The 56,345-nt window shown below is 67.0% G+C and carries 58 protein-coding genes, 1 tRNA gene and 1 pseudogene; 34 read left to right on the top strand and 26 right to left on the bottom strand.

Annotation, left to right across the window (positions count from 1 at the left end; genetic code table 11):
* Positions 1 to 114 precede the first annotated feature (114 nt).
* On the bottom strand, positions 115 to 741 hold the full coding sequence (locus ACVCAG_RS34230) for a TetR/AcrR family transcriptional regulator (protein WP_440082617.1): 627 nt from the start codon (positions 739 to 741) through the stop codon (positions 115 to 117).
* An 83-nt stretch (positions 742 to 824) separates the two neighbouring features.
* Here ACVCAG_RS34230 and ACVCAG_RS34225 point away from each other — a divergent pair, with 83 nt between their 5' ends.
* Positions 825 to 1,997 carry a DUF418 domain-containing protein gene (locus ACVCAG_RS34225; protein ID WP_440082616.1) on the top strand — a complete coding sequence of 391 codons (1,173 nt, stop codon included), beginning with the start codon at positions 825 to 827 and terminating at the stop codon, positions 1,995 to 1,997.
* 772 nt (positions 1,998 to 2,769) lie between these two features.
* Here ACVCAG_RS34225 and ACVCAG_RS34220 read toward each other — a convergent pair.
* Positions 2,770 to 4,632, bottom strand: coding sequence for a serine hydrolase (locus tag ACVCAG_RS34220; protein ID WP_440082615.1), 1,863 nt, complete (start codon positions 4,630 to 4,632; stop codon positions 2,770 to 2,772).
* Positions 4,633 to 4,800: 168 nt separating this feature from the next.
* On the opposite strand from ACVCAG_RS34220, the gene ACVCAG_RS34215 reads away from it, so the two are divergent.
* Both ACVCAG_RS34215 and ACVCAG_RS34210 read left to right on the top strand, forming a co-directional pair.
* The gene (locus ACVCAG_RS34215) at positions 4,801 to 5,952 is read left to right on the top strand and encodes a histidine kinase (protein WP_440082614.1); all 1,152 of its coding nucleotides are present in this window, start codon (positions 4,801 to 4,803) and stop codon (positions 5,950 to 5,952) included.
* Complete coding sequence (locus ACVCAG_RS34210; RefSeq protein ID WP_440082613.1) at positions 5,927 to 6,577, top strand: response regulator; 651 nt, start codon at positions 5,927 to 5,929, stop codon at positions 6,575 to 6,577. The genes ACVCAG_RS34215 and ACVCAG_RS34210 overlap by 26 nt, the downstream gene beginning before the upstream one ends.
* A 386-nt stretch (positions 6,578 to 6,963) precedes the next feature.
* Here ACVCAG_RS34210 and ACVCAG_RS34205 read toward each other — a convergent pair whose 3' ends face one another.
* From ACVCAG_RS34205 to ACVCAG_RS34185, 5 genes are all read right to left on the bottom strand, one after another.
* On the bottom strand, positions 6,964 to 7,113 hold the full coding sequence (locus ACVCAG_RS34205) for a hypothetical protein (protein WP_440082612.1): 150 nt from the start codon (positions 7,111 to 7,113) through the stop codon (positions 6,964 to 6,966).
* Positions 7,101 to 7,568, bottom strand: a complete 468-nt coding sequence (locus tag ACVCAG_RS34200) for a hypothetical protein (protein ID WP_440082611.1) — start codon at positions 7,566 to 7,568, stop codon at positions 7,101 to 7,103. Before ACVCAG_RS34200 ends, ACVCAG_RS34205 begins: the two co-directional genes overlap by 13 nt.
* Positions 7,569 to 7,642: 74 nt before the next feature.
* On the bottom strand, positions 7,643 to 7,894 hold the full coding sequence (locus tag ACVCAG_RS34195) for a hypothetical protein (protein WP_440082610.1): 252 nt from the start codon (positions 7,892 to 7,894) through the stop codon (positions 7,643 to 7,645).
* A gap of 875 nt (positions 7,895 to 8,769) precedes the next feature.
* Entirely contained in the window at positions 8,770 to 9,093 is a 324-nt protein-coding gene (locus ACVCAG_RS34190; RefSeq protein ID WP_440082609.1) for a hypothetical protein, read from the bottom strand.
* Positions 9,094 to 9,377: 284 nt separating this feature from the next.
* Positions 9,378 to 9,632 carry a hypothetical protein gene (locus ACVCAG_RS34185; protein WP_440082608.1) on the bottom strand — a complete coding sequence of 85 codons (255 nt, stop codon included), beginning with the start codon at positions 9,630 to 9,632 and terminating at the stop codon, positions 9,378 to 9,380.
* 472 nt (positions 9,633 to 10,104) lie between these two features.
* On the opposite strand from ACVCAG_RS34185, the gene ACVCAG_RS34180 reads away from it, so the two are divergent.
* Positions 10,105 to 10,569 (top strand): inositol monophosphatase family protein, encoded by a 465-nt coding sequence (locus tag ACVCAG_RS34180; RefSeq protein WP_440082899.1) that lies wholly within the window; start codon positions 10,105 to 10,107, stop codon positions 10,567 to 10,569.
* Between the two features lie 182 nt (positions 10,570 to 10,751).
* Here the strand turns inward: ACVCAG_RS34180 and ACVCAG_RS34175 are convergent, their stop codons facing one another.
* On the bottom strand, positions 10,752 to 11,012 hold the full coding sequence (locus ACVCAG_RS34175) for a hypothetical protein (protein ID WP_440082607.1): 261 nt from the start codon (positions 11,010 to 11,012) through the stop codon (positions 10,752 to 10,754).
* A gap of 418 nt (positions 11,013 to 11,430) precedes the next feature.
* Here ACVCAG_RS34175 and ACVCAG_RS34170 point away from each other — a divergent pair, with 418 nt between their 5' ends.
* The 6 genes from ACVCAG_RS34170 to ACVCAG_RS34145 all read left to right on the top strand — a co-directional run bounded on the left by ACVCAG_RS34170 (position 11,431) and on the right by ACVCAG_RS34145 (position 17,586).
* Positions 11,431 to 11,634 (top strand): hypothetical protein, encoded by a 204-nt coding sequence (locus ACVCAG_RS34170; protein WP_440082606.1) that lies wholly within the window; start codon positions 11,431 to 11,433, stop codon positions 11,632 to 11,634.
* A gap of 51 nt (positions 11,635 to 11,685) precedes the next feature.
* Positions 11,686 to 12,084: a hypothetical protein gene (locus ACVCAG_RS34165; RefSeq protein ID WP_440082605.1), complete on the top strand. Its 399-nt coding sequence runs from the start codon at positions 11,686 to 11,688 to the stop codon at positions 12,082 to 12,084.
* Positions 12,065 to 12,511 (top strand): DUF6228 family protein, encoded by a 447-nt coding sequence (locus ACVCAG_RS34160; RefSeq protein ID WP_440082604.1) that lies wholly within the window; start codon positions 12,065 to 12,067, stop codon positions 12,509 to 12,511. The genes ACVCAG_RS34165 and ACVCAG_RS34160 overlap by 20 nt, the downstream gene beginning before the upstream one ends.
* 1,039 nt (positions 12,512 to 13,550) lie before the next feature.
* Positions 13,551 to 16,175 carry an HD domain-containing protein gene (locus ACVCAG_RS34155; protein ID WP_440082603.1) on the top strand — a complete coding sequence of 875 codons (2,625 nt, stop codon included), beginning with the start codon at positions 13,551 to 13,553 and terminating at the stop codon, positions 16,173 to 16,175.
* Positions 16,176 to 16,408: 233 nt separating this feature from the next.
* Positions 16,409 to 16,861 (top strand): hypothetical protein, encoded by a 453-nt coding sequence (locus ACVCAG_RS34150; protein WP_440082602.1) that lies wholly within the window; start codon positions 16,409 to 16,411, stop codon positions 16,859 to 16,861.
* A 164-nt stretch (positions 16,862 to 17,025) separates the two neighbouring features.
* The gene (locus ACVCAG_RS34145; RefSeq protein ID WP_362698215.1) at positions 17,026 to 17,586 is read left to right on the top strand and encodes an NUDIX hydrolase; all 561 of its coding nucleotides are present in this window, start codon (positions 17,026 to 17,028) and stop codon (positions 17,584 to 17,586) included.
* Here ACVCAG_RS34145 and ACVCAG_RS34140 read toward each other — a convergent pair.
* Positions 17,567 to 18,649 carry an XRE family transcriptional regulator gene (locus ACVCAG_RS34140; RefSeq protein WP_440082601.1) on the bottom strand — a complete coding sequence of 361 codons (1,083 nt, stop codon included), beginning with the start codon at positions 18,647 to 18,649 and terminating at the stop codon, positions 17,567 to 17,569. The genes ACVCAG_RS34145 and ACVCAG_RS34140 overlap by 20 nt on opposite strands.
* Positions 18,650 to 18,904: 255 nt before the next feature.
* Between ACVCAG_RS34140 and ACVCAG_RS34135 the strand changes: the two genes are divergently transcribed.
* Positions 18,905 to 19,312, top strand: coding sequence for a hypothetical protein (locus ACVCAG_RS34135; RefSeq protein WP_440082600.1), 408 nt, complete (start codon positions 18,905 to 18,907; stop codon positions 19,310 to 19,312).
* Between the two features lie 389 nt (positions 19,313 to 19,701).
* Entirely contained in the window at positions 19,702 to 20,418 is a 717-nt protein-coding gene (locus ACVCAG_RS34130; RefSeq protein ID WP_440082599.1) for a GntR family transcriptional regulator, read from the top strand.
* Here the strand turns inward: ACVCAG_RS34130 and ACVCAG_RS34125 are convergent, their stop codons facing one another.
* Positions 20,419 to 20,931 (bottom strand): DUF4265 domain-containing protein, encoded by a 513-nt coding sequence (locus ACVCAG_RS34125; protein WP_440082598.1) that lies wholly within the window; start codon positions 20,929 to 20,931, stop codon positions 20,419 to 20,421. It lies immediately after the preceding gene.
* A 188-nt stretch (positions 20,932 to 21,119) separates the two neighbouring features.
* On the opposite strand from ACVCAG_RS34125, the gene ACVCAG_RS34120 reads away from it, so the two are divergent.
* The 8 genes from ACVCAG_RS34120 to ACVCAG_RS34085 all read left to right on the top strand — a co-directional run bounded on the left by ACVCAG_RS34120 (position 21,120) and on the right by ACVCAG_RS34085 (position 26,956).
* Complete coding sequence (locus tag ACVCAG_RS34120; protein WP_440082597.1) at positions 21,120 to 21,569, top strand: plasmid replication, integration and excision activator; 450 nt, start codon at positions 21,120 to 21,122, stop codon at positions 21,567 to 21,569.
* Positions 21,566 to 21,892: a hypothetical protein gene (locus tag ACVCAG_RS34115; protein ID WP_440082596.1), complete on the top strand. Its 327-nt coding sequence runs from the start codon at positions 21,566 to 21,568 to the stop codon at positions 21,890 to 21,892. The genes ACVCAG_RS34120 and ACVCAG_RS34115 overlap by 4 nt, the downstream gene beginning before the upstream one ends.
* 87 nt (positions 21,893 to 21,979) lie before the next feature.
* On the top strand, positions 21,980 to 23,392 hold the full coding sequence (locus tag ACVCAG_RS34110; protein WP_440082595.1) for an FtsK/SpoIIIE domain-containing protein: 1,413 nt from the start codon (positions 21,980 to 21,982) through the stop codon (positions 23,390 to 23,392).
* Entirely contained in the window at positions 23,389 to 23,592 is a 204-nt protein-coding gene (locus ACVCAG_RS34105; protein WP_440082594.1) for a hypothetical protein, read from the top strand. The genes ACVCAG_RS34110 and ACVCAG_RS34105 overlap by 4 nt, the downstream gene beginning before the upstream one ends.
* Positions 23,585 to 23,743 carry a hypothetical protein gene (locus ACVCAG_RS34100; RefSeq protein ID WP_440082593.1) on the top strand — a complete coding sequence of 53 codons (159 nt, stop codon included), beginning with the start codon at positions 23,585 to 23,587 and terminating at the stop codon, positions 23,741 to 23,743. The genes ACVCAG_RS34105 and ACVCAG_RS34100 overlap by 8 nt, the downstream gene beginning before the upstream one ends.
* Entirely contained in the window at positions 23,740 to 25,401 is a 1,662-nt protein-coding gene (locus tag ACVCAG_RS34095) for a replication initiator (protein ID WP_440082592.1), read from the top strand. Before ACVCAG_RS34100 ends, ACVCAG_RS34095 begins: the two co-directional genes overlap by 4 nt.
* A 23-nt stretch (positions 25,402 to 25,424) precedes the next feature.
* On the top strand, positions 25,425 to 25,595 hold the full coding sequence (locus ACVCAG_RS34090) for a helix-turn-helix transcriptional regulator (RefSeq protein WP_362515482.1): 171 nt from the start codon (positions 25,425 to 25,427) through the stop codon (positions 25,593 to 25,595).
* Complete coding sequence (locus ACVCAG_RS34085; protein WP_440082591.1) at positions 25,592 to 26,956, top strand: tyrosine-type recombinase/integrase; 1,365 nt, start codon at positions 25,592 to 25,594, stop codon at positions 26,954 to 26,956. Before ACVCAG_RS34090 ends, ACVCAG_RS34085 begins: the two co-directional genes overlap by 4 nt.
* A gap of 230 nt (positions 26,957 to 27,186) precedes the next feature.
* On the opposite strand, the gene ACVCAG_RS34080 is transcribed toward ACVCAG_RS34085, so the two are convergent.
* Positions 27,187 to 27,271 (bottom strand) — tRNA-Tyr (locus ACVCAG_RS34080).
* A 490-nt stretch (positions 27,272 to 27,761) separates the two neighbouring features.
* On the opposite strand from ACVCAG_RS34080, the gene ACVCAG_RS34075 reads away from it, so the two are divergent.
* The 3 genes from ACVCAG_RS34075 to ACVCAG_RS34065 all read left to right on the top strand — a co-directional run bounded on the left by ACVCAG_RS34075 (position 27,762) and on the right by ACVCAG_RS34065 (position 30,513).
* Entirely contained in the window at positions 27,762 to 28,256 is a 495-nt protein-coding gene (locus tag ACVCAG_RS34075) for a YajQ family cyclic di-GMP-binding protein (RefSeq protein WP_350969089.1), read from the top strand.
* A 587-nt stretch (positions 28,257 to 28,843) separates the two neighbouring features.
* Positions 28,844 to 29,419 (top strand): pyridoxamine 5'-phosphate oxidase family protein, encoded by a 576-nt coding sequence (locus tag ACVCAG_RS34070; protein ID WP_440082590.1) that lies wholly within the window; start codon positions 28,844 to 28,846, stop codon positions 29,417 to 29,419.
* Positions 29,420 to 29,778: 359 nt separating this feature from the next.
* On the top strand, positions 29,779 to 30,513 hold the full coding sequence (locus tag ACVCAG_RS34065; RefSeq protein WP_447191101.1) for a hypothetical protein: 735 nt from the start codon (positions 29,779 to 29,781) through the stop codon (positions 30,511 to 30,513).
* Between the two features lie 45 nt (positions 30,514 to 30,558).
* On the opposite strand, the gene htpX is transcribed toward ACVCAG_RS34065, so the two are convergent.
* The 7 genes and pseudogenes from htpX to ACVCAG_RS34030 all read right to left on the bottom strand — a co-directional run bounded on the left by htpX (position 30,559) and on the right by ACVCAG_RS34030 (position 39,422).
* On the bottom strand, positions 30,559 to 31,410 hold the full coding sequence (gene htpX, locus ACVCAG_RS34060; RefSeq protein WP_362698260.1) for a zinc metalloprotease HtpX: 852 nt from the start codon (positions 31,408 to 31,410) through the stop codon (positions 30,559 to 30,561).
* Positions 31,411 to 31,483: 73 nt separating this feature from the next.
* Positions 31,484 to 33,265, bottom strand: a complete 1,782-nt coding sequence (locus ACVCAG_RS34055; RefSeq protein ID WP_440082588.1) for a proton-conducting transporter transmembrane domain-containing protein — start codon at positions 33,263 to 33,265, stop codon at positions 31,484 to 31,486.
* On the bottom strand, positions 33,262 to 35,067 hold the full coding sequence (locus ACVCAG_RS34050) for an NADH-quinone oxidoreductase subunit M (RefSeq protein ID WP_440082587.1): 1,806 nt from the start codon (positions 35,065 to 35,067) through the stop codon (positions 33,262 to 33,264). Before ACVCAG_RS34050 ends, ACVCAG_RS34055 begins: the two co-directional genes overlap by 4 nt.
* Positions 35,068 to 35,325: 258 nt before the next feature.
* Positions 35,326 to 37,392, bottom strand: a complete 2,067-nt coding sequence (locus ACVCAG_RS34045) for an NADH-quinone oxidoreductase subunit L (RefSeq protein WP_440082586.1) — start codon at positions 37,390 to 37,392, stop codon at positions 35,326 to 35,328.
* 203 nt (positions 37,393 to 37,595) lie between these two features.
* Positions 37,596 to 37,913, bottom strand: a pseudogene (gene nuoK, locus ACVCAG_RS34040) (NADH-quinone oxidoreductase subunit NuoK); the annotation flags it as partial.
* Position 37,914: 1 nt separating this feature from the next.
* The gene (locus ACVCAG_RS34035; RefSeq protein WP_440068117.1) at positions 37,915 to 38,451 is read right to left on the bottom strand and encodes an NADH-quinone oxidoreductase subunit J; all 537 of its coding nucleotides are present in this window, start codon (positions 38,449 to 38,451) and stop codon (positions 37,915 to 37,917) included.
* Complete coding sequence (locus ACVCAG_RS34030; RefSeq protein WP_440082898.1) at positions 38,448 to 39,422, bottom strand: 4Fe-4S binding protein; 975 nt, start codon at positions 39,420 to 39,422, stop codon at positions 38,448 to 38,450. Before ACVCAG_RS34030 ends, ACVCAG_RS34035 begins: the two co-directional genes overlap by 4 nt.
* Before the next feature lie 360 nt (positions 39,423 to 39,782).
* Between ACVCAG_RS34030 and ACVCAG_RS34025 the strand changes: the two genes are divergently transcribed.
* A complete protein-coding gene (locus ACVCAG_RS34025; RefSeq protein ID WP_440082585.1) occupies positions 39,783 to 41,279 on the top strand; it encodes a protein kinase domain-containing protein in 1,497 nt (498 codons plus the stop codon).
* 92 nt (positions 41,280 to 41,371) lie between these two features.
* Here ACVCAG_RS34025 and ACVCAG_RS34020 read toward each other — a convergent pair whose 3' ends face one another.
* From ACVCAG_RS34020 to ACVCAG_RS34000, 5 genes are all read right to left on the bottom strand, one after another.
* Entirely contained in the window at positions 41,372 to 42,310 is a 939-nt protein-coding gene (locus ACVCAG_RS34020; protein ID WP_440082584.1) for a hypothetical protein, read from the bottom strand.
* 108 nt (positions 42,311 to 42,418) lie between these two features.
* Complete coding sequence (gene nuoH / locus ACVCAG_RS34015) at positions 42,419 to 43,372, bottom strand: NADH-quinone oxidoreductase subunit NuoH (RefSeq protein WP_440082897.1); 954 nt, start codon at positions 43,370 to 43,372, stop codon at positions 42,419 to 42,421.
* A gap of 102 nt (positions 43,373 to 43,474) precedes the next feature.
* Complete coding sequence (locus ACVCAG_RS34010) at positions 43,475 to 44,020, bottom strand: NADH-quinone oxidoreductase subunit C (RefSeq protein ID WP_440082583.1); 546 nt, start codon at positions 44,018 to 44,020, stop codon at positions 43,475 to 43,477.
* An 85-nt stretch (positions 44,021 to 44,105) separates the two neighbouring features.
* Positions 44,106 to 44,546, bottom strand: a complete 441-nt coding sequence (locus tag ACVCAG_RS34005; RefSeq protein WP_246474028.1) for an NADH-quinone oxidoreductase subunit B — start codon at positions 44,544 to 44,546, stop codon at positions 44,106 to 44,108.
* Between the two features lie 154 nt (positions 44,547 to 44,700).
* Complete coding sequence (locus ACVCAG_RS34000) at positions 44,701 to 45,072, bottom strand: NADH-quinone oxidoreductase subunit A (RefSeq protein ID WP_440082582.1); 372 nt, start codon at positions 45,070 to 45,072, stop codon at positions 44,701 to 44,703.
* Positions 45,073 to 45,390: 318 nt separating this feature from the next.
* On the opposite strand from ACVCAG_RS34000, the gene ACVCAG_RS33995 reads away from it, so the two are divergent.
* From ACVCAG_RS33995 to ACVCAG_RS33975, 5 genes are all read left to right on the top strand, one after another.
* A complete protein-coding gene (locus ACVCAG_RS33995) occupies positions 45,391 to 46,827 on the top strand; it encodes a polysaccharide deacetylase family protein (protein ID WP_440082896.1) in 1,437 nt (478 codons plus the stop codon).
* 69 nt (positions 46,828 to 46,896) lie between these two features.
* Positions 46,897 to 46,986: a putative leader peptide gene (locus ACVCAG_RS33990; RefSeq protein ID WP_362698292.1), complete on the top strand. Its 90-nt coding sequence runs from the start codon at positions 46,897 to 46,899 to the stop codon at positions 46,984 to 46,986.
* A gap of 214 nt (positions 46,987 to 47,200) precedes the next feature.
* Positions 47,201 to 49,054, top strand: a complete 1,854-nt coding sequence (locus tag ACVCAG_RS33985; RefSeq protein WP_440082581.1) for a 2-oxoacid:acceptor oxidoreductase subunit alpha — start codon at positions 47,201 to 47,203, stop codon at positions 49,052 to 49,054.
* 16 nt (positions 49,055 to 49,070) lie between these two features.
* Positions 49,071 to 50,117 (top strand): 2-oxoacid:ferredoxin oxidoreductase subunit beta, encoded by a 1,047-nt coding sequence (locus ACVCAG_RS33980; RefSeq protein WP_447191100.1) that lies wholly within the window; start codon positions 49,071 to 49,073, stop codon positions 50,115 to 50,117.
* A 97-nt stretch (positions 50,118 to 50,214) separates the two neighbouring features.
* On the top strand, positions 50,215 to 51,141 hold the full coding sequence (locus ACVCAG_RS33975; protein WP_440082579.1) for an NAD-dependent epimerase/dehydratase family protein: 927 nt from the start codon (positions 50,215 to 50,217) through the stop codon (positions 51,139 to 51,141).
* 71 nt (positions 51,142 to 51,212) lie between these two features.
* Here the strand turns inward: ACVCAG_RS33975 and ACVCAG_RS33970 are convergent, their stop codons facing one another.
* Entirely contained in the window at positions 51,213 to 51,587 is a 375-nt protein-coding gene (locus tag ACVCAG_RS33970) for a nuclear transport factor 2 family protein (RefSeq protein ID WP_440082578.1), read from the bottom strand.
* A 69-nt stretch (positions 51,588 to 51,656) separates the two neighbouring features.
* Between ACVCAG_RS33970 and ACVCAG_RS33965 the strand changes: the two genes are divergently transcribed.
* Positions 51,657 to 52,253, top strand: coding sequence for a TetR family transcriptional regulator (locus tag ACVCAG_RS33965; protein WP_440082577.1), 597 nt, complete (start codon positions 51,657 to 51,659; stop codon positions 52,251 to 52,253).
* Between the two features lie 378 nt (positions 52,254 to 52,631).
* Here the strand turns inward: ACVCAG_RS33965 and ACVCAG_RS33960 are convergent, their stop codons facing one another.
* A complete protein-coding gene (locus tag ACVCAG_RS33960) occupies positions 52,632 to 52,844 on the bottom strand; it encodes a DUF397 domain-containing protein (protein ID WP_362849784.1) in 213 nt (70 codons plus the stop codon).
* Complete coding sequence (locus ACVCAG_RS33955) at positions 52,835 to 53,656, bottom strand: Scr1 family TA system antitoxin-like transcriptional regulator (RefSeq protein WP_440082576.1); 822 nt, start codon at positions 53,654 to 53,656, stop codon at positions 52,835 to 52,837. Before ACVCAG_RS33955 ends, ACVCAG_RS33960 begins: the two co-directional genes overlap by 10 nt.
* Positions 53,657 to 54,081: 425 nt before the next feature.
* Here ACVCAG_RS33955 and ACVCAG_RS33950 point away from each other — a divergent pair, with 425 nt between their 5' ends.
* The 4 genes from ACVCAG_RS33950 to ACVCAG_RS33935 all read left to right on the top strand — a co-directional run.
* Entirely contained in the window at positions 54,082 to 54,537 is a 456-nt protein-coding gene (locus ACVCAG_RS33950) for a hypothetical protein (RefSeq protein WP_440082575.1), read from the top strand.
* Positions 54,534 to 55,265 (top strand): ATP-binding protein, encoded by a 732-nt coding sequence (locus ACVCAG_RS33945; protein ID WP_440082574.1) that lies wholly within the window; start codon positions 54,534 to 54,536, stop codon positions 55,263 to 55,265. The genes ACVCAG_RS33950 and ACVCAG_RS33945 overlap by 4 nt, the downstream gene beginning before the upstream one ends.
* A gap of 19 nt (positions 55,266 to 55,284) precedes the next feature.
* A complete protein-coding gene (locus ACVCAG_RS33940; protein WP_440082573.1) occupies positions 55,285 to 55,407 on the top strand; it encodes a hypothetical protein in 123 nt (40 codons plus the stop codon).
* 258 nt (positions 55,408 to 55,665) lie between these two features.
* Positions 55,666 to 56,345: non-reducing end alpha-L-arabinofuranosidase family hydrolase (locus tag ACVCAG_RS33935; protein WP_440082572.1), on the top strand; the 680-nt coding region annotated here is incomplete at its 3' end.

The following is a 56,345-nucleotide window of genomic DNA, read 5'->3' as shown; positions in this document are numbered from 1 at the left end:
TCCGCAGGTGGCATCTGGTACGTGACCTGCGCCAACGGGTGCGGACACGTCCGTCGACGTTCGTGATCGTCCGCGCCTGTTGTCACGCGGCCGGCCACGAGATGCGGAAGATCGTCAACGCGCTCCTCTACCGGGGCCGGACCGACTGCCGGTCGGACTCCCGATCGCGGGCAGGATCGCCTGGTCGACTATCGCCGCGAGGTCCTCGTCGCTGGGCGGTACCCCGGCGTCGATCAGACGCTTGGTGACGAGGGCCTCGCCGATGTCGGCCACAACCGGGGTGAGGAGCTCAGCCGGGAAGTGGCCCCGGTCGGCGTAGTGCTGCAGCACGGTGCGGGTGAACGTGCCGCCCCGGTTGGCGAAGACCCGCTCGAACAGGGCCTCGGACATCAGTGCGGCGCTTTTCGGGTCGGTGAGGATGGCCGCGACAGCGCGGCCCGCCGGGCTGAGGGCCCAGTCCACCATGAGGCGCAGGGCGCGGATGAGGTCACCGCGCAGGTCGTCGGCCCCCGCCGTCGGCTCCTCGACCGGGTGCTGGTGGTAGAGCGCGTCGAGGAGCACCTCCAGCGGGTCCGACCAGCGGCGGTACAGGGTCGTGCGGGGCGTGGCCGCGCGCCGGGCGATGCCGTCCATGGTCAGCCGCCCCGCACCGACCTCCACCACCTCTTCCAACACGGCGTCGTGGATGGCCTTCAGCAGTTCTTCTCCGCGCCGGCGCATCCGGGCGTTGTGATCGCCCATCGCTCCCCCTTGCTTAGCTGCACGGGTGTATCTTACTCTCAAACATTAGCTACACCTCTGTATCTAATTTCAAGAGGACAACCATGTCCATCGCCCCACCGGCTCCCGTTCACGGGGCCACCCCGATCACCCAGCGCGCGCTCGCGCCCGATCTCGCACGTGGGCTGATGCTGCTGCTCATCGCGTTGGCGCACTCGCACATGTACCTGTCAGGCCACGAGGCGGGCTTCCGCGGCTACGCGCTCGACGGCGGCCCCCTGGACCGGCTGGTCGCCGGGACGCAGATCCTGCTGGTGGACGGACGTGCGCTGCCCATGTTCGCCGCCCTGTTCGGCTACGGCCTGGTGCAGCTCGCCAACCGGCAGCTCGCCACGGGCAGGAGCTGGCCACAAGTGCGCAAGGTGCTGCGCCGGCGGAGCCTGTGGCTGCTGGCGTTCGGGTTCTGCCACGCGCTGCTGCTGTTCTTCGGTGACATCCTCGGGGCGTACGGGCTGGTCGGGCTCGTGCTCGTCGGGTTCATCCGGCGCGAGGACAAGGTCGTGCTACGGGCCGCCAGCGTAGGCCTGGTGCTGCACGTCGTGATCCTGTTCGGTTTCGGGCTGCTCACCATCTCCGCGCCCAAGGGCGACACGCCCGCCGCCATGGCGGACCCGATCGAGGCGACCGTGATGCGGCTCATCGGATGGTCCGGGATGACGCCCACATACTTCGCCGCCAGCGTGGTGCCGGCCTTCCTGCTCGGGATCTGGGCGGCGAGGCGCCGCCTGCTGGAAGACCCCATCTCGCACCGGGACCTGCTCTCCCGGGTCGCCGTCCTGGGCACCGGGCTGGCCGTCGTCGGCGCAGTGCCGCTGATGCTGGTCGACACCCGCGTCTGGACGCCATCTGACATGGTGGCCGTGTCGGCGTACGCACTGCACAGCGTGACCGGCATCGCCGGCGGGCTCGCGTACGCGGCCATCATCGGACTCGCCACCGGCCGGATGCGGCGCGACCGTTCCGGCCCGGTCGTCAGGGCTCTGGCCGCGTGCGGTCAATGGTCGCTGACCTGCTACCTCCTCCAGTCGGTGATCTTCGTAGCGGTGTTCACACCGTACATCGGAGGGCTCGGCACGCGTGTGGGCGACGCCGCGGCGTCCGGCATCGCCGTGGTGACCTGGCTGGCCACCGTGGTGCTCGCCGCGCTGCTGGCGCCCGGTGGGCGAAGAGGACCGGCCGAGGCCGCACTGCGGCGCCTCACCTACTCGCGCCGCTGACTCCCCCGTACGTCGGGGTACAAGACCCGCCGGGTCGCGGCGGGCATCCAGCAATGCCGGAGGCCGCTTCCAACGCCCCGGAAGCGGCCTTCGACGGGGATGGGCGGCTCGTCGGCAAGTCGTTCAGGGTAGTCGTACCGCCTCGAGCTCGGTGTCGGTCAGCAGCGCTTCGATGAGAGCCGGAGGGCCGGCGACCTCGGTGGCTCACAGGTCGTAGTCGGCGCACAGGGCCCATGAGCGGTCCTCGGCCCAGAGGTTGGACGGGCTGAAGTCGACCTCGGGATTGTCATGCAAGATCCCGGAATCTCCGAGGCATCCCGCACGCACATGGAGGTTGTCGAATTCGATGGCCCCGAGCACCAGCGGGTTGCAGCAAGCCAGGCACTCTACATTCAGCCGGAGTGACCTGTAGGTACCCGCGTGCCACCGTGCCAAGCCCGCTGTCGAACCGACAGCCTCAGCCGTCCCCTGTCATCGCCGGCTTACTTCGGACGGCCCGCAGACGACCCAGCCCTGCCGGTTGTTCCGATGCTGCTACGCGCTTGAGTCCTCCTCGCAAACGGGAGCCGGCCCCTCCTGGGGAGCCCCTGATCCGGCCACGCGGCAGATGTGGGCCAGGGGCGTGTGACCTGAGGTGACGTCGCCGTACCTCACTGAGGAAACTCCATCCTGTTTTCACAGGGAGAACGGGCCGGTGCGGTGGCGGTCGGGTGTGAACGTCGTGGTGGCGGGGTGAGATCTTGGAGGTAGATCGCCTGTCGGCGGGCGACAATCAGCCGAACTGCCAGCCGAGCAGGTTCCAGTGAATGCAGAACCAGACGAGGGCCAGCATTCCGGCCAGCAGGGTCACCTGGTGACCGCGGGCCAGGATGCCGATGGGCCGGTGTCTCCAGCCGATCACGGTGGTCGCGATCGCGGCGATGGTGAGGGCGAGGAACAGCGGGGGAAGAAGCAGCAGGACCCGGAGGGTCGTCGGCACGCCGTACAGGATGCTCGTGTCGCCGGTCAGGGTCAGCGCGAACATGACGACGAACACCAGCCCGACGGTGCCGGCCAGGCCGGCGAGGAGGCGGCCGGCGCGCCAGGCGCGAGACGTTTGAGCGGGACGCCTCCGCAGTCGCCGGAGCACGGCGGCCGACGGCAGGCCGAGTACGGCCGTCAGGGCGGTGACGACGAACACCAGGACGACGATGAGGTTGGCCGGAGGGGTGTCCCACCAGGGAATGAGTTCGTAGGCGGGCCCGTCGGTGGCCGCGTACGTGACGCCGGCGCCGTTCGTGACGAACGCCAGCCGCTGGGAGCCGCCGTCTTGCTGATAAAGCCCTGGCGCCAGCGGGCTCCACGTCATGCCCTTGAAGGCGAGTTTCCCGCCGTCCTCGACCCGCAGCCGGGAGGAGCCGGTGAGGGTGAGCACCTTCTCGATGGTCGACTCGACGGTGCGGGCCGGCTTGTAGAAGCCCGCCACGGGCGTGGCCGCCTTGCCGGGAGGGCCGGAGGGCGCGGCGCGGTCGCCGGGGAGGAAACGGTTGAAGAAGGCGGGTATGAGCTCGGTGACGGTATCGATGCCGCCCATGCCGTTGGTGGAGACGAACAGGCCGATATCGGCGTCGGGCACCAGCAGTAGCGCGCTCTGGAAGCCTTCCCAGCTGCCGTCGTGCATGATCACGCGATGCCCGTTGACGGTCTGCTCCTTGAACCCGTGGGCGTACCCGTCGATGCGGGGGTCGGCGGCGAAGGACCGCTGGTGCATGAGACGGGCGGTGGGCTCGTCGAGGATGGGCCCGTTCTCCAGATGGGCGATCATGAAGCGGGCCATGTCGTTCGCGGTGGCACTGATCGATCCGTCGGGCGGGAGGTTGTCGAAGACGAAGGGCTTGCGCTGGTACATCCCGTCTTCGTAGTCGTAGCTGCGCGCCTGGCCCACGGTCAAGCGGGTGGGGACCGGCTCGGAGGCCGTACTGTGCCGCATGCCGAGCGGGTCCAGGATGTGGTCCTGTACGTACTGGTCGTAGGGCTGCCCGCTCACCTGCGACACGATGTATCCGGCCAGCGCCGCGCCATAGTTCGAATAGGCCGACACCTCTCCGGGCGGGCGTATCCGCGCCGGCATGTGCTCGGCGAGATACGTGCCCAGAGGCGGCACGTCGGCCTTGCGCCGCGCGCCCACGCCGATGGTGCGGTCCTCGAACCCTGCGGTGTGGTTCATCACCTGCGCCAGCGTGATCGGCTGGGGGTACGTCGCGGGGATGCGGAATGTGGTGAGGTAGCGGTTCACGTCCGCGTGCAGGTCGAGCCTGCCCCGCTGCACCTGTTGCAGCACCGCGGTCCAGGTGAACAGTTTGGTGATCGAGGCGATCCGCACCAACGAGGTGCCGGAGTCGAACGGCGTCCCGTTCTCGCGGTCGGCCAGGCCGTACCCCTTGCTGAAGAGGGTTTTCCCGGCGCCCACCACTGAGACCACCGCGCCCGGCACGTGGTTGGCCTCCAGTCCTCTCGGCATGGCGGCGTCGAAGAAGTCCGCCAGTTGACGGGTGTCCGGAATGCGCGGCGAGGCCGCCGCCGCGGCAGGCGGCCAGACGGCCACCAGCGACAGCGCGGCGATGAGCAGCAGGCGTGGAAGGGTGACTGGCCACACGGCGTGACTCCTGACGTTGTCGGGAGTCATCAACGGTGCCGCCGGCGAGGGCGCGGCCACATCGCCATCACGGCCATGGTCGCATCACACTAAAGTCGGAGATTTTCGGACGGACGGCATCGACGTTCGTAGGAGGTGACGCGGCGCCGCCCTGGCTACGCTGGGCCGATGGTGACGTACCGGAACGCGCTGCGGCGGGTCGTCACGCTCGGCCCGCACGCGATCAGCGTGGCCTCCGTGGCGTTCTGCCTGTTCCTGACCATTCTGGCGGTCAGGGTGCCGTGGGCGCCGCTGCCGCGCGTGGTCATCGCGGCCGCCGGGCTGGTCGCCACGGGCGCCGTGTGGTTCCGCGATCGGTGGCCGACCGCGGTCACCGCCATCGGGGCGGGTGCGTACGCGCTGTCGGGCAACCCCGGGCCGCTGCTGATCGGCCTGTTCTCCGGTGCGGGGGCGCGACTGGGCCCGCGGTTCGCGGCGCTGGCGGCGATCGGCGTGGCGGGATTCCTGGCACAGCAGTGGGTCGACGACGGCAGGTTCGGCACGGACACGCTGCTCTCCGCGATGGCCGCCACCGCCGCCGTGCTGGTGGCCGGCGGGTACACCGCCACCCGCCGCGAGCTCACCAGATCACTGCGGGAACGCGCGGAGCGCGCCGAGACCGAACAGCACCTGCGCGACGAACAGGCGAAGGCCGCCGAACGCGGCCGAATCGCACGGGAGATGCACGACGTGCTCGCGCACAAGGTCACCCTCATCTCGCTGCACGCCGGCGGGCTGGAGGTCAACCCCGGCGCGGAATCGGCACGGATCGAGCGGGAGGCGGCGCTGATCCGGGTCACCGCGCAGGAGGCCCTCGAAGAGCTGCGGAAGATCGTGGGTGTATTGCGGGCCGGACATGACGACGGGTTTCCCGACCTGCGGCGATTGGTGGATTCCTGGACGTCGGCCGGCAACGCCGTCACGCTGCACGGCGACCTCGGCACGTTGCCGGTGGCGACCGCCCGGGCCGCCTATCGGCTCGTACAGGAAGGGCTGACCAACGCGCACAAGCACGCCGCCGGAGCACCCGTCACCGTCTCCGTGACCGGGAGCCCGGAGGACGGCGTCACGATCACGGTCACCAACAAGCGATCGCTCCGGCCCGCCGCGCGCCCTTCCGGCGCCCGAGCCGGTCTCGTGGGCCTGGCAGAACGTTTCCGGCTGATCGGCGGAACGGTACGCAGCGCGCCCGGCGATGCGGGAGGCTGGCGTCTCGAGGGCCGGTTGCCGTGGGGCGCATCCGCGAGGGACGCACATGATCAGGACACTGCTGGTGGATGACGAATCGCTGATCCGCGCCGGACTGCGGTTCATCCTCGAATCCGCGCCCGACGTGGAGGTCGTGGGGGAGGCCGCGGACGGGGACGAGGCGGTCGACGCCGTGCACCGCCTGGGGCCGGACGTCATCCTGATGGACATCAGGATGCCGCGGACCGACGGCCTCGCCGCCACCGAGGCCATCCGCCGGCTCGCCCGTGCGCCCGCGGTCGTGATCCTCACCACGTTCGACAGCGACGAGCACGTCTTCACCGCCCTGGAGGCCGGGGCCTGCGGATTCCTCCTCAAGGACACCTCGCCGCACGATCTGATCCGTGCCGTACGCCTCGCGCACAGCGGTGACGCGATGCTGTCCCCGCAGGTGACCCGGCGGCTGATCCACCGGGTCACCGACGCGCCCATCCGGCGTCGCCGTGACGCGCTCGCCCGGCTGGAAATCCTCACCGGCCGCGAGCGGGAGGTGCTCACCGAGGTGGGGCTCGGCCGCTCCAACACCGAGATCGCGGCCAGCCTGCACATGAGCGAGGCAACCGTCAAAAGCCACATATCCCACTTGTTCGACAAGCTCGCCGTCACCAACCGGGTACAGGTGGCCATCGCCGCCTACCGCGCCGGCCTGGTGGACTGAGCATTTCCGTACGTGGACGCGGGTACCCGGCGTCCCCCGTACCGCCGTGGCAGCAGAGCCGTTCCGGACTCCGTCCCCCACCACCGAGCCGACTGAAGAGCCCCCTCGGCAGTCGCCAATCTGACGATCGGCGCCCGTCCCTTCCACGGAGAGTTGAAGGGCGAGCTGAACGCCAAGGTCCCCGCTCAGGAGACCGCTCATGCCCTGACCACGATGTGGCGGATGGTCATTGCCGTCGCCTTCGTCGTCGTCGCGCCCGCCATGATTCTTCTCCTCGGGCCTGATGCGGGCCTGCCTCCGGAATGGATCGCCGGCCTTACCACGGGCAGAGGCAGGAGCGTCTCCTTCCCTGGTAGCAGGCGGGGATCATGCGTGTCGATCGTCTGTCAGCGGGTGTGCTCGGTGGTGGCCAGCCCCGCTTCCCGCAGGCGGGCGCAGATCTTGTCGTGGCGGGCGGTGGTGATCTCGCTGGAGCCGCTCGGCCGGGCGGCGGAGATCCACAACAGGTTGCCCTTGCGGTCGGTTAGAGCCGGCACCAGCAACCCATGAACCTGGTGCTTACCCGAATGGTTCCTACGGTTGTCCGGTCCCGTGCGGCGGCGCTGCGTACCAGGGTGCCATCGAGTAAGACGACCTCGCCGCCCCGCTCGGCGGTCTTGTTCAGGACACGGTCCAGCCGTGACGCGCGGGCGGCCAGAAGGACGACGGACTCCAGCACCCAGCGGCGCACGGTGGCGGCCGAGACCTGGTTGCCGCCGGCGATGTCGGCCGGGCGCCGGTCATGGCGCAGAACGGCGAGCACGATCAGGGCGATCTTCCCGGCGGGCAGCTTGCGCCAGCGTGAGCCGATCGCCTTCAGGTGGCCGCGCCGCAGGTCGGCCAGGAAGGTGAGGGTCTGGGCGGACAGCGGCAGGGCGCAGCTGCAGACGAGCGACGGCGCGTCCCCGGTGGACGTCGCTGTTGCCGACGTCGTGGTCATGGTAGTGGTCACACACCGCCAGGCCCCTGCCGGGGACGTGCCCGGACTCTTCGGGCAACCCCCTGGTCAAGGGGCTGCGGACACCATCAGCACCGGGGCAACGCGGGGCGGCACCGCGCAGCGCCGGGCTTGGTCGGAGCAGCGGCGAACGCGCCGCCGGGAGTTTTACGCAGCCACCCCCGCTCGGCCAGCCGGTTCAGTTCGGCCCGCACCCCCTCCACCTGCCCCGGCTCGACAGGCGGCCCGAGCCGCTCGCAGATCGCCTTACAGATCACCGGACCGTCGGCGGTGCGCACCGTCGTAAGCAGCGCCTGACAGTCGGCGGGCAGATCGCGCACGTCACGGGCCTGGTGACGGCAGGGGTCAGCAGACCTGCGGAGGACGGCTCGGCCACGCGACCGGCGGATAGCGCCACCTGGTACATCAGCGCCATGTCGTCCCCGGCGTCGTCGGCCTGTTCGGACAGCTCTGGGGCCGGGCCGTTTCCGGCGAGGAGTTCCTTGACCACCTGTTCTGCGACCCAAAGTCGTTACAGGCCGTCTTCGGTTTCGGCCAGCTGCGTCCGCAGGCGTTCAGCCTGCGTGGTCGTGGAGACCAGGCGCGTGGTGATCTCCTCCAACAGTCACTGCGACACGGGGGTCCTCCGGCTGACGACACGTCAGTTACCTAGTGAAAGCGCCCGGACACGGACGACAACGATTCAGGTTGTGGCGCCGCAGCCGAATCCCGGAAGATCCGCTTTTGTCCGTGGCAGACGATCGACGATCAGCTCCATCGGGCCGAGGAAGCTCTTGCATGTGCGCAGAGCCAAGATCTCGTGTCGGGGGCGGGTGCGCCAATCGATCACTCAGTCTCTAGCCTGTTCCAGTCCCAGAGGCAGAGCCTCCAGGACATCTGAGGCCAACCTGTCCGGGCTCCACAACGGACCATCGTCCGGAGCGAGATCGGCAATCAGCGACGCTCGAAGATTGAAGCGACTCGCGTTTGCGCTCCTCGTGGGGTAGCCGGCCTCTTCGGCACCGTCGAGAGCGGCGAAAGCAACCCGTGCCCAGATCCGCCGGGCCTCACCTCGATCATGATCCTGCGCACAGCCCTGATTGAGCCGCCACGCGCTCAACCACTCGTTGACGCGATTCGCGGTGACCTCTTCACCAGTAATGCCTTCCACTCTCCTCACCATCACATCCAACGGCACTGGGCCGCATTTTTTGGATCAGGGCCCGGTCTGCGGAGCGCCGTTGTGAGGGCGTATGGCGATGGTGCTGACGGTGCCGTCGCCCCAGACGGTGGTGTTCATCATCATCTGCCCGTCCAAGGACACCATCGTGAACTCCGGCACGAAGCGCGTTGTGAACATCGCCGCCATCCAGCTTCGCAGCTGATCTACCTCGCTCGCGACCAGGTCCCATTCATCAAGGAGTCGCACCTGGGCCCAACCTCTGTGGGCCTCCCGATCGTCCCCGTCGTCGCTTTCCGTATAGGTGACCCCGAGCAGGAACTCGCGGTCATCGTTGAAGAGGCCGTACTCCGTCGCCATCCGGAACCAGCCGCCATCCGGAACCAGCCCGCGTTGAGCTTGTCGGCCATGGAGTCGAGATGCCGGCCTCACCAGGAACGCGGCGAGCGGGAAGACCAGATTCTCACCCTGACCACCTACTCCGTTCTAAAACGTTGACCGTCCCAGAGCCGGACGCCCCTGCCGGAGGCACAGCGGTTTTCAAGAGGGCTGCGTTTCTAGCGGAGACAGGGGCTCTCACCAGGGCGGGAGCGTCTTTCCTCGTCCCAACCACCGAAGATCATCCCGCGCATATCCCGCAACGGCTATTCATCGACCTCGGCATGCCTGGCACGCTCTCGCAGCCGACGTAGGCGACGGTCGTACTGACCGGCATATGACCTCTCGGCTCTGTCGATCAACCGGTTCTGCGGATCGGAGGAGCTTTCATACAGCTCGGTCTCGAATGGATCGTGGTCGTACTCGATCAGCCGGACCAACGCCTCACGGTCCTGCTCGATGGAACCTCGCGCCCGAACCTGTCCGCGCCACCTTTCGGCACTAGCCATGGCTTCATCCACGTCTTGACCCTAACTGGCGATTCCAGGTGACAGGCACCTACCTAAGCCGCATTAGCAGCTCGGGGCGCCATCGTTCAGGACGGTCCCACCTGGACCAACATCCCTTCCTGACCTGCCTGGAACGCGCTGGTACGGCGGTGAACTGCAACCCAAACCGCAACCCATGGCGATCACATCCGGAGGAGCCTTCGATGTGGCGAACAGGACCTTACGATCATCTTTTGTCCGACCTCACGCTCCTGGAAATCGTCGGCTCAGTCTTTCCCGGACCGTTCATCTACGGCATCGTCTTGGGGGCGGTGGGCATGATCCGGTTATTCAGATGGCGTTGCGTGCTCCGATACACCGACCGGATCAGAGCCGAGGAACTCACCGCCGCATCCGCCAACTCAGGTCCGCGGGTGCGAGGAGCAAGTGAACCAGCTCGTTCAAACCGAACCCGGGATGCCGGCGAATGCCCGTTCGTGGCTGACTGCCGTTCCTCGGCTCCCACTACAGCGCGGCAGAAGGACATGGAGCCCAGGCCAACGGACAAGAGATCCACGCGAGCGAGACCGGCGACCTTCACGCCGCCGTGGTCGCCATGGGTGATTACGCCGTAGGCAGCGACGCGCAAACGAAAAACCGTCTCCGCCTGGCACTCACCCACGAACTCGTCGTCCGCGTGCAACGCATCCGGATGTTCGGAGCGGCCTCGATCGATCTCGCCTGGGTGGCGGAAGGCAAGGTCGACGCCCTCATCATGATGAGCAACAAACCGTGGGACACCGCCGCGGGAGTACTCATCGCCCGCGAGGCCGGCGCCAGCGTCGTCGACCTGGACGGCAGCCCGCACACCATGAACTCCGCAGCCACCATCGCGGCGAGCCCCAAAATCCTCGCTGATCTCGTCGAACTCATCGCCGAAGCGCGCAAGGACGCAGAGCGTAGCGAATAGCTTGCCGAATTGTTCTTATGGGTATCAAGCGGCGGCGCGCCGCGCCGCCGTACCCGGCCCTCTGCCGCCCGCCGACCGGGCGTGCGGCGTGGGCGCCGGTGCCGACCGGCGGCGACCCGGGCCGTAACCGTACCGCGCGCCCGCCGTACCCAGATAACGCGCCGACCACCGGCCCGCCGCCGCTACACGTCGTCAGTTCCTTCCGCTTCACGCCGTCGAGCCGCTCGCTCCTCCGCCTCTCGCTTCTGTGCTGCTCTCTCCGCCGCCACACGCTCCCGCAGCTCCGCATCCGCCACATCGCGCGGACGCGGAACCTGACTCCGACGATCATGCGTGAGCGCCAGCCTTATCGCCACATAAATCACCAAGAACAGCACCGCCATCGAGAACAACCACGAAAGCACTCCCCACAGCCACACAAACAGCTCTCTCAACTCGCCCACCCGCCCCTGTCCTCAGCGTCCGATCATTATTTCGATCAAGCCTGCCCGATCCATCCCCATACCGTCTATTGCCTCCGGCGGGGGCTTCCGGCTCCGGGATGATCGCCAGAGGCAGAGGCCCGGTTCGTAAATGGTTAAGAGCCGGATTTTCCCGTCGCCGTCGTCCCAGAGCAGGCCGAGCAGACCGGGGCCAGGGGGGTGGAACGACGGCGACGGGAAGATCCGGCGGGTGGGGTGTGCGTCCGCACGGGGTTCTCAGGCCGTGCCACTCGCGTGCCAGTACGGCCGGAAACAAGGGGGAATCACTGGGACTCACGGGCAAGGGAAGACCGCCTCTCACCTGCACCGCAGCAGTTCGGGAAGCCGTGTACCGAAATCTTCCAAACTGGTTGTCACATCCCGCCGCTACAGTTCGATCATGGGTGACGACCTCAAGAACGGCCTCATCTGGTGGTCTACTCACCGTGCCACCGTTGGGTTGATCGTGCGCGACGGCATTGTGGTTGAGTCCGCCTCGTATGCCCGGCGGTGGGCTCAGGGACGCGACGCCCGAGAGATCTACCGCACGGGAGAACGGCAGACAGGCATCACGCTCGCCTGGATCCCAGCGAACGAAGACTGAGGTATCCCCGCTATGGGATTTGCCGGGCCGAGCTGAATTCAGGGAGAACTGATGCGGGAAGCAGGTCACTTCCGAGAGCTTCGTCATGGTCGACCAGATGGGCCATCTCTCGTCGATGCGGTAGGGCAGGGCCGCTACCTCGATCGGCGGCAGATTGCCGACTATCTGATGACCGCCTCTGTGCTGGCCGTCACGGGTTCCATGGTTGACGACGTGATCAACCCGGAGAAGAAGCGGGTGGCCCCCTTGGAGATGGCCACGGACGGGGAGTGGACATGGCCGCGGGATCTCTCCTACTACGTTCGGGAGTACGGCGTGGCACTCCCCGCCGAGTTCGTTGATCACATCCGACGGGCGAGATGGACCTCACCTCAGCTGTCACACGAACAGCTTGCCGAGTTGACGGACCGGATGTGGGAGGAGATCCACGGTGAGTCACCCGAGCTCTGATCGTCTGACTCCCGAGGTGCGGATACCCCTCGGACCCGCGAAGACGTTTGTCCGGCTGGCGCATTGCGAGCGCCCCGATGAGGATGCCCTGTTGGTCTTCCTCGTCCACGTTGAGGCTCCCGGCCTGCAGGCCGAGGTAGACGTTGACACGTTCAGGGGAAGCGAACTCGCGGATTTCCTTGACTCCCTTGTGGCCGACTTCACGGGATGGGAGGGTACGCGGACGTGGGAGTCGCCGTGGGCCGATCTTCAGCTCGAAGCCGTCCACACGGGCCGCTCCGTCAACTTTGGCTGGACCCTCCGCTTCCCAAATCGGACCGAGGACCCCAGTGGTATCTGGTTCGCCACGGTCCACACCCATGTCGCACCGGGCGAGGAGCTGACCAATCTTGCCCGCGAGGTCCGAAGCTTTCTCTACGACGAGTGAGAGCCGCCGTGTAGCCCAAGCCCAATACTGAGGGTTGATCACGTGCCACAGGCGTGCCAGATCTCACGGGAAACGAGGGGGAATCACGGGGACTCACGGATCAAGAACGAAGAAGGCCCCTCACCGCATTTCTGCTGATGAGAGGCCTCTTTACGCTGGTGTGGCAGGTGCAGGACTTGAACCTGCGTAGGCTGAGCCGACGGTTTTACAGCGGGCCGACGATTCCGACTGCGGCATGCCTTTGAGCTGGCTGTATAGCTCCGCTTGAAGCCTTGGCGTACGAGATCATCCCGCACATACCCCGGATCTTGGTATGCACTCCCACACGCTCTTGCGCTGGGCGATCCACCGGGATCGGACTACCTATGCCGGAAGCTCTTGCTTCTTGATTCCTCCTGATGCAACGGCGCTCAACCTCGTTCCCCGGTGAGCCAGGGTGAGGAACGAACCCTGGATCTTCGATCGCCCCCGACCACGGCAGACCTCAACCACGATGAGGCGATCGTCGGGCTGCATCGGGGCGGCGGCGCGACCAAAGGCCGGCGGGGACGTCGGTACGGCGTGGCGCGCGTGCGGCGACGGCCCGGAGTCCTGCCCGTGCGTCGGGACCGGCCCCCAGGCCGCATGCCCGGCGCGCGCCGCAGGCGCAGGGCCGGGCGACGGCGCGCAGCGCCGCCGCCCCTTGATACCTACAAGGACAATTCGGCAACGAGGTAAGCATCCAGTTGTGCGCTGTCTGCCATCAGGATAGATCAGCATCGCCTATAACCCATGATTCGGTTATCCGCAATTAACGACACATTGTGTTACTTCTGAGTAGTTACAGTAACGATCAGGGTAATCCGGTAACCTGCCCCAAGAGAACATCAACCACTACTTGATAGCGAATACTCTGCCCTGCTTACCGCAAACTCCATCATGAAGGTGAAAATTGTCAATCCACCACCAATTCGAACGCACTCCTCTCTGGCGCAGAACTCTAGCCGCAACTCCTGAGGATGAGTATGAGCGGGAAAGAGAGACGCTAAGGAACTCATATATGCAGTTTCGTTCAACAGTAGAGCCCTTGGCAAATGATATTGCAATATCGATGCCAATGTTCACCGACCATTCAATGCTTCATATCGACTCCCTTTGGGACACCGCATCACTAGTCTGTGGTGACGATTATCCAATCAATCCAATTGAAGCTTTTATCCTAGGTGGCGCGTTTCTCTTACATGACTTAGGCATGGGGCTTGTGGCATATCCCGAAGGATTGGATTGCGTAAAACGAGATCCGCAATACGCAAACATTAGAGCTATGATTGCAATCAAGGGCGATCGGGAAAAGACATCCAATAGCTCGATACAGGACATGCTAGAAGAGCAAGAAGCAGCAGTGAGTGTCTTGCGTTTGCAGCATGCTCAGCAAGCAGAACGGCTCGTAAATGAAATATTCCAAGTTCCTGGTGGAACGAGCTTTTTTCTACTACAAGACTCGGCCTTAAGGCAAGATTTCGGAACACTTATTGGCAAAATAGCTCATAGTCACTGGTGGGATGTAGATCTACTAGGTGAGAAGTTTTCCCAACGTCGAGGTTCCATGCCCCAACACCCTGCGGAATGGACGGTCGACCCGTTGAAGATAGCGTGCATATTGCGCTTAGCGGATGCCGTTCATATTGACAGCCGAAGAGCCCCGACTTTTCTTCATGCCTTCCGAAAGCCTTCTGGAATATCTGGACAGCACTGGCATTTTCAACAGCGAATTACTAGACCACTCGTAGTTGACGATAGGCTGGAATACACGTCTACAAATGGTTTTAGCCATAACGAAGCCGCTGAGTGGTGGCTAGCATTTGAGACAATTAAAATGATTGATAGCGAACTTCGACGCGTGGACGCACTGTGTGCTGACTACAGTCGGCCTCGCTTTGCTGCTCGCTCTGTTGCTGGCGCTGATTCCCCTTCCCGCTTCGCGCGATACATTCCGACGCAAGACTGGCACCCTATGGATGCCAGCCTTCGTGCGACACAAGTACAGAATTTGATAGGGAATCTTGGAGGAGAATATCTATACGGAAATGAACCAAAGGTGGCAGTTCGCGAGTTAATAGCAAACGCCGCAGATGCCACTAAGGCACGCTTGGCATCATTTGGCGGTAGTGATGCAGTGGTCACAGTGTCATTGCGTTATGAGGAAGATAGCTGGTGGCTAACAATATCCGATAACGGCATAGGAATGGATGCCAAAAATCTCGTCACTTCTATGACGGATTTTGGACGTTCATCATGGAGATCCGAATCCATGCTTGAGCAGTATCCCAAACTACTGGAAAATGGATTCACACCAGCAGGACGGTTCGGCATTGGCTTTTTCTCTATTTTCATGATTGCCGAAAAAGTGCACGTGAAGAGCCTGAAATATTTCGACTCTCCAAGCAATACTCATGTTTTGGACTTTCCTGCAGGTTTTAAAGAGAGACCCCTGTTGAGGGTTGCTCAAGAGAACGAAAGATTGCGCATCGGAGGAACCGTTATAGAGGCTCGACTCAAGCTTCCGCCGAATCACCGTAACGGACTTCTACCAGAATCAGCCGAGGAGGATATAAGCGAAGAGTTTACCGATATGCTGATCGAACTATGTGCGTTATCTGAGGTTGATATTGATGTCGTAAGTCTTGCATCAGACTCTCCGGCCAGGCTAGTCCGAGCTAATGATTGGCGCTATATTCCATTAGAGGATTTGTTTGATCGAATTTACAAATCAGACATGGTCTACTATTTTGGTACTGATATTGAAAGAACCCTTAGAACGTCCTTTAGTACCGTCGCATCGGAAGTAAAGAACGCGGACGGGGAAGTAGTCGGGCGTGCCATGATTGCGCCCAATGCCCTACTAGGGATCGATGATATTCATCGCTATAGCGTGTCAACATCGGCTAAAGTTTACGTAGGCGGTTTTGCGTCTGCTGAACTCAATGGCGCTCTTGGCGCATTCCAAGGATTTCCACAGAAGGCTGATCGGAATTCATCTTTCCCTGTAGCGTCACCGGTCGATATAAAACGGTGGATTGACGAACAGGCAGGAAGAGTAATACCTCTCCTTGGTAATCATCACGATCGCAAGCTATGGTTGTGCGCCACGATTGAGTCTTTCGGAGTTTCCTCACCGAACCTTCCCTGTGCAATTGCAGACTACAAGGCAATGACGCGCACAGAATTAAAAGAGTGGGCAGAAAAACAAGATACTATTACGCTCATTCCTCAGCATCATCTATCGCAATATTTCAGAAAGGGCGGCTCTCCTAAATTTTTTTCACAGCTAAGTGGCCGAGAAGTTGTGCTTCCAGGCAATGCTATTGTTTTCAACACTCATCCACAATGGATATTTCCCGAGGATGTTTTCCCTACCCCTAAAGGGAATTTTGCTAAGTTTCCAGAAGAGATAATGGAAATATCTTCCTGGTGGAACCAGACGGGTAGCTATGGCTGCTCAGGAACTACCATTCAGGCTATCGCCAATGCTTGGGAGACTTCAATTGAGCAACTTCTAAGGAGTTCAATTTCCCGCGGTTTCATCTGGTTTGATGACGAGTCTTACACGCCATTGCAATATCTTGATGGCGATGGATATCTGCGCGTAGGCGCATTATTCTTAAGCAGAGGACGGCTCGGATAATTATTTAAAGTAGGCAATCATCATGTTATCCAATTCGAGACTTAAATCATGTCATGGAAGTGCAGATGCGACGAAATTCGAGATCTGTTTACCAGAAGTCCCAACAGCTCGAAGGGAGATTTTCGATAACAGCAAGCGGTGGCAATATGGCCCGAAGATCTCCTAGGTCAGCTGCCTTGAAAAGGAAGTATGCTAAGCCATATCTGCAACACTCTTCAATGACCTCGGACGGCGTGGACCAGTTTGTCCTAGAGCGATACAAATATATTCTTCAGCAAATTCATGCGATCAATGAAAATGCCCATAGATATCTTGCCTTATATCAGACTCTAGTAACTGCAGTTGCAACTGCAGGCATTGCTCTTTTTGTTGGTTACAAAAATTTTGGGATTGCTGCCAACGTGGCGAGATCCGGTCTAATTGGACTCATGCTGCTTGAGTCTTTAATTGCTGGCTTCACTGTCCTCTTGGTCGTAGCAGGCATGCTTTCATGGTTTGATTATCGAAAGGAGGAGTGCGCTCTAACTGATGTATACATCAGTCCAGGGTTTAGGAACGAACCCCGTTGGCGGAATTTTTTTCGTTGGCACGAAACTTACATCGCATTATTCATGATAGGTTCAACTATCTTCATGTGGGTCCTTGTTCTGGCATTCTTGATGCCAGCTATGCAACTTTCCAACTGATATATCTGATGTAGTGTTGCATTAAATATCCCTGTGTAGTCTCATTGAGCGGTGCTCGTCATGTGTCCAACCCATGGCAGGCCACTACAGATACCTTCATGATGACGTGCGGCTATATGCTCGTGCCCGTGTACGTCGGAGGTGTGGGCCTGTAACTTCGCTGTGTGGCTACCAACGAAGAGCGGTCGCGGTGGATCGTGCACGGGGAACGGCTCATCTATGACAACCGGTGGATCCGGTTGGGGCTCGTTGACGTGGCAATCCCGGACGGGGAGCGGTTCGAGCATCACGCGGTGCATCTGGATCGGGCGGCGATCGCCGTGGTGGTCGACGAGCAGAACAGAGTGCTGATGATGTGGCGGCACCGGTTCCTGTTCGACCGGTGGGGCTGGGAACTTCCCGGCGGCCTGGTCGACGCCGGCGAGGAGGCGATCACAACGGCTGCCCGTGAGGTGGAGGAGGAGACGGGGTACCGGCCCAAGGAGATCGAGCCTCTGATCACCTACCAGCCGATGGCGGGCATGGTCGACTCCGAGCACAGTCTCTTCCTGGTGCGGGGTGCCGATCTGGTCGGAAGCCCGACCGGCGAGATCGAGGCGGATCTCATCGAGTGGGTGCCGATGGCGGAGATCCCGGCGATGATCGCCCGCGGTGACATCTGGACGTCGGGGACGTTGATCGGTCTGTTCGCGGCGCGGGATCGGCTCAGCGCAACGAGCGGCTGACGGCTCGGGCGAGTTCCTCGACGCGTCGGCGTTGCCGGCTGAATCCGGTCATCGTGGCGAGGTGTTGGGCGCGCTGGATGTGGGGTTGGGCGGCGTCGGGCTCTCCGCGGGCGAGAAGGGCGTGGCCCAGGTCGCAGCGGACGCCGGATTCGGCGCGGTTGTAGGTGCCGTCCATCCCGGCCAGTGCGGAGCGCAGGTCCTCGACGGTTCCCGGATCGCCGAAGCGCACCAGGCAACTCCCCCGCCAGCGTGCCAGGTGGTGGGCGTTGACCGACAGGTAGGGCATGTCGGGGTCGGCGTCGCCGTCGGGCAGGAGTGCGGCGGCCTGTTCCAGGGCGGTACGGCAGGTCGTTTCGTCGCCGAGGATGGCGGCGCCTTCGGCTTCGGCTGCGGACATCCAGGTGCGTAACCGGGCGGGGATGCGGTCGCGGTAGGTGGTGTGGATGTACTGGAGGAGTTCGGTGCCTTCGGCTGGGCGGCCGAGTTCCATCAGGACGTATGCCTGTTCGCCGGAGACGTAGGCGATGAGGGCGGGGTCGTCGGCTTCGCGGGCGGCGGCTTTGGCGTGCTCGTAGTGGTTCCAGGCGTCGTTGAGCGCTCCGGTGTGGATGGCCTGCCAGCCAGCCAGTGAGGCGGTCTCGGCCAGGACGTGGGCGAGCTGGGCGCGGATGCCGGGGCGTACGGCGTGGCGGTGGGCGTGTTCAACGTGGGAGATCTGGGCGCGCATCTTGTCGGCGATGGCGATGCCGCCGAGTCGGCGGTCCATGAGGCGCAGATTGTTGGTGTCGGTGGTGAGGATCATGACCATGGTGGGGTCGATGGCGGCGGCTGCTTTGATCCGGGCTGTCAGTTCCTCGCTCTGCTCCTGGTGGTGGTCGCCGTAGTTGCCGGTTGGGGATGCGGTGTCGAGGGGGGCCAGGCCGAAGAGCATGCGGGCGTGATCGGGCAGGCCGAGACCGGTGGCGATGCGCTCGTAGACGTCCAGCTCGGTGATGTGGGACTGGTTGTGGCTGATCCGGCTGACGCGTCCTTGGGACAGGCCGGTTGCCGCGCCGATGTCCACTTGGCTGGCGCCTGCGTACTTCGCGGCGAGTTTGAAAAGTCCTGCTACGTCGCGATTTTTGAGGATTTCTCTGCTGTCTTCACGGTCCCATGCTTCGGTTGGGATCTTGATCGGTTCGAAAGCGCTCCCGTTCATTCCGTCCTCCGGATGTCGGTTCCCGAGGTGGTGCGTCGCTACATGTCGAGACCCTATATGCCTTGGTGGAATATACGCGTGGGATAGGGCTGAGAAGTTCTTCCATCGATCCTTTCCGGTATGACAACACCGGTTAAGTGCGATGAATGCGATGGGCGCGGCTGGAAGATCGTCACGCGGCGCGGACATGTCGCGACCTCGTTTCTGGGAGGTGCGGTTTCCTCGCAGGAGGACTGCCTGTACTGCGACGGCCCCGAGCCCATTGTCGAGATGTTCGAGTGGGAGGTCTTCGCCTCCGAGGGCGTCGACCGGCTCGGACCGTGCGGCACCAGCTCGGGGCAGGCGACCTCGATGGACGAGCTGCGCAAGGCACTGCGCAGGATGGATCCGCAACCAGCGCTGTGGGGGCGGATCACGCGGCGGCTCTACGACTTCGGCCTGGCGCCGGGCGACTGGTCACGACAGGTGATCTTTCACGCCACCGTGGACCTGGCCGGTTCGGTGCGTTTCGAGCGGCAGGAATCGTGAGCGAGGATTTCTCTCGACGGGGAATGTCATGCCTGTCCGAGCATCTCGTTCCGGCCGCTCCAGGATGCATGCCTTTGGCCTGGCACAGGTCGCGGCGTTTCGGGCGGGTTCGGGTAGTGGCCTGGACCTGTCATGAGCATCGGGTGACGTTTTACGAATTGTGCGATGCGGGCGGGTTGTCGTTCATTCGTAAGACGGTTCAGGACAAAGGGAAGGTGACCGTGTTTCACAGTGACGCATGGTCGCCTGCTCAGGCGCGAGTGGTGTGGATCAGAGTTCTGGCAGGGTTGGCCAGGTAGTTGTTTCCTGCTGTCGCGGGTCCTGACAGGGCTGCTCTTAACCGGTACTGTACTTGTGCAGACAAGTGGAAGAGTGATCGGGCGGTTAAGATGAGCAAGGATTTCGCCCCTCCGAAGTATGCCCAGGTGATGGGCACGATTCAGGAGCGCATCGAGGCCGGGCAGTACGCGGCCGGTGACATGCTGCCCTCGGAGACGCAGCTCGTCAGAGAGTTCGGCGTAGGCCGCACGACGGTAGTCCGGGCGCTTCAGACACTAGCCATGCAAGGCTGGATCGAGCGTGAGCACGGCCGTGGTTCGTTCGTGAAGGGCCGCCCCGAGAGTGCCGTCGATCGCATCCGGCCAGGGCTGGCGGTGGCCGAGCAGGCCGAGAACGGCGACCTGGTCACCGACGTCGCCCGTGTTCCGGCTCCTCGCCACATCGCCCGCCTTCTCGGTGTTGAGGACAAGACCCCAGTCATCTCGCGTCGACGAGTGGCCAAACAGGGTGGTCGGCTGTCTGCGGTGGAAACCCTGTGGTTCCCGTTGGAGATTGCATTGGGCACCGACGTCGACAAGCCCGAACCGCTCGCGCGCGGGGTGCGCCATCACCTCCAGGCGGTGAAGCATCTGCGCTTCGACCACGTCACCGAGCGGCTGACCGCGCGCAACCCCACCAAGGAAGAGGCTGAGCTGCTCGGCTCTTCAAAGCCCGTCATGGGTGTACTGGCCAGCGTGCATGATGCTGCCGGGGCCGTGCTCCTAGTGATGAGCGTGGCGCTCCCCGGTGACCTTCACGAGCTCCAGGACGTCTACCCGGTGAGCTAGTTAGGCGTCGTGCCAGGCATCTGTGACACAGGAAGCCTCGAAATGCCACCAACCGTCTTCCTCGCCACGTGTCAGCAGCGTCTTTATCTGGCTGAGTTCTGCGGCAGCCGGCACGTTGAAGGCGACCAGCGGCAGTTCCTTACTGAAGACCTCTCCCCCCAGGCCGAACGGTGCCAACCGCTCGTGCACGGCTTCAGCGCTTGTCCCGAGTGGACCGCTAGGAACGGGCAGGACCCGAACGGTGCAGTTTCCCGACGCCTCCACGCGCTCCGTGGACCAGTGGAGACCATCGGCATTGGTAAGGAACCGCACGACATCTCCCTCGGCCACCCCTTCCTGTAGGAAAGGGACGTTCTCCAGGCGCGCGGTGTCCTCGCTGAGCCGCGTAGCCCAGATCCCTTCGGTGCTGTAGGGAAGCCAGCCTTCTCGCGGCACGAACTGGAACCAGACCTTGATCCGGTTGTTCTCGGCGGTGTCATGCTCCGGCGAAGTCATGGAGGCCATGACCGACATGATCGCGCATCCTCCTTGAGCACCGAGCGCCGTTAGGACGTCCGAGAGGCAGTCCCGAACACATGGCCATCCTCTCTCCGCCGATCTACTCATTCACTTGTGCGGACAAGTTGTCGTGGGCTACTCTCAACTCAATCGGACAAGTGGACGACCGAACATCGGCCGTCCAAGTGAAAGGAACACCCGACATGGCCATCCAAGGCCCCATCCCCGTCCACTTCGGACAGGTCTTCCCGCATGGCTGCTTCATCGTCGGCGAGGTCGAGCAGGTCAAGGACTTCGACGCCTCGTCCAAGGGCCGCACCGTCTACGCCAAGGACAAGAACACCGGAGAGCTGGTGTGGCAGGTCGCCGTCATGGACGCCGACCCGACCGTGAAGGCCGGCCAGAAGACGGTCTCGGTCAAGATCCTGTCCCCCATCCAGCCCGTCGTTCCGGCCGCGCTGCCGGGCCTGCCGTTCGTGCCGGTGGAGTTCGACGGCATGACCGCCACCGCCTACGTCAACCAGAACACCGGACGCCTGGCCTGGTCCATCCGAGCAACCACGATGCGTCCTCCCCGCACCGCCACGGCTCCCGCTCGGCAGAGCGCTCCGGCGCCGGTCAAGGAGACGGCCGGTAAGGACGTGGCGGCGTGAGCGAACACAAACCCTACACCTACGTCACCGCGTCGATTCACGAGGGCGTCACCCGATTCGATGTCTCCTTCTGCACCTCGGAGATGTCGGCCAAGGCGTTCGGGGGCGACGGGGAGCGACCGTTCCTGGCCCTGTCCAGCACTGAGGCACACATGACGGTCACCACCACGGGCGGCGGGCCGGTCACCGAGCAGGACGTGACCCTCGCGCGGGAGATCTTCACCGCCTCCGCGCGCTACCTGGCCAACTGCGAGCGCCTCCACGCGGAACAGCCGCCCAACCCCACCGACCAGACCACACCGTCCGGTGAGGTCGCGGCCTGACACGTAAGCGGGGCCGCCAGAAGCGCCAACTTCCGGCGGCCCCTCGGTTCTCCCTCTCACGCGAATTCAAGGAAGGCCCCCAGCCTAATGTTCAAGAAACTGCCCGGCGACGAGGCGCAGAACCTCGTCTCCACCACCCCCGATACCGCCGTCGTCTTCCGCCCGGCCGTCCTCCGCACTCCGGCGATCGTCACCATTGTGATCTTCGCGTGGCGGCTGCTGGCCGGTGCCCTGCGGCTGCTGTGGCGCCACCCCATCGCCTCGGCCGTCGCGCTCACTCCCGTTGCAGTCACCTACTGGTACGGCTGGCGTTGGGGCCTCGGCCTCGTCACCATGCCACCTCTCAGCCTCACCGCCTGGTTCTTCCTCGCTCGTCCCTCGTTCCTTCGCCTGCTGGGCTGGCATCTGTTGGCCTGGTGGCGGCTGGTGTGGGTCTACCAGCGGCACTGGCAACCAGTGATGATCATCTCCGGACTCGGACGACACTTACGCGGCCGGGACTACCTGCCTCGCGTCGTCCGCGTCACCTGCACCTCGTGGGCCGACGTGGTCACGGTGCGGATGCTCACCGGGCAGGCGGTCAAAGACTGGGCCGACCGCACCGAGCACCTCGCCCACGGGTTCGGCGCTCGCTCCTGCCGGGTCTCCATCGCACGCTCCGGCCGACTGCTGCTCGTCTTCCCTCGCCGCGATCCCCTCGCCACTCCGCTCCCGGCCGTACCGGTCCCGGATGAGGCATCGGTGGGACCGGTGGAGGTCGGCAAGTGCGAGGACGGCACCCCCTGGTTTTTGAAGGTCCATGGCACGCACGTCCTGGTCGCCGGTGCCACCGGGGCGGGCAAGGGCTCGGTCATCTGGTCGGCGATCCGCGGCCTACTGCCCGCCACGCATGCGGGCCTGGCGCAGGTGTGGGCGCTGGATCCCAAACGGATGGAGCTGTCCTACGGGCGCGACCTGTTCGGCGACCGCTACGCCGCGAGCCCGGCCGACTGCGCCGATCTTCTCGAAGCCGCGGTGAAGATCATGCAGGAGCGGGCCGACCGTTACGCCGGACTCCAGCGCTCCCACACTCCCTCTGTCGATGACCCGTTCGTCCTGGTGGTGGTCGACGAGGTGGCGTTCCTGACCGCCTACCAGTCCGACAAGGGTCTCAAGCTCCGCATCTCCGCCGCCCTGGCGACGCTCACCACGCAGGGTCGCGCGGTCGGCTTCGGTGTCCTGGCAGCTCTCCAGGACCCGCGCAAGGAGGTCATGAACATCCGCAACCTGTTCCCCGACAAGATCGCGCTCCGCCTCGACGAGTCCGAGCAGGTCGACATGGTGCTCGGCGACGGTGCTCGGGATCGCGGTGCACTGGCCGATCACATCTCCCCGATCCCCGAGCAGGGTGCCGGTATCGGCTACGTCCGGCTGGAGACCTCGCCCGACCCGATCCGGGTCCGTGCCGCCTACGTCTCCGACAGCGACATCCGCGCGATGGCCATGGAGGTGACCGCGTGAGGGTCTGCTTCTACGGCACCGACGAGGAGATCACCCGCCTCTGCGAGCGGCCCGTCCTCGCCGCCCTGGGACCGCACCACACTCAGCCCGTCCTGGCCTTCGAGCTGTTCAACGTCCGCGTCACCGCCGACCCGTACCAGACCATGTTCCGGCTGGTGGCCGACCTGTCCGAAGTGCGGGAGAGGGACGACCGTGACTGAACTGGCCTACATCCTCGACGGCCTGCGCTGCGCTGCCTGCCACGCGGTCAACACGCTGTGGCTGGACCTGATCCGCGGCCTGGTCGAGTGTCGCGAGTGCGGACAGGGCGCGCTCCTCGACCCCGGCGACACGTACGAGGAGGGCGCGTGAGCAACCCGAACGACCGCGGCCTGTCGCGCGCCGAACGTCAGAGGATGCCGCTCGCGCTGGATGTGGCGGTGGAGATCGCCAAGCACAACGGAGTGTGCATCCGGCCGGTGGTCCTGCGTCGGCTGGACACCCACACCGGGCTCACCGAGGACATCAACGTGCCCTGCGGGGCCACCATGGAGGCCAAGTGTCCCTCCTGCGCCCGGCGCAACCGCTACCTGCGGATGGCCCAGTGCCGGGAAGGCTGGCACCTGGAGGCCGAACCTTCGATCACCCCGGATGAGCCCAACGAGGAACAGGTCTGGCTGGTGGAGTTCCGCGCCGACATGCAGGCCCAACGCGATGCCGCGGAAAAGGCCGGCGACGACACCGCCGACCTGGACGCGATCCTCACCGGCCTGGACGACGAGATCAACGCTGCCGGAATGCGTGGCACCCTGCTCGGTCGTGCTGCCGGCAAGCGCAACCGCTCGACCCGGCGGCGACAGGATGCCCCCGATCTCCCCAAGCGGGTCCGGCAGAACACCACGCTCGGGCGGACCTTCACCGGCTCGGACGGAACCACCTACCGGCCGTCGCTGTTCCTCACCCTCACGCTTCCCTCGTACGGCAAGATCCGGGCAGGGCAAGGCGTGCCCGTCGATCCGGGCGCCTACGACTACACGCGGGCGGCTCGGGACGCGCTGCACTTCTCCAAGCTCGTCGACCGCTTCGTGCAGAACCTTCGCCGGGTCGCGGGCTATGACGTGCAGTACTTCTCCTCCGTCGAACCACAGAAACGGCTCGCTCCCCACCTGCACATGGCAGTCCGCGGCACCATGCCTCGCGCTGAGATCAAGCAGATCACGGCGGCGACCTATCACCAGGTGTGGTGGCCGTCCGTCGATGAGGTCAAGTTCGACGGCGATCACCTGCCGGTGTGGACGCAGCGGGCCGACCTCCCCGACGAGGAGACCTATCCAGACGGACAGACCGGCGACTACCTCGACCCGGCCACCGGGGAACTCCTCCCGACCTGGCCTCAGGCGCTCGACCGGCTCGGCACCGACGACGAGGCCGAACCCCTGCATGTGGTCCGCTTCGGTTCTCAAGTCGATGTTCAGGGCGTCCTGTCCGGCACCCCGGATGCCGACCAGTGCATCCGCTACCTGTCGAAGTATCTGACCAAGAGCCTCGGCGACGCCCTCGACCCTGACAACCCTGCTCAGCGAGCGCATGCCGCGCGGATGGCCGAAGCACTCCGCTACGAACCCTGCTCTCCGGCCTGCCCGAACTGGCTGCGGTACGGCGTGCAGCCCAAAGGCGCCAAGCAGGGCATGACTCCGGGCCGGTGCCGGAGCAAGGCGCACAAGCCCGAACACCTCGGCTACGCGGGCCGTCGCGTCCTGGTGTCCCGTAAGTGGTCCAACAAGACCCTGTCCGAGCACAAGCGCGACCGCCGTACCTGGGTCATGGAGGCGCTCGGCCTGGCCGATGAGGTCCCCGATCCGCACCGTTACGTCTGGAAGCCCGTCCCGGCCGGTGACAGCGACATCCCCTCTCTGGCCCTGCGACTGCTGCGCATGGTCGCCGAACGCCAGCGCTGGCGGGCAACCCTTCTCGCACTCCAAGAGAAGGCGATCGGACAAGACCTTTCGGCAATCAGGGAGGCGGCGTGAAGAAGAAGGACGACGACAAGCTCATGACCGTCCCCGAGATCCTCGACAGGCTCGGCGGGATCTCCGTCCGGACCCTCTACCGCTGGCGCGAGATCGGCAAGTTCCCCCGCGGCCTGCGACTGCCCAACGACGAGATCCGCCTCTATCGCAGTGAGTTCGAGGCGTGGCTTGAGAGCCTCCGGGAGGCGGCGTGAACACCTCGTACGACGTGAAGTTCTGGGAGATCCGCCGGAACAAGTCCAGCAAGGCCGCGTCCTATGAGGTCCGGTGGAAGGTGGGTAGCCGGGAGAAGTCCAAGAGCTACCGGACCAAGGCTCTCGGCGAGAACTTCCTGTCCGACCTGCGTCAGGCGGCCAAGCGGGGCGAAGCCTTCGACATGGAGACGGGCCTCCCCGAGTCGATGATCCAGGCCAAGGAGGCGCAGAACTGGTACGCCTTCGTCCTGGCCTACATCGACATGAAGTGGCCCCACGCGGCGGCCAAGACTCGGGACGCGATGACCGATGCCCTGGCGACGGTGGTCCCCGCGCTGACACGAGACATCCCCGGCAAGCCAGAGATCTCCGTCCTTCGTGCGGCGTTGCGTCATTACGCGCTGCCTCCCAACGCTCGGGACAAGGCGCGGCCGGTTGAGATCGCCAAGGCGCTGCGTTGGCTCGACAAGGCGTCTGTGCCTCTCTCGGAGCTTCAGGAGGCCAAGACCGTCCGGGCCGGGCTCGACGCGCTCGCCCTGCTCCTCAACGGCAAGGCGGCGGCTGCGAACACGATTCGGCGTAAGCGGGCCGTCTTCTACAACGCCCTTCAGTACGCGGTGGAGCTGGAGGAACTGCCCGCGAACCCGGTGACGAAAGTTCGCTGGAAGCCGGTGAAGGTCGCCGAGACGGTCGATCCCCGCGTGGTCGTCAACCCCGAGCAGGTTCGCGAGTTGCTGACCATGGTGACCTACGTGGGCAGGCGCGGCCGTGGTCGTCGGCTCATGGCGCTGTTCGCCTGCATGTACTACGCGGGCATCCGGCCGGGTGAGGCGGTCGCGCTGCGCAAGCAGGACTGTCGTCTTCCGGCAACCGGCTGGGGTCGGCTCAGCCTCGATGTCTCCCGTCCCGAGGTGAACACCCGGTGGACCGATTCCGGGGATGCCCACGAGGCGCGCGGGCTCAAGCATCGGGCGCAGGAGGACACGCGGCCTGTCCCGATCCCTCCCGTCCTGGTGAGGATCCTCCGCGAGCACCTCGACGAGTTCGGGACCGCCAAGGATGGCCGGCTGTTCCAGAGCGAGCGCGGCGGCGTGGTCGCCTCGACCGCCTATACCGAGGTGTGGGCCGCGGCTCGGCTCCTCGCGCTGACGCCGGAACAGGCCGCCTCTCCCCTGGCTCGCAGGCCGTACGACCTACGGCACGCGGCGGTGTCGCTCTGGCTCAACGCCGGGGTTCCCGCCCCGGAGATCGCCAGGCGGGCCGGTCACGGCGTTGACGTTCTCCTCCGCGTCTACGCGAAGTGCATCGACGGCCAGGAGGAGACAGTCAACCGGAGGATTGATGACGCGCTGGCCGCGTGAAGATCACCTCTGCTGTGGGGCTCTGGGACACACTCCCGGAGCCCTTTCGGCGTTCCGGGGTCCATCCCGCGCATGTCCCGCAACGCCCGGCGCGACCTGGGGAAATGCCTCATGATCCATCCCGCGTATATCCCGCGAGCGCTGACATGCGGCTGCTTCCGGCTGCCTGCGGCTGCATGTCCCGGAAACGCAAAAGAGGCCCCGAAGGGCCTCTGAGCTGCTGTTTCTGCTGGTGGCAGGTGCAGGACTTGAACCTGCGTAGGCTGAGCCGACGGTTTTACAGACCGCTCCCTTTGACCACTCGGGCAACCTGCCATGTCCTCCGCTTGCGGCGGCGACAGGAAGAAGAATAGCGGACTTCCGGGTGTGACGTGACATCGACGCGGGGCACCTCCCGATACCCACTCCTATCAGGACTTTTGGTACGCATGTCGCCACTTGTGCCGGTGTTCTCCGGGGAGGAAGTGACGCCAGAGGCGTCGCGGCGTCGGGGGGGACAGGTCTCAATGGCGGGGGTTCCGAGGGGTGGCCGGAGGGCGGTGCGAGGAAACTGAAGGAACGGGGACACGCCAAGGCGAGCGGGAGGGCGGGAGTGGAAACGAGACACGCTGAAGTGGACAGGGCCCGCTGATGGCGGGAGAGGGACACGCTTCCGCCTCGGCATCGGCGGGAGATGCTGGCTAGGCTGATCGGTTACGTACGCGTCTATCGAACCGGCTCGCGGGCGCCACCGCGATTCGAGATCCGTGGCTTCCGGGAGCCGGGCGGCGATTGATAGTTCCAGCAGGTCAGAGGGGATTGAGCTTTGGCGGATTCATCGTTCGACATCGTTAGCAAGATCGACCACCAGGAAGCCGACAACGCGCTGAACCAGACGGTCAAGGAGGTCGGACATCGATTCGACTTCAAGGGCACCGGCGCGACCATCGCCTGGTCGGGCGGTCAGAAGGCCGTTGAGATCAAGGCCAACAGCGAGGAGCGCGCCAACGCGGTCCTCGACGTCTTCAAGGACAAGCTGATCAAGCGGGGGCTCTCCCTCAAGATCCTGGACGCGGACGAGCCCAGGCTGTCCGGCAAGGAGTACCGGCTTCTGGTGACCCTCAAGGAGGGCATCGACCAGGAGCACGCCAAGAAGATCTCGAAGATCATTCGTGATGAGGGGCCCAAGGGCGTCAAGGCCCAGATCCAGGGCGAGGAACTGCGGGTGAGTTCCAAGAAGAGGGACGAGCTGCAGGAGGTCATCGCCCTTCTCAAGGGTAAGGACCTGGAGATCGCGCTTCAGTTCTCGAACTACCGCTAGCAGAAGGGAAACCGAGGCTCTGACCTGTGGTTTCAGGACCTTACTGCTCCGGGGAGGGCACATCCAGGGCATACGGCCGGGGCAAGAGGCTCTCTTGTGCCCCGGCCGCTCACCCGTTTCACATCGCTGGAGGTGAGCGACGCGGTCTCCCCCGCTTGGGGTACCTGTGCAGGGTGGGCCGGCGAAGACTCGCACTCCTGAGGAGATCGTCCACCATGCGGTCCGGAGCACCACGCCGATCAGCCTCAGTTCCTCCCCTTCGAGCAGGGCCACGGTGGGTGCCGGTGACGCCCTCGATCGTTTTGAAGCGATCCGGGCTCGATGGAGGCTCTACGGGCTGACTCCAGCCGCCGGTTCGGGCTGGTGTTGAGCGTAACCGTGCCGGGAATTGACGCGGGTTCCGAAGATTCGATCCATGGCGACCGCGCCGCCCCGGAGTACGGGCCGGATCTGCTTGCGGTGGGCCGGCTCGGAGCGGCCGTGCTGCCGAGGCCGAGCTGTCTGGATTCCGGTACAACCCTCCCGATCGAAGGCAACTACTGGACACGGCGCCAACCGGCGAACAATAAAGAATTATCGTCCTGTTCATGGGGAAAATTCATGACAGGATTAACGATCGGCTGCGTGAGTTCATCGGAGCACAGCCGATCTACTTCGTGGCGACGGCTCCCGAGCAGGGCGGCCACGTCAACATGTCCCCCAAGGGATACGCCGACACCTTCGCCGTCCTCGATGACACCACCGTCGCCTACCTGGACCTGGACGGCAGTGGAGTGGAGAGCATCGCCCATCTCCGCCAGAACGGCCGCATCACGGTCATGTTCTGCGCCTTCTCCGGCCCTCCCGACATCCTCCGCCTGTACGGCACCGGCCGTGTCGTCGTACCGGAGAACCCCGACTTCGCAACACTGATCAAGAATTTCGGCCCGCATCCGGGCGTGCGGTCGATCGTCGTCGTCGACTGTGACCGGATCTCCGATTCCTGCGGCTTCTCGGTACCGTTCATGTCCTTCGAGAAGGACCGGACGCTGCTGGACGAGTGGGCGGAACGCAAGGACGTCCAGCAGCGGCGCACCCACCGGGCGCGGAAGAACCGCGAGAGCATCGACGGCATCCCCGGCCTTTCCGCGGAGGAGACCGACCCGGTCACGCAGCACTCCTGAGCCGGTCGGCCGGTGGCCGCCCCGGGACCGGCCCTCGCGGGGGCCGGTCCGTTCGCCTGCACCGGAGGGGTTTCCGCTCGCTCCCCCCGATCGGATGACACTCACGGCGACACCGCCGGTCGGCCTCCCCCTGGGCGTACAGTAAGCCGGTAAGCGACGGACACCCCCCGTATGTCCGGAAGACTCGGGGGGCCTCAGTGGGGTTGTTCTGCCGCTTGAGCGTTTGCGTCGGCGCGGTCGCCATGGTCATGGGGGCGGGCGTTCCCGCGAAGGCCGGAGGTGTGAGACCTCCGGTCCGGTACGCGGGACTCGACGGGTGTGTCTGCGCTCCATGGAAACTCTGGGTACGCGGCGGCGGGGTGATCACTCTCCCCGACGCCCGGGTGTTCTCCGTGGGGAGGCAACGAGCACCGCTGGCCCTGTCGCCGAACGGTAGGTATGTCGCGTACTTCCAGCGGCGGGGTGGGGCGCTGGTGGTGCGGGAGGTGGCCACCGGCGAGGTGCGCGCGGTGCCGGGAGTGATGTGGTCGAACGCCATGCGCGCGGCACGGGTCGATCTCTCTCCCGGCGGGCGGTACGTGGTGCTGGGCATCGGCTGGGAGCATCGGATCCTGGACACGTACAGCGGGGAGAGCATCCCGGTGCCACCTGGCCTGCGTCCGTGGAGTTTCAGCCCTGACGCGAAGTTCGTACTCGTGGTGGACGACACGTTCCAGGCGGGGATCTACTCGATGTCGCCCTTCACCGAGCGGGGGCGCGTTCCGGTGGGGGGCGCGCTCGGCCCGGACGGCGAGACCGTCGCCCACTTCACGGCACGTGACGCGGGGATCCGCCTGTGGAACGTGCCCACCGGCGGCATCCCCAGGCACGATCCCATCGCCGTACCCGTCAACAGGACTCCGACCCGGATGCGCTGGAACGGCGCGGGCCGTCTCGACCTGCAGACGGTCACCCCGCGCAGGATCAGGAAGGGGGGCGGCACCCGCTACACCTGGTATCGGGTCGATCAGGAGTCGGGCGGCACGGAACGGGTGAGCGGCTTCGTCGTGCCCGGGTCCGTCCACAACCCGATCGTCACGGGACTGGCTCCCTGATCCGTCACGGACCGTAGGGGCTCACGGCGGCAGGGAAGCGCGGGGTCAGCGGCGGTAGCCGGCCATACGCTCCAGACGGGCGACGCGCTCGGCGGTGGGCGGGTGGGTGGAGAACATCCGGCCGATCCCGGCGCCGCGGAAGGGATTGGCGATCATCAGGTGGGAGGCGGAGGCGATCCGGCCGTTCTCCGGGAGGGGCAGCTGACGGGTGCCCATCTCGATCTTTCTCAGCGCCGAGGCGAGGGCCAGCGGATCGCCCGTCAGCCGGGCACCGGACTCGTCCGCCTGGTACTCACGGGAGCGGGAGATGGCCATCTGGATCATTCCGGCCGCGACCGGACCGAGCACGATCATGAGGATCGCACCGATGAACCCGGGGCCCTCGTCCTCGTCACCGCCGCCGAAGAACAAGCCGACATAGCCGAGGTAGGTGATCATCGTGGCGAGCGCGCCGGCCACCGAGGAGATCAGGATGTCGCGGTTGTAGACGTGGGAGAGCTCGTGCCCGATGACCCCGCGCAGCTCGCGCTCGTCGAGGAGCTGGGTGATCCCGTAGGTTACGCACACCGCGGCGTTGCGGGGGTTGCGCCCCGTCGCGAAGGCGTTGGGCTGCATGGTCGGCGAGACGTAGAGCCGGGGCATGGGCTGGCGGGCCTCGGTGGAGAGCTCGCGCACGATCCGGTAGAGGAGCGGCTGCTCCACCTCACCCACCGGCCGGGCGCGCATGGCCGACAGCGCGATGCGGTCGGAGAAGAAGTAGGCGACGCCGCTGGTCGCCAGCGCGACCAGGACCGCGATCTGCACGCCGGTGCCGCCTCCGAACCACGCCCCCACCACGATGATCACCGCGGACAGTGCGCCGAGAAGGACCGCGGTACGCAGACCGTTGTGGTGCACTACACCCCCCTTTCGGTTGATGCTGATTCACCTGTGACAACGTCTCCGGCCAGGTCGAACGTTCCCGGATGGTTCAGCCCGCGGCGATGAGCGCCGCGGGGACGAGGTCGAGGACCAGCTGGGGAGCGGCCGAGAACGCGATCGCGACGATCCCGGCCACCGCGACCGCCACACTCGCGGGTATCCATCCGGTGCCGCGGCCACCCGTCTCCGCGCTGCCCGGCACGACGCTGCCCGCCATGGCGCTTCCTGTCACGGCACCGCCCGGCACGGCACCCCCGATCACGGCTTCCCTCGTCACAGCACCCCCGATCACAGCGCTGCCCGCCATGGCGCCCCCGATCGCAGGGCTCTCGGTCACCGGGGCCGGGGTGAAGATCCGCACGACCCAGGCGACGTAGTAGTAGAGACCCACGACGGTGTTGACCGCCATCACGGCCGCCAGCCAGCCACCGCCTCCGCCGAGGAGCTCCCGGAACACCACGATCTTGGCGAAGAGCCCGGCCAGCCCCGGGGGCAGGCCCGCCAGGCAGATCAGGAAGAAGGCCAGTGCCAGCCCGGCCGCCGGGCTCCGGAACGCCAGACCCCGGTAGTCGTCCAGTTCCCCGCTGCCCGACCTCCTCGACACCAGCGTGACCACGGCGAACGCCCCGAGGTTCATCGCCGCGTAGAAGACCAGGTAGGCGACCGAGGCGTTCATCGCCTCGTCGTTCCTGATGCCGAGGGGAGCGAGGATGTAGCCCGACTGGGCGACGGAGGACCAGGCGAGCAACCGCACGGCGTGGCGCTGGCGCGTGGCCAGGAGGTTGCCGACGGTCATGGTCAGCGCGGCGAGAATCGCGACCAGCGGGATCCAGGTGGCCCCCAGGCCGCCCAGGGCGACGACCAGGATGAGGATCAGCCCCGCGAACCCCGCCGCCTTGGAGATGACGGAGAGAAGCGCCGCGACGGGGATGGGCGCGCCCTGGTAGACGTCACCCGCCCACGCGTGGAACGGCACCGCTGCGATCTTGAAGGCGAACCCGGCGAGGACCAGGACCACGGCCACGGTGACCACGGCGGGCAGGTCGTAGGCGATCTGCAGCGAGGACTCGTAGGCGCCGCCGTCGCCGATGTCCCCCTGGCCGGGCCCGAGGCCGGTGGCGGCGGGGACGTCCTGTCGTAGAACGTGGGCGATGCGGTCGAGGTAGACGGTGCCGGTGGTTCCGTACAGCAGGGAGACCCCGAAGAGCATCACCGCCGTGGAGACCACGGAGACCAGGAAGAGCTTGACCGCCGCCTCGGAGCTCCGGCCGTCGTAACGCTTGAGCGCGGTGAGCGCGAACACCGGCAGCGAGACGAGCTCCAGTGCGACCACCAGCATGATCAGGTCACGGGAGGCGGGCAGGGCGACGGCACCCGCCAGCGTGCAGAGCAGCAGGAAGTACCACTCTCCGACGGGGATGTCCCCGGAGGAGAGTTCGGCCGCCGACAGCAGCACCACCACGATCCCGGCGAACAGCGCGAGCCCGGCGAAGACCAGCGTGAAGTCGTCGACCACGAACGAGCACGGTGCCACGGCGGCCGTGGGCGCCTTCGGCCCGGTGACCGGGGGAGCGATGGCGCCGATCGCCGCGCGGGGGGAGCCGAGCAGCCCCTCTGGCACGCAGAAGGTTCTCAGCGGCTCTCCGGCGCGTACGGCCTGGGAGATCACTACTGCCAGGGCGGCGATCACCCCGGACAACGTGACCGCGCCGAGTGCCGTCCGGACGTACGGCCTGCGGGGCAGGAAGGCGTCCAGGAGCAACACGAGCCCTGCGGTGAGGGCGAGGATCAGGGGCGGCGCGACCGCGTAGTAGTCGATCGACTGGATCACGGCGCGCCCACCAGGGTCCGGACCACCGGATCGGTGAGGAGGAGGAGCGCCTTGGGCCAGAGCCCGAACAGCAGGATCAACGCGATCAACGGCACCCAGGCGGCCAGTTCGTGGCCCGAGACGTCGGGCATGCGCGATCTGCCCGTGCCCGTCGCCCCCGAAGCGACTCCCGAAGTCGCCCCTACCCTCGAACCCCCCGAAGTCCCCAGAGCAGCCGGGGTCGCCGGGGTCGCCGGGGTCGCCGGAGGGGGAGCGCCACCCCCGCCGACGGTTGCCATGAGGGGGCCCTCCTTCTCCCCCGCCTCGCCGGCGGGGGCACCACCGTCGTGATCACCCTCCTCCCCGGTCGGTCCCGTGGAGGGCAGGCCGCCCGCGGCGGCCGCGGCGAGGACCGGGACATGGACGGTCTCGGTGCCCCGGCCGTGGGTGACGCGGGAGAGCATGAGCAGGAAGTAGGCGGCGGTCAGCACGGTACCGAGACCTCCGAGGGCCATGAAGACCAGGTAGAGGGGGCGCGACAGACCCGCGGCCGGTTCGAAGGCACCGAGGAGGGCCAGCATCTCACCCCAGAAGCCCGCCAGTCCCGGCAGCCCGAGCGAGGCGACGCAGGCGAAGGTGAGCAGGGAGGCGAGGCGGGGAAGGCGTGTCAGCATGCCACCGCCGAGGGCCGGCATGTCGGAGGTGCCGTAGCGCTCCTTGATGGCTCCGGCGACGAAGAACAACAGGGCGGTGATGAGACCGTGGGCGATGTTGCCGAACAGGGCACCGTTGACTCCGGCCGGAGTGAGCGTGGCGAAGCCCAGGAGCACGAAACCCATGTGGCCGACCGAGGAGTAGGCGATCATCCTTTTGAGGTCACGCTGGGCGAGACAGGCCAGCGAGCCGTAGACGATGCCGATCACCGCGAAAGCCCCGAGCCACGGGGCCGTCGCGGCGGCACCATCGGGCAGGATCGGGATCGCGACGCGGGCGAAGCCGTACGTGCCCATCTTGAGCAGCACGCCGGCCAGGAGCACCGAACCGACGGTCGGCGCCTCGGTGTGGGCGTCGGGCAGCCAGGTGTGCAGCGGCCACATCGGGGTCTTGACCGCGAAGCCGATGCCGACGGCCAGGAAGGCGATGGTCTGCACAGCGGGTGACATGCCCGTTCCCCGTGCCCGCGCGAGGGCGATCATGTCCAGGGTGCCGGTCTGCGACCAGATGAGCAACAGGCCCAGCAGGAGGACCACCGAGCCGAGCAGGGTATAGAGGATGAACTTGATCGCCGCCGCCCGGCGGGCGCGCCCGCCCCAGATGGCGATCACGAAGTACATCGGGATGAGGACGACCTCGAAGAACACGAAGAACAGCAACAGGTCGAGCGCGAGAAAGGTGCCGATCATGCCCACTTCGAGGACGAGCAGCGTGAACACCAGCGCCCGTGGCCGGTTGCCACCGGGCCGGGGACTGAGCAGCTGCCCGGGGCGGTCGGCGCGCCCCCTGCACAGGTAGACGAAGCAGAGGAAGGTCAGCAGCGTGGTCAGCACGACCAGCGGCAGCGAGATCCCGTCCACGCCGAGGTGGAATCTGAGGTCGAGGCCGGGGATCCAGGCCAGGTCTGTCGCGAACTGCACCCGAGCGGCGTCGCCGTAGTCGAACGCGGCGACCAGCACCACCGACAGCGCGAACGTGAGGCCGGAGACGACCAGGCCGTGCACCCTGAGCAGCCGACCCCTGGCCGCGACGTCCGACCCGAACGGTGCGAGCAGCGCGGCGGCTCCGGCGAGTGGCACACCGAGGAGCACGATCAGAATCCAGCTCATGGCGTGGCCACCTCACCGAAGTTCGGCATCGGGTTCGGCCCCGAGTTCGCCCCGGTGTCCGGTCCCGTGTTCGGTGTCGGATCCGGTGTCGGGTCCGGTTCCGGTTCCGGGTTCGGTGTCGGGTCCGGTTCCGGGTTCGAGTCGGGTGTCGAGTCCGGTCGTGTGCTCGGTCGCGGAGAGGAGGTCAACGGCGCGTCACCGCCAGACGGATGAGGAGCAGCACGACGAGGGCCACGACGCCCCAGAACAACAGAGAGATCACCTGAAGATCACCGCCCCGGCCGCGATCAGGAGGACTCCGGCCAGCAGGCCGGTGATGTAGAGCTGGGCGTTGCCGTTCTGCGCCAGGCGGACCAGCCCGGCCAGGCCCAAGGTCGCCCGGCCCGAGCCGCGCACGGCACCGTCCACCACGCGACCGTCGGCGCGGACGACAAGACTCGCCAGGAGCAGCACGGGTCGGACGAACAGACCGTTATAGACGGAGTCGACGTGGAAGGCCTGCTCGCAGGGGGCCCGGAAGGGGCCGAGCAGGCGAGCCGGGTCGGCCAGGGGGTCGGAGCGCCACACGGCGTAGACCGCTCCCGCCCCCAGCAGCGCCACCGCGAGGCTGAGGGCGGCGGCGTCCCAGTGAACGTCGCCGACACGGGCGAAGCCGAGGAGCAGGGCCGGAACGGCCAGGACGAGAATGGGCCAGCGCATGGTGGCCGGAACCTCGTGAACGGCGGTGTGAGCGGAGGCGTGGACGGCGGTGTGAACGGCGTGCGGCGCGCCGGATGCGGGCGCGGACTGGGGCTGAGGCTGGGGCTGGGGCTGGGGGGCACGCTGCCCGAAGAAGGTTCGCAGCCACGCGCGGGTGGCGTAGGCGCCGGTCACCGCGACCGTGGCGAGGGCGCAGCCGTAGAGCAGCAGGGCCGCGGCGCCTGTCAGCGGCCCGGAGGACAGGGAGTGCTCGATGGCCACCAGCACCTCGTCCTTGCTGAAGAAGCCGCTGGCCGGGGGCAGACCCATGAGCGCGGCGAAGCCGATCGTCATCGCGGCGAAGGTGACGGGAAGCCCCCTCCTGAGGCCCCCCATCGTGCTCATCAGGTTGGAGCCGACCGCGTGGATCACCGCTCCGGCGCAGAGGAAGAGGAGCGCCTTGAAAGCGCCGTGGGTGATCAGGTGGAAGATCGCGGCGCTCCGGGACCCGGCGGCCAGGGCGCCGGCCATGTAGGCGAGCTGGCTGATCGTGGAGTAGGCGAGGACGCGTTTGAGGTCGTCCTGGGCCAGGGCGGCGAGGGCCGCGCCGAGCATGCCGATGGCGGCCAGGACCGCGAGGACGTCCAGGGTGGGGCGGGCGCCGAGGAAGGCCGGGTAGAGCCGGGCGACGACGAAGATGCCCGCGGCGACCATGGTGGCCGCGTGGATGAGGGCGCTGATCGGTGTCGGTCCGGCCATCGCGTCGGGAAGCCAGACGTGCAACGGCACCTGGGCGCTCTTCCCCGCCACCCCGGCCAGCAGCAGCATGGTCGCGGCGATGAGCGTGCCGGAGGACATCTCGGGGACTCCGGCGATGACGTCGGCGATCCTGAAGCTTCCCGCCGCCGTCCCGAGGACGAAGATGCCGAACAGGAATCCGACGTCGCCGATCCGGGTGACGAGGAACGCCTTGATCGCCGCTCGCGAGTTGGCCCTGTCTTCCCACCAGTGCCCGACCAGCAGGTAGGAGCACAGGCCCATGATCTCCCAGCCCACGTAGAGGACCATGAGGTCCGCCGCGTAGACGACCAGCAGCATGGCGCTGGTGAACAGGCTGATGAAGGAGCTGTAGGACGGGTAGCGCCGGTCACCGCGCATGTAACCGACGGAGTAGATCTGCACCGCCAGCGCGACCGCGGCGACCAGCACGGCGATCGACGCGGCGAGGCCGTCGACCAGCAGCCCGACCGAGATCGGCACCGAACCCGTCTCGATGACGGTGAACGCCGCGGTGACACCGTCGATCGCTCCCTGGCCTCCCGGCCCGGCCGGGGCGGACGGCTCGGCTCCGCCCCCGCCGGTGGTGGCCCAGGTGGCGTAGGCCAGCCAGATCGCCAGGGCCGCGGAGACGGCGGTGGGCACCACGGCGATCCAGGCGGCCCGGTGGTTGGCGGCGGTGTCGGCGTTGACCTTGAAGGCGCCACTCCTGGGAGCGTCGGCCTTGGGGGCGTCGGCCTTGAGGATGCCGCCTTCGCCGGTCTCCGGGGGCGTCACGCTGTGGGGGCGCCGGGGGAAACGGGAGCCGAGAAGGCCGGTGACCGCCGCGAGGAAGGGCAGCAGGATCACGAGCGAGGCGATAGTGATCATGGCGCGTCACCCGGCCCGGTGTCCGCCTCGGATCCGGTCCCGGACCGGGACCGCCGCGTGTCGGTCCCGATCTGGGGGTGTGTCTGTGTCCGGGACCGGCCCCGGGACCCGGCCGGAGGCTGCTCCACGAGTGAGGAGTCCGAGCCGGTGTTGCCGGGACCGGTGTCGCCGGGACCGGTGTCGCCGGGACCGGCGTCGGCGAGGTCGGTGTCCGTGGGGTCGGACAGGGAGCGGAGGCGGTCGAGGTCGACGGTCTGGCGGTTGCGGTAGAGCGCGAGGATGATCGCGAGACCGAGGCCGACCTCGGCGGCGGCGATCACGATGACGAACAGTGTGAGGACCTGCCCGCCGTGCAGCCGGTCGCGCAACCACACGTCGAAGGCGACCAGATTGAGGTTGACGGCGTTGAGCATGAGCTCGACGGACATCAGCACGAGGATCGTGTTGCGGCGGGCGAGCACCCCGTACACGCCGATGGAGAACAGCAGTGCCGAGACGACCGCGGGATAGACGACGTGCACGTCAGTCCCTCCCGCGGATGTCCGTGCGGGACAGGACGATGGCGCCGATCAGAGCCGCCAGCAACAGGACCGAGAGCGCCTCGAACGGGAGCACCCAGTTACGGAAGATGCTGGAACCGAGCTCGCCGGCCGATCCGCCGCCGGGCTCAAGCGGGACGTAGGCCATGCGGAAGCCGTCGACGACGACGGTGACCAGCACGGCCGCGGTGGCGATCGCCACGATCGCCGCGGTCGGACGGTTCGGACTGTCGAGGTCGGCGCTCCTGCCGATCGGGGCGCGGGTGAGCATGATGCCGAACAGGAGCAGGACCACGATCGCGCCGACGTAGATCAGCACCTGGACCCAGGCGACGAACTCGGCGGTGAGCACCAGGTAGCACCCGGCCAGCGCGCCGAAGCAGACGACCAGCCACAGGGCCGCGTGGACGAGCTGCCTGGTGGTCACGACGAGCAGCGCCGACCCGACGGCCACCGCGCCCAGCAGAAGGAAGACGATCTCCTGCCCGGTCGGCGACAGGTAGGACGGCACCTCGGTCACCTCTCCTCCTCGGGCTCTCCACTCGGATCCGTGGAAGGAGTCTGCTCCGGTGTGGCCGCCGCCGGAGGTGCTTCACCCCCGCCTGTGGATAACTTCTCGACGGATGGCCCACCTGTGGACGGATCGTTTTTCTTCGGAAGGGCACCCGGTGGCCGGATGGCCCGGACGCTCGCGTGCCCCGCCGAGGTGCCCGGTCTGGACGACCTGTCCGGGGATGGGCCGCGCCGCGCGGGCGGCGCGTCGGGGGTGCCGGGAGCGGGTGAGGCGGGTGGCGAGGACGGGGAACCGGACGGCGAGGACCCGGACGACGAAGGCCCTGACGGCGAGGACGGGGCATCGGGTACGGAGGTGCCGGAACCGGGCGCGGGCGCTCCAGGGCCCGGCTGGAGACCCGGTTCTGAGCGGGAATCGGCGGGGGAGGCCGGGGCTCCGGACGGTGAAGCCGACGCGCCGGGCGCGGAGGCCGCAGGACCAGAACCGGCCGCGGGACCAGAACCGGCGGTAGGGCCCGAACCGGCTGCGGGACCGGGGCCGGCGGCGATACCAGGACCGCCTGCGGGACCAGGACCGGCGGTGGGGCCGGTCCTGGTTCCGGCAGCGGGAGCGGGCTCGGAGGGAGCCGGGCGAGGACGGACCGGACGGGAGGTGGCCGCCAGTTCCTTGGGCGGATCGGCGTTGGGCTCGTGGGCCGGAGGCGGCGGTACGGTCTGGGCCCAGGCGGCCAGCTTGTCCTTCTCATGAAGAAGGTTACGGATGTCGCCTTCGGCGTACTCGAACTCCGGGGACCAGAACAGCGCGTCGAAGGGGCAGACCTCGATGCAGATCCCGCAGTACATGCACAGGGAGAAGTCGATCGCGAAGCGGTCGAGCATGTTGCGGGCCCGGGGACGGCCGCCTTCCGGGGCGGGGAGGGTCTCCTTGTGGGAGTCGATGTAGATGCACCAGTCGGGGCACTCGCGGGCACAGAGCATGCACACCGTGCAGTTCTCCTCGACCAGCGCGATCACCCCCCTGCTCCTCGGGGGCAACTCCGGCCGGACTTCGGGATACTGCTGGGTCACCGACCTGCTCAGCATGTGGCGAAGGGTGACGGAGAGTCCCTTCGCCAGTCCCACTCCTGGTATCCGTGCCACAACTCAACATCATGGCGCACAGCGGGGCGCTCGGGAATGCGTGGGCCCCGGAGACCGTCGCGGTGAGAGGTATCAGCCGGGGAACCGGGTTATCCACAGAAGTTATCCACAGACTGTGTGTTCGATAACCGCTCCCCACCCACAGGCTCGCCAGCGAAGCGACTGCGGACCTTCTGAAAAAATCGTATTGTTCGCCACATGTCCCACCAGTACGGGCCGGCTTGGCAGTCGCAACCACCGGCGCGATCCAACACGGCGTGGAGCGTCGTGTGGGCGCTGGTACCCCTGCTGACCTGCGGTATCGGGACACCGTTCGTGATCGGCCACGCCGCGCGCCGGCTGCGGAGCCCGTTGCTGGCCGTCGCCGCCGTCTTCTACGGGCTCGGCATCGGCATCTTCATGGTCGCCGCGGCGATCTACGGAAGTTCCGACGACATCCCGGTCGTACTCGACACCATCGGGACGATCGGCCTGTTCGGCAGCTGGATCGGCGGGCTGGGCCACGCGCTGATCCTCAGGGCATCGGTTTTCCGGCGGTGGCCGTCCCGGGAATTCCATCCGGGACCGCCTCAGGGGTACGGCCACGTGCAGGGCCCGCCCCGGGTGCCGTCGTACCAGACGGGTCCCACCGCGACCTCGGTCGTGCACCCGGCCGCGCAACGGCCGCAGCCACACCACCAGGAGCCTCCGTACCACGGCGGGTACCAGCGGCCGCCACAGCCCCGCCATGACGACCGGCCGCCGCAGCACTCGCCCCAGTACACCCAGGGCCACTTCGCGCAGGGCCGGCCCACCCACACTTCGCAGGGTCCCCACGCCCCCTTCCCGCAGGGCCGGCCCACCCACGCTTCACAGGATCCCCACGCCCCTTTCGCGCAGGGCCGGCCCGCCCACACCTCGCAGAGCCGGAACGCCCCCGCCCCGCAGGGCTGGCTCGGGCCGTACCGGCTGATCGGCAGCCTGGGTAAGGGCGGCCAGGGAACGGTTCACCTCGCGCTCAACCCGCAGGGTCAGAAGGTCGCGATCAAGGTGCTGCACGAGCACTTCAACGGCAACCAGGTGGTCAGGGAGCGGTTCCTGCGGGAGGTCGAGGCGACCCGCAGGGTGGCGACGTTCTCCACGGCACGGGTGCTCGACGTGAACATCAACGAGGACCAGGCGTACGTCGTCAGCGAGTACGTGGAGGGCGACTCCCTGGAGCAGCTGGTCCGCGACAAGGGCCCGCGCGACGGGGACGGCCTGACCAGGCTGGCCCTGGCCACGGCGGGCGCGCTGGCCGCGATCCACCGGGCCGGCGTGGTACACCGGGATTTCAAACCGGCCAACGTGCTGATCGGCGCCGACGGCCCTCGCGTGATCGACTTCGGCATCGCCCGAGCCCTCGACCAGGTCACCGCGACATCGGGCAACATCATGGGCACCCCCGCCTACATGTCGCCCGAGCAGCTCTCCGGCGGGGCGATCGGCCCGGAGACCGACGTGTTCAGCTGGGCCGCGACCATGATCTTCGCCGCCTCGGGGAAGGTCGCCTTCGGGGAGGACACCATCCCCGCGATCCTGAACCGGGTGATCAACCACCAGCCGGACCTGGCGGTCCTGCCCCGGTCACTGCGCCCGCTGGCCGCCGCCTGCCTGGACAAGCAGCCGGGCAACCGGCCCACGGCCGCCGACATCATGCTGCGAATCGTGCAGTAGGGAACCAGGACCACCGGCGCTCGCGCGAAAAACCGACGCGAAAAACCAGCGTCAACAGGCCACCCGGAGGAGACGTGGCGGCCGAAGCCCGGCTAGGGAACCGCGTCCTTCGCCCGCGCCGTCAGCTCCAGGTACTCGTCACGGGTCAGCGCGCGGACCTCGAGCTCCAGGCCGTTCCCTGTGGCGAAGCGCTCGACGTCCTCGGCGTCCCACTGTCCCGGCAGGTGGAACAGCTCCCCGCCCACCATCAGGCCGGTCACCCCGGAATCCACCGAGTACAGCAGCAGCTCGGACGCGTCCAGCTCGCGGGTCCTGCGCGCGGTCTCCAGCAGCAGGCGACCGTGGACGACCACCAGGCGGCAGTGCGGCTGGCCCTCGCGCCTGAGCACGCGTCCCTCGGCGGTCTGGTTGCGGGACCTGCGGCGGCCGACCCCGACCACGACGACGGCCCCGGCGACCGTCAGCGCGGCCAGCACCAGGGCGGCGATCCCGAGCGGGCCCATCCCCCGGGTGACGTCGGCGCGGGTCTCGGTCAGGTTGAGGAGCACGAGCGCCACGAAGACCGCCCCGTAGGCGAGCACCGCCCACATGAGCACGTACAGCAGTTGCTCGCGCCACCACACCTTCGGCGAGCTCAGAGGCGGTCTGAGGCTTCTCGCGCCGGGCACGCGCAGGCGCGGCAGGGGCGCGGGCGCCCGCCGCCAGGTCACCGCGCACCACCTCGGCGACCTCCGGGCGAGGGCGACCCTGGCCCGCTGCGGCGTGTCGAACGCCCGGAACTCGAACTCCAGCCCGTTGTCCGCGGCGAACGCCTTCACCGCCCTCTTCGACCGGGACCCCGGAGCCTCCAGCATGACCAGGCCGGACTCGTCGAGCACCGCCAGGCCGTATCTCGTCCTCCCCCTGCCGGGATAACCGAAGATCAGCAGCGTGCTCGCCCGGCCCTCCCCGGCGAGCGGCAGCCGCACCGCCGGATGTTCCGGCACATCGACGACCAGTTCATCCTTTTCCACGGCAAGCGCGAGGGTCATGCGTTCCGTCCTTGGCAGGTGGTGTCACAGAGTGTATTTACTCCCTGCCCTGCGTGGGCACTTCGAACGTCAGATCGTTCGGTACGACGGTACGCGGAATGGAGGGGATCATCCCACGGCGACCCTGACGATTCCCGTCAGCGCCAGCTGGACCAGGGCCAGCGGTACCAGGCCGACCCAGGCGAGCCGCTGCAGCTGGTCCTCGCGCAGGCGGGGATAGCTCACCCGGATCCAGATGATCACGAAGACCAGCAGGAAGACCTTGAGGAGCATCCACACCGGCCCCGGCAGGAACGGGCCGTGCCAGCCACCGAGGAAGAGCACGCTGGTGAGCGCGGAGACCACGATGATCCCGGCGTACTCGGCCAGCATGAACAGGGCGAACCTCATGCCGGTGTACTCGGTCATCGGACCCATGATGATCTCGGAGTCGGCGATCGGCATGTCGAACGGCGGGCGGCGGAGTTCGGCGAGCCCGGCGACGAAGAAGACCACGCCGCCGATCGCCTGCCAGGGCAGCCACCACCACTGCCAGGCCTGCACGATGCCCGGCAGGGAGAGCGTGCCCGCCGCCATCGCGACGCTGGAGGCCGCGAGGACCAGCGGCAGCTCGTACGACATGAGCTGGGCGGCCGAGCGCATTCCGCCCAGGACGGAGTACTTGTTGCCCGAGGACCACCCGGCCATGATCGAGCCGAGCACGCCGACCCCCATCACGGCGAGGACGAAGAACAGTCCGGCGTCCAGGTCGACCCCGACCAGCCCGGGTCCGACCGGGATGACGACCATCACCAGGAGGTAGGGGACCAGCGCCACGCCGGGGGCCAGGCTGAAGACCCGGCGGTCGGCGGCGGTCGGGATCACCTGCTCCTTTTGCATGAACTTGACCCCGTCGGCGATCAACTGGGCCCAGCCGTGGAAGCCCCCGGCGTACATGGGACCGAGGCGCGACTGCATGTGCGCCATGACCTTGTGCTCCATCTGCCCGGCGACCAGCGGCAGCACCAGGAAGATCGCGACGATCACGACAAGCCGTACCGCGACGTCGAGCACCTCGGCGATCACGGGCACCTCCGGTCTTTCGGGGGAAACCCCCGGCCATAACCGACATCGCGGGCATCACAGACATCGCGGGCATCGCGGCGGGACAGCCGCCGGGGAGTCTCAGGTGCCACGTTCGTGCCCCCAGTCGGCGGGCACCCCCGGCGGGAGCGTCTTGCGGCGGCTCGGCGAGCCGTGGCCGGACTCTCCGGGCTCCTTGGCCCCCGGCCAGGCCTTGGCGACCCGGGCGGCGAGCACGAAGTCCTTGCGCAGCGGGAATCCCTCGAAACCCTCGGGGAGCAGCAGCGGCACCAGGTTCGGGTGGCCCTCGAAGACGACGCCGAACATCTCGAAGGTCTCGCGCTCGTGCCAGTCGGCTCCGCGGAAGACACCGACCGCGCTGGGCAGCCGGGGGTCGGCGCGCGGGACCCGGGTGCGCAGCAGCAGGTGGGCGTGCGAGACGGGGGCGAAGAGGTGGGCGACGACCGCGAACGCCTCCGGCGGCTCGTCCACCGCGGTCAGCCAGTCGAAGAACTCGTAGCCCCCGGCCCTGGCGGACTCCAGCAGGCCGACCCAGCCGCCGGGATCCACGTCGACCGTGGTCTGGCCGAAGGACTCCGACACCCGGGCGCCCTCGCCGTACGCGAAACCGGGCGCGGAATCGGGCACGGAACCAGGCACGGAACCAGGCGCGGAACCGTTTCCGGGGCCGAGCTCGGGTTCGGGCGCGGAACCGGACGCGGGTTCGGGTAGGTCAGGCATAGCGGTCACCCAGGTTCTCCGCGGCGATCTTCTCCTGGAGCATCATGATGCCGTGGAGCAGCGCCTCGGGGCGAGGGGGGCAGCCGGGGACGTAGACGTCGACCGGGATGATCTGGTCGACGCCCTTGGTCACGCAGTAGGAGTCCCAGTACGGACCACCGGAATTGGAACAGGCGCCGAAGGAGATCACGTACTTCGGGTCGGGCATCTGCTCGTAGAGCCGCTTGACCGCGGGCGCCATCTTGTCGGTCACCGTGCCTGAGACGATCATCAGATCCGCCTGCCGGGGACCGTTGGCGAACGGGATGACCCCGAACCTTATGAAGTCGTGCCTGCTCATCGAGGTCGCGATGAACTCGATCGCGCAGCAGGCCAGACCGAAGTTGAACGCCCACAGCGAGTAACGGCGCCCCCAGTTCAGAATGAAGCGCATGGGTTTGGGGGCCAGACGCGAGACTGGCCCCACGGTGGGCATCGGGAGATCCGCCATGGCACGCATTCTCCTTCAGAGTCGGTGCTCGCGCTCGCCCGGCCCTTCGAGCTCCCGGATCCGGCCTGTCGAGTTCCCAGGCCGGGCTTTCGAGCTCTCAGGTCCAGGTGAGCGCGCGCTTGCGCCAGGCATAGATGATGCCGAGCGCGATGAAGCCGAGGAAGACGAACATCTCGACCAGGGTGGTCGTCCCGAAGCCCGGCGCGGCGAAGACCGTCGCCCAGGGGAACAGGAAGACCGCGTCCACCGCGAAGACCACGTACAGGTAGGTGAACACGTAGTAGCGGATCTGGGACTGGGCCCAGCCGTCACCGACCGGGTCGACGCCGCACTCGTAGGTGAGCAGTTTCTCCGGGGTGGGGCGACTGGGCCGGAGCCCCCGGTTGACGAGCAGTGCTCCGGCGACGATGAGCAGGCCGATCGCGAACAGCGCGAGGACCACCACATAAGAGCCGAAATATCCGCTCATGGTCTCTCCTTCTTGGGGCCGCCGCCCGAACGTTCCGGGACGCCGCACGACCTTCCGGGACGCCGCCCAACGCTCCGGACGCCGCACAAGCCACACAACGCTCGGGGACGTCGCACAACGCTCCGGGACCTGCCGTACGGGGCTTTCCGCCCTACCTATAGCAGTATCCGCGCTTCCCGTCACGCGGGGAAACCGGCGGGCGCGAAACGCTAAAGCCTCTGTCCATTTAACATCAAGGCAGAGTAAATGCCCCATAAACCCCTATAGCGTTAGTTTATGTTTAAACTGCGATTCGGCGGAGGAATCGCGTTGACGGCCGTGATGCTGGCCGGTTGCGGTGTGGCCACCGCCTCCCCCCATGGGGATTCCCCGATCCCCTCGGAGCCAACGCTGATCAATTACGTCGACCCCTCCATGGTCCAGGGCCTGAGCACGAGAAGCCTGAACGCGGGAGAGACCAAGGGCCGGCGCGTGCACGCCACCTACCCGGCCGTCGCCGACGCCCCCCGGCTCACCCAGAAGCTCCTCAAGACGGTGACCAGGAGTCTCAACCGGTTCACCTGGCACGACCTCCCCGCCGACGCCCTGCCCAACCCCGAGTTCAACGTGGACTGGCAGCTCGCCGCCGCGTCCCCCGAGGTCCTGGGGGTGCGGCTGCGCATCGGCCAGTCCACGGGCTCAGGCTGGAGCGAGTCGCGGACCACCGTCTGGTACGACCGGGCGAGCCGGCGCGCCCTGGACTCCCCCGGCCTGCTCAGGGACGTCTCGGCGCTGACCACGCTGGCCGGCATCGTCAGGAGCGAACTGGCGCTGCGGGGGCCGCTGGTGAACCCCAACGCGCTCAGACCGGAACCCTCGATGTTCGACTCCATCGGTTTCAACCCGCGCGGCGACCTCGTCGTGGAGTTCGACGACAAGCAGGTGGGCCTGGGCGTCGCCGGCCGGGTGGCGGTCGCCGTGCCGTCCGCGACCGCGGCGCCGCTGCTGTCGGCGACCGGGCTGCGGGCGCAGCGGGCCTCCGTGAGGACCGCGACCCTCACCTCGCAGAAGGACATGCTCGCGGCGAGCATGGACAGGCCCGCGGCGCGCAGTTCCATGGCGGGCACCGTGGACTGCGCGAAGGCCAGGTGCGTGGCGCTGACCTACGAGGACGGTCCGGGCCCCGAGACCGGGCGGCTGCTCGACATCCTCGGCGCGTACAAGGCGAGGGCGACCTTCTTCAGCCTCGGTTCCAACGCCTCCGCGCGTCCCGAGTTGCTGCGGCGGATGCGTGACGAGGGGCACCTGGTGGCCAACCACACCTGGTCCCACCGCGACCTCAGCGCGCTGCCCCCCGCCGTGCTCGCCGACCAGCTCACCCGCGCGCAGCACGCGATCATCCAGGCGATGGGCCAGGTGCCCACGCTGATGCGCCCGCCGTACGGCGTGACCGACGAGCAGGTGGCCTCCGTCTCGCGCCGGTTGGGCATGTCCGTGGTGCGCTGGAGCGTCGACGCCGAGGACAGGAACGACTCCGACCCCCGCGCGATCGCCCGCCGGACCATCGCCCGGGTCAAGCCCGGATCGATCGTCCTCATGCGCGACTTCCACCACGCCACCGTCGACGCGGCCCCCGCGATCTTGCGCGAGCTCACCGCAAAGGGTTATACCTTTGTCACTGTTCCGGAGCTGTACGGCCCGCGCGCGATGGAGCCGGGCCGGACCTACGACTCCGGGGCCATGCCCACCGTGCTGGAAAAGCAATCCCTGTCATAGCCGGAGGCTATGGGGTCATAGCCAGAGGCGATGAGAGCGCCTTCGCGACGGGACATATAGTTGGGCATCGTGATCCCAACTGTCCTCTTCGGCCGCCTGCACGTTGACCTGTGTCGGCTCGCGGCCGGGCTGTGTCGGGCCGACCGTCTGCGATCGTGACTTCCCCGTAGGCCGTACGACGGCCGCGACGCGCGATGTCCGCGCCCAGCTTCGACTCAGTTTCGACTCAGCGGCCGTCAAGGATATGCGACAAAGGTCACTTTCCTTCGCCGAGTGGAACGCGAAAAGACTACGCGTGACCCCGAGGATCTAGCATGGAAAAAAGAATGTGCCACGAGCAACGGCGCCCTGTCGCGTCGAGGAGGACTGAGCTGTGACCAAGCAGGTTCAGCAACTCGACCGCGTGATCATCCGGTTCGCCGGCGACTCCGGCGACGGCATGCAGCTGACCGGTGACCGCTTCACCGCCGGAACCGCGGAGTTCGGCAACGACCTGTCGACGCTTCCCAACTTCCCGGCGGAGATCCGCGCCCCCGCAGGCACCCTGCCGGGCGTGTCGAGCTTCCAGCTGCACTTCGCCGACCACGACATCCTCACGCCGGGAGACGCTCCCAACGTCCTGGTCGCGATGAACCCCGCCGCGCTGAAGGCCAACCTCTCCGACCTGCCGCGCGGTGCCGACCTCATCGTCAACACCGACGAGTTCACCAAGCGCAACCTGCAGAAGGTCGGCTACGACGGCAGCCCCCTCGACGACGACTCGCTCGCCGAGTGGCGGGTCCACGCGGTTCCGCTGACCTCGCTGACGGTCAAGGCCCTCGAAGGCTTCGCGCTGTCCAAGAAGGACGCCGAGCGCTCGAAGAACATGTTCGCCCTCGGGCTGCTGAGCTGGCTCTACCACCGGCCCACCGAGGCGACGATCCAGTTCCTCGAGACCAAGTTCGCCAAGAAGCCCGACATCGCCAAGGCCAACATCGCCGCCTTCCAGGCGGGCTGGAACTACGGCGAGACCACCGAGTCCTTCTCGGTCTCGTACGAGATCAAGCCGGCCAAGCTGGCCCCCGGGGTGTACCGCAACATCTCCGGCAACCAGGCGCTCGCCTACGGCCTGATCGCCGCCTCGGTGCAGTCGAGGCTGCCGCTGTTCCTCGGCTCGTACCCGATCACCCCGGCCAGCGACATCCTGCACGAGCTGTCCAGGCACAAGCGGTTCGGCATCCGCACCTTCCAGGCCGAGGACGAGATCGCGGGCGTCGGGGCGGCGCTCGGCGCCGCCTTCGGCGGGGCGCTGGGGGTCACGACGACCTCCGGGCCGGGTGTCGCGCTGAAGGCCGAGACCGTGGGCCTCGCGGTGACCACCGAGCTGCCGCTCATCATCGTCGACGTGCAGCGCGCGGGTCCCAGCACCGGCATGCCGACCAAGACCGAGCAGACCGACCTGCTGATGGCCATGTTCGGCCGCAACGGCGAGTCGCCGCTGCCGATCGTGGCGCCCTCGACCCCCTCCGACTGCTTCGACGCGGCGGTGGAGGCGGCCAGGATCGCGGTGAAGTACCGCACCCCGGTCATGCTGCTCTCCGACGGCTACCTCGCCAACGGCTCCGAGCCGTGGAAGCTGCCCGACGCCGCCGACCTGCCCGACATCTCCACCGAGTTCGCCTCGGGGCCGAACGGCGAGGACAGCACGACCTTCCTGCCGTTCAAGCGCGACCCCGAGACCCTCGCCCGCCCCTGGGCGATCCCCGGCACCGCGGGCCTGGAGCACCGGATCGGCGGCATCGAGAAGGCCGAGAACACCGGCAACATCTCCTACGACCCCAACAACCACGACCGGATGGTCCGGGTCCGGCAGGCCAAGATCGACGGGATCGCTAACGACATCCCGCCGCTGGCCGTGGACGACCCCGACGGCGACGCCCGCGTGCTGGTGCTGGGCTGGGGGTCCACGTACGGGCCGATCGCGGCGGCCGTGCGGCGCATCAGGAGGTCCGGGGGCAAGGTCGCCCAGGCCCACCTGCGGCACGTCAACCCGCTGCCCGTCAACACCGGCGAGGTCCTGCGCGCGTACGACAAGGTCCTCCTGCCGGAGATCAACCTCGGCCAGCTCGCGCTGCTGCTCCGCGCCCGCTTCCTGGTCGACATCATCAGCTACAACCGAGTGCGCGGGCTTCCGTTCAAGGCCGAGGAACTTGCCGGCGTGATCCAGGACGTGATCGACAGTGAGTAGTGCTGAGTTGCCCGCGGTGTCCACCCCCGGGAGGGGCGGGGCGCTTTCGCTGGTCCCGAAGTCCGAGGTCAAGCTCGGGATGAAGGACTTCAAGTCCGACCAGGAGGTCCGCTGGTGCCCCGGGTGCGGTGACTACGCCATCCTGGCCGCGGTCCAGTCGTTCGTGCCGGAGCTCGGGCTCAAGCGCGAGAACATGGTGTTCGTCTCGGGCATCGGATGCTCCTCCCGGTTCCCGTACTACATGGACACCTACGGGTTCCACTCGATCCACGGCCGCGCCCCGGCGATCGCGACCGGCCTCGCCGCCTCGCGTCCCGACCTGTCGGTGTGGGTGATCACCGGTGACGGCGACGCGCTGTCCATCGGCGGCAACCACCTCATCCACGCGCTGCGCCGCAACGTCAACCTGAACATCCTGCTGTTCAACAACAGGATCTACGGTCTGACCAAGGGCCAGTACTCCCCGACCTCCGAGATCGGCAAGATCACGAAGTCGACCCCGATGGGCTCGCTGGACAAGCCGTTCAACCCGATCTCTCTGGCCATCGGGGCCGAGGCCTCCTTCGTGGCCAGGACCATCGACTCCGACCGCAAGCACCTGCAGTCGGTGCTGCGCGAGGCCGCCGAGCACCGGGGCACCTCCCTGGTGGAGATCTACCAGAACTGCAACATCTTCAACGACAACGCCTTCGAGCCGCTGAAGGACCCGGAGCAGCGCGACGACATCACGCTGCGCCTGGAGCACGGTCAGCCCATCGCCTCGGCCTCCAAGGCGGTGCGCAGGGCGGCCGACGGCGGCATCGAGGTCGTCCCGAGGTCGGCGGTGAGCGAGGACGAGATCCTCGTGCACGACGCCCACCGCGCCGACCCGTCGCTGGCCTTCGCGCTCTCCCGGCTGGACGAGCCCTCCTTCGAGCACGTCCCGATCGGCGTCTTCCGCAACGTCGACCGCCCCTCCTACGACGAGCTCATGGCCGAGCAACTCCAGGAGGCCGTCGGCGAGCGGGGGCCGGGCGACCTGAACGACCTGCTCCTCGGCGGGGACACCTGGCGCATCGGCTGATCGGAACGAACGCACGACATCACACGGTAAGGCCCGCTCTTCGGAGCGGGCCTTACCGCTTATCTGCTACAAATCCCCCCGAACCAGGAGAAAGCACATGGCCGACCCGGTAGCGGAAGACCACTGGCGGGCGAGGCCCGTACTGGTGACGGGGGCCGGTGGCTTCATCGGGGCTCACCTGGTGCGGCGGCTGAGCGCGCTCGGCGCGCGGGTGCACGCGGTCAGCCGCCGGTCCAGGGAGAGCTCGGACGGCGAGACGTGGCACGTCGCGGACGTCGCCGACGCGGGCACGGTCGAGTGGCTCGTCGGCTCGACCCGCCCGGCCGTCGTGTTCCACCTGGCCAGCGAGGTCGCCGGGGCGAGGGATCCACGGCTCGTGCTGCCGATGCTGCACAGCAACCTCACCGGCGTGGTCAACCTGCTGACGGCGGTCGCCGGGGCGCCCGAGACGAGGGTGGTGCTGGCGGGCTCCCTGGAGGAGCTCCGGCCCGAGGAGGGCGACCGGGCGCCGTCCTCGCCGTACGCGGCGTCCAAGTGGGCCGCCGACGGCTACGCGCGGATGTTCCACCACCTGTGGGGCGTCCGGGTCAGCAACCTGCGGATCGGCATGGTCTACGGGCCGGGCCGCCAGGACACCCGCAAGCTGGTCCCCTACGTGGCGCTGTCACTGCTGCGCGGGCGGACACCCGAGCTCGGCAGCGGAACGCGCCACCTCGACTGGGTGTACGTCGACGACGTGGTCGACGCCTTCCTCGCGGCGGCCGAGACCCCGGAGGCGGCGGGCCGCGCCTTCGACATCGGCACGGGAACGGGCACCTCCATCCGCGACACCGCGGAACTGCTCTCCGAGATCGTCGGCGGCCGGGCCCGTCCCCGCTACGGCGTCCTCGGTGACCGCCCCCTCGACAGCGCCAGGATCGCCGACCTGACCGCCGCCACCGAGATCCTCCGCTGGCGTCCCACCGTCGGGCTGGAGGAGGGACTGCGCCGGACCGTCGACTGGTTCGCCCGCGAGAACGGCTGAGCCCCGGTCGGGCGGGCGCGAACCTCGCTGAGGTCATCGGTATCGAGGAACCGCTTGACGTACCCGTGGAATCACTCGGACGGGATCGTCCGGGTGGCCTGGATGGCGCGACGCAACCGGCCGTCGGCGGCCAGCTCCCCGAACATGTAGATCTCGGTGGTGATGGTGCCGCCCTTACGCATCTCCGCGATGAGCCGGTACCGGGCGGCAACCTGGTCACCGTCCACCAGCGCCTGCTCCACCTCGACACGGAGCCCGGTGGCCCGTTTGCGGGCCGGACGGATGTGGTCGAGCAACCGCTTCCTGTCCAGCCGCACACCGTCGTTCACCAGCTCGTAGTCCGGCGTGTGGTAGCGGTCCAGCACGGTCGCCGGCTCCTCGTCGCCCAACCCCGCCTCCTGCGGATAGCGGACCAGGTAGCCGGTCAGATCGGTGCGGGGCGTCATGTGATCTCCATGAGTCGACTTATCTTTGACATCGCGTCTACGATAATGCCGGGTGGTAGATTAGACAACGTGTCAGAGGTAACGGGCGGCCGGCGCCGCCGACGACGTTCGGACGCCGAGCGCAGCGCCGCCGCCGTACTCGACGCCGCCGTCCAGGTGCTCGGCCGGCAGCCAGACGCGAAGGTGGAGCAGGTCGCCGCCACAGCCGGCGTCACCCGCCAGACCGTGTACGCCCACTACCCGTCCCGGCCGCTGCTGGTGGCCGCGGTCGTCGACCGCATCACCGCCGAAGCCGTAGCCGCCCTCGACATCGCCGACGTGGACAGCGGCACCGCCGGGGAGGCACTGCTGCGCTGGCTGGACGTCACCTGGCGACTGTTCGAGCGGTACCCGTTGCTCCTGCACCCCTCGGTGACCGCCGCCGACCCGGTGGATTCCGACCGCCGGCATGCCGGGGTCATCGAGCGCCTTGAGAAGCTGATCAGGCGCGGCCAGGCCGCCGGCGAGTTCGACGGCGGCCTCAACCCGGCCTGGCTGGTCTCCGCGACCATCGCACTCGGTCATGCGGCCGGCGGCGAGGTCGCCGCCGGCCGCATGACCACCGCCCAGACGGCGGCAGCGCTCCGCCACAGCATCCTGCGCGTGTACGGCGCCCGCGAATCCTGACCGGCGACGGCCCCCTGGCACTCCCGTGTCCGCTCGATATCGATCGGTGCATCCAGCGCCGGCACACGAATCTCAGCACCGTGACCGAGGGGCCATGGACCGCGGTGGCCGGTGCTCACACCCAGGTCACCTCGGCTGTTCCCGAGGCCCGCGAGAGATAGCCACAGAACCGGCTGGCTTCAGCCAACTCCGCAGAGCCCGGAAAGCCTCGACCAGGTGGCCAAGGGTTGCGGCTGTTTCCTTGACGTGGAGGCTCTCGGCGGGCGGTTGCGCGTGGTGGCCGACTTCGGCGACGTCGAATACACCGTGGCATAGCCCGTACGACGTCAGAAGCCCTCGGCCACCTGGTCGAGGGCTTCCTTGTCTCCGGGAGCGGAGTCAGAAGTCGAACTCGCCCTTCTTGGCGCCGTCGACGAAGGCGTCCCAGACGCTCGCGCTCACCACGAAGGGCGCCTGGTCGGGAGCCTCGGTGTCGCGCAGGCCCACCCGGCCGCCGGACAGCGGGGCGACCTCCAGGCAGTTTCCCTGGTTGGATCCGCTCTTGGTGGCCTTGCGCCAGGCCGCGGTCTTGAGTTCGTCGCTCAGATCCACAGTTTCTCCGCCTTTCTGATCAACTCGACGGACGCGCGCTGGGGCTGCGCCTCCGCGCGCAAGGCGTCGTATCTGGCATGGATGGCTTCCACATCTTCCGGACGACTCGACACATATCCATTGGTTGCGGATTCGATGTACACCATATCCGGGTTTCCCGGAAGCTGAGCGATCACGAAACCGCCGAGGATTCCCGTCGTCACTCCCAGCTCCATGGGAACGATCTGCATGCCGATTCGCGGGGACTCTATCGCCTGCGCGAGGCGTTCGAGTTGTCGGCGCATGACTTTCCTGCCGCCGATCGGACGGCTTAGAACGCCCTCGTCGATCACCGCACGGAACAGAGGCGGGTCGGCGCGATCGAAGATCGCCTGACGCTCCATCCGGGCGGCGACGGCTTTTTCTGTCTGCTCTTCGGTTATGCCGGGCTCTCCACGGATAACCGCCCGCGCGTATTCCTCGATCTGGAGAAGGCCGGGTATGACGAGCGGCTCCCAGGTGTGCAGGGTGTGCGCCACCGGCTCGATGTCGAGCCAGCTTCGGAACCACCAGGGGCTCGCGGCATGGGTGATGTGCGCCCAGAGCTGGACGAGCTCCCCGTCCGCCCCCAGAGCTTCGTCACAGCGTTGTGCCAGGTTGCGGCTGGGTGTGCGCTCGCCCCTCTCGATGAAGCTCAGCAGGCTCCTGCTGAACTGGGTCACCTCGGCCAGCTCATCCTGGGTCATTTTTGCCCTTTTTCGGTATTTACGGAGTTCAGCGCCGAAGAGAGCCAGGTTACTCATTGTCGGGTCGAGCTCGGAGTTCGTGAACATTTCGACTCCATCCAGCGAGGGATTCCACACCGCGGCACAAATGACACAGCTTTTCCACAAACTGTCTCACTGATGTGCCACATGTTTCACTACCCAAAGCAGCTATCCGGGGGCACTCTGTGAAGTGGTCCGGGGCGGCAGAAACGCTACCGGAGTGGCCCTTTCACGCGTATGAGGAGCCCTCTTCTCGGGCCATCGAAAAACACCGTTTATGTCCGGATAAGGGGGTGGAAAGTGTCTGTCGATTCATTGGAGAAGGAGATATCGGTCGTGCTTCACGCCTCTGCCGGACACACACCTGTCACCGCTGAGTAAGTCCTGCAGAGTCGCCTCCTCGCAAGGCGAACCCACCAAACCAAATGGGGCCTGCCACGGCGCGGCACGCCATGACAAGCCCCTCGACCGGACTCTGGAGGTCCGACCTGATGCACAACCCTAGAGGAAACCCCAGGCCGATCCGGGTGCGTTGGCACGCGAACCGGCCGCCGATGCCGCTCGGCTGCCGCTGGTGCGGCCATCCCCCGTACGCCCACGAGGCCGCCAGTCTTCCGCACCGCGCGCACCACCACTGGGAGCAGCCCACCCCCGCCCAGGTCCACGCCCGGATGAGCGTTCGCCGCCGCCTCAACCTCTCCAGCCGCCCGCCCGTCACGACGCCCATCCGCACGATCCCCGGCCCGGCGATCCCCGGCTCCACGGCCCCCGGACCCATGACCCCCACCGCTCTCCCCGCGCGGCTCGCGGAGGTCTCCCCCGGTCGGCACCGGCGGCCGGAGCAGACCGTGGCCACGGCCGCCGTGCCGTACCGGCGCGGACGGCCGCCGAACCCCCGTACCCCCTCCGGCAGGCACACCCCGTACCGGCAGGGAGCGACGGCGTGAACGAACGCGCCTCCCAGCCCCGGCAGGGCGGGCGGCATCGGCGCGGAGCGGCCACCGCGCAGATCGGCCACCGGTCCTGGGACCCCGCCGAACGCTCCGCCGCCGAGCGGCTCGACCAGGTCGAGCCCGCCTGGACCGTCTGGTACGGCCCCGGCACCCGGCGCTTCCACGCCGCCGCCCTGTGGCCCGCTCCCGAACCCCTGATCGTGCGGGCCGGCACCGCCGACGAGTTACGCGACCTGATGCGCGAGGCCGAGCACGGCCCACCGCCCCCCCGAGGAGAGACCATGCCCGAGATCCCGGACACCCCACCGGCCCCGGACGGCTCGCGGACCGTCTGCTGGGACCTGCCGCACGACCTGCCGATCGTCGGCAAGGCCCGCGCCATGGTGCGCGAGATCCTCGTCGCCTGGGAGCTGCACCACCTCGTCGACGACGCCGTCCTGGTGGCCGGCGAGCTGCTCGCCAACGCGATCGTCCACGGCGAGCCCGTGGTCAGGCTTTCCGTGCGGGCCTGCGCGGACGAGCTCCGGCTTCAGGTCACCGACCGGGGAACCGGGCAACCCCGCCTCCTCGCCCTCGACGCCGAGGCCGTCCACGGTCGCGGCCTGGCCATCGTCCGCGCCCTCGCCCACGACCACGGCGTCACTCCCCTCCTCGACCGTCTCGGCAAAACCGTCTGGGCCCGCTGGCGCCTGCCGTCACACGGCGCCTCGCCGACTCCGTGAACCAGGTGTCCGGGACCTGATGACGTACGTTCACGGCCTGCTCGCCGCCGCGTCGAACGGCCGCGCACGGCAGAAGATCATCGCCATCGCTGAACGTTTCATCACGGAGCCGATCCCGCACGGTGCGATCGGACGCCCGTAAGGGCAGATGAAGGCCCGCCGGGGGCGCGAGCGCGGGGAAGAGGGTCAAGGGACGTGCCTTGACGCGGATCGGCCACATCGTATTGGCTCCGCGCACCACCACCATCTCTCGCCAGAGAAATGGAGCAATCCGTCGGCGAACTTAATGTGAGCGCTAACAACGATCTTGGCCTCGCATGAACATCTGGGCGGCATTCCCGGCACGCCACCACCCGCACCAGTCCCCGACAGCGGCTGGACGAAAAGATGAGGAGCACCCATGCGCCTGCCCTGGCGAACGCGGACACCGCGTCCCTCCGCCGTCACATCGACGGCGCCGTCCCAGCCGGCCACACGCCGCGTCTTCACGATCATCGCGATCCCGATCCTGCTGGCGGCGGCCGGGCTGGTGGCCACGCAGCCCGCGCAGGCGGCCGTCGCCTGCCGGGTCGACTACACCGTCACCTCGTCGTGGCCGGGCGGCTTCGGCGCCAGCGTCACCATCAACAACCTGGGTGACGCGGTCAACGGCTGGCGGCTGACCTGGTCCTTCGAGGGCGGCCAGCAGATCACCCAGATGTGGAACGCCACGTCCGCCCAGTCCGGTTCGACGGTGACCGCGACCAACGTCGCCTACAACGTCGCCATCCCGTCGGGGGGCAGCACCGCCTTCGGGTTCAACGGCTCGTACACAGGCAGCAACTCGTCGCCCGCCTCGTTCTCCCTGAACGGCGTGGCCTGCACCGGGAACCCCGGGACCCCCACCCCCACCCCCACGGTCACGCCGACCCCCGACCCGACGCCGACGCCGACCCCGACGCCGACCGGTACCTGCAACCTCCCGTCGACCTACCGGTGGAACTCGACCGGCGTGCTGGCGAATCCGAAGTCGGGCTGGGTCTCGCTCAAGGACTTCACCGTCGCCCCCTACGAGGGCAAGCAGCTCGTCTACGCCACCAC

This window comes from Streptosporangium sp. G12, from assembly GCF_052983175.1.
The sequence above is the reverse complement of the archived record's forward strand: the minus strand, read 5'-3'. Positions and strand labels throughout refer to the sequence as shown.

Coding starts and splice junctions, on each gene's coding strand:
- ACVCAG_RS34230 (WP_440082617.1), bottom strand. CDS start 741: ATGGGCGATCACAACGCCCGGATGCGCCGGCGCGGAGAAGAACTGCTG.
- ACVCAG_RS34225 (WP_440082616.1), top strand. CDS start 825: ATGTCCATCGCCCCACCGGCTCCCGTTCACGGGGCCACCCCGATCACC.
- ACVCAG_RS34215 (WP_440082614.1), top strand. CDS start 4,801: ATGGTGACGTACCGGAACGCGCTGCGGCGGGTCGTCACGCTCGGCCCG.
- ACVCAG_RS34210 (WP_440082613.1), top strand. CDS start 5,927: ATGATCAGGACACTGCTGGTGGATGACGAATCGCTGATCCGCGCCGGA.
- ACVCAG_RS34190 (WP_440082609.1), bottom strand. CDS start 9,093: ATGGCGACGGAGTACGGCCTCTTCAACGATGACCGCGAGTTCCTGCTC.
- ACVCAG_RS34170 (WP_440082606.1), top strand. CDS start 11,431: ATGGGTGACGACCTCAAGAACGGCCTCATCTGGTGGTCTACTCACCGT.
- ACVCAG_RS34165 (WP_440082605.1), top strand. CDS start 11,686: ATGCGGGAAGCAGGTCACTTCCGAGAGCTTCGTCATGGTCGACCAGAT.
- ACVCAG_RS34155 (WP_440082603.1), top strand. CDS start 13,551: ATGCAGTTTCGTTCAACAGTAGAGCCCTTGGCAAATGATATTGCAATA.
- ACVCAG_RS34135 (WP_440082600.1), top strand. CDS start 18,905: ATGACAACACCGGTTAAGTGCGATGAATGCGATGGGCGCGGCTGGAAG.
- ACVCAG_RS34130 (WP_440082599.1), top strand. CDS start 19,702: ATGAGCAAGGATTTCGCCCCTCCGAAGTATGCCCAGGTGATGGGCACG.
- ACVCAG_RS34125 (WP_440082598.1), bottom strand. CDS start 20,931: ATGTCGGTCATGGCCTCCATGACTTCGCCGGAGCATGACACCGCCGAG.
- ACVCAG_RS34120 (WP_440082597.1), top strand. CDS start 21,120: ATGGCCATCCAAGGCCCCATCCCCGTCCACTTCGGACAGGTCTTCCCG.
- ACVCAG_RS34110 (WP_440082595.1), top strand. CDS start 21,980: ATGTTCAAGAAACTGCCCGGCGACGAGGCGCAGAACCTCGTCTCCACC.
- ACVCAG_RS34090 (WP_362515482.1), top strand. CDS start 25,425: ATGACCGTCCCCGAGATCCTCGACAGGCTCGGCGGGATCTCCGTCCGG.
- ACVCAG_RS34070 (WP_440082590.1), top strand. CDS start 28,844: ATGGGGAAAATTCATGACAGGATTAACGATCGGCTGCGTGAGTTCATC.
- ACVCAG_RS34050 (WP_440082587.1), bottom strand. CDS start 35,067: ATGAGCTGGATTCTGATCGTGCTCCTCGGTGTGCCACTCGCCGGAGCC.
- ACVCAG_RS34045 (WP_440082586.1), bottom strand. CDS start 37,392: ATGATCACTATCGCCTCGCTCGTGATCCTGCTGCCCTTCCTCGCGGCG.
- ACVCAG_RS34030 (WP_440082898.1), bottom strand. CDS start 39,422: ATGCTCTGTGCCCGCGAGTGCCCCGACTGGTGCATCTACATCGACTCC.
- ACVCAG_RS34025 (WP_440082585.1), top strand. CDS start 39,783: ATGTCCCACCAGTACGGGCCGGCTTGGCAGTCGCAACCACCGGCGCGA.
- ACVCAG_RS34020 (WP_440082584.1), bottom strand. CDS start 42,310: ATGACCCTCGCGCTTGCCGTGGAAAAGGATGAACTGGTCGTCGATGTG.
- ACVCAG_RS34005 (WP_246474028.1), bottom strand. CDS start 44,546: ATGCGCTTCATTCTGAACTGGGGGCGCCGTTACTCGCTGTGGGCGTTC.
- ACVCAG_RS34000 (WP_440082582.1), bottom strand. CDS start 45,072: ATGAGCGGATATTTCGGCTCTTATGTGGTGGTCCTCGCGCTGTTCGCG.
- ACVCAG_RS33975 (WP_440082579.1), top strand. CDS start 50,215: ATGGCCGACCCGGTAGCGGAAGACCACTGGCGGGCGAGGCCCGTACTG.
- ACVCAG_RS33970 (WP_440082578.1), bottom strand. CDS start 51,587: ATGACGCCCCGCACCGATCTGACCGGCTACCTGGTCCGCTATCCGCAG.
- ACVCAG_RS33955 (WP_440082576.1), bottom strand. CDS start 53,656: ATGTTCACGAACTCCGAGCTCGACCCGACAATGAGTAACCTGGCTCTC.
- ACVCAG_RS33950 (WP_440082575.1), top strand. CDS start 54,082: ATGCACAACCCTAGAGGAAACCCCAGGCCGATCCGGGTGCGTTGGCAC.
- ACVCAG_RS33940 (WP_440082573.1), top strand. CDS start 55,285: ATGACGTACGTTCACGGCCTGCTCGCCGCCGCGTCGAACGGCCGCGCA.